50 protein-coding genes (2 of these 50 running past the window's edge) are annotated in these 57,671 nt (G+C 62.3%); 27 read left to right on the plus strand and 23 right to left on the minus strand.

The window, feature by feature from the left end:
• The 12 genes from PCJ49_RS01665 to PCJ49_RS01720 form a co-directional block, all read right to left on the minus strand.
• Window positions 1–24 carry the start of an ABC transporter ATP-binding protein gene (locus PCJ49_RS01665; protein ID WP_269909414.1) on the minus strand. Its footprint begins 1,767 nt before the window's first position, so the window shows 24 of its 1,791 coding nt (coding positions 1–24); its start codon is at window positions 22–24; its stop codon lies off the left edge, out of view.
• A gap of 5 nt (window positions 25–29) precedes the next feature.
• Window positions 30–893, minus strand: a complete 864-nt coding sequence (locus PCJ49_RS01670) for an ABC transporter permease (RefSeq protein WP_269909415.1) — start codon at window positions 891–893, stop codon at window positions 30–32.
• Window positions 890–1,876 (minus strand): ABC transporter permease, encoded by a 987-nt coding sequence (locus PCJ49_RS01675; protein WP_269909416.1) that lies wholly within the window; start codon window positions 1,874–1,876, stop codon window positions 890–892. Before PCJ49_RS01675 ends, PCJ49_RS01670 begins: the two co-directional genes overlap by 4 nt.
• A 4-nt stretch (window positions 1,877–1,880) precedes the next feature.
• The gene (locus tag PCJ49_RS01680) at window positions 1,881–3,410 is read right to left on the minus strand and encodes an ABC transporter substrate-binding protein (protein WP_269909417.1); all 1,530 of its coding nucleotides are present in this window, start codon (window positions 3,408–3,410) and stop codon (window positions 1,881–1,883) included.
• Window positions 3,411–3,418: 8 nt separating this feature from the next.
• On the minus strand, window positions 3,419–4,702 hold the full coding sequence (locus PCJ49_RS01685; RefSeq protein WP_269909418.1) for an FAD-binding oxidoreductase: 1,284 nt from the start codon (window positions 4,700–4,702) through the stop codon (window positions 3,419–3,421).
• A 6-nt stretch (window positions 4,703–4,708) separates the two neighbouring features.
• Window positions 4,709–5,377 (minus strand): haloacid dehalogenase type II, encoded by a 669-nt coding sequence (locus PCJ49_RS01690; protein ID WP_089287209.1) that lies wholly within the window; start codon window positions 5,375–5,377, stop codon window positions 4,709–4,711.
• Window positions 5,378–5,588: 211 nt separating this feature from the next.
• A complete protein-coding gene (locus PCJ49_RS01695) occupies window positions 5,589–6,515 on the minus strand; it encodes a glyoxylate/hydroxypyruvate reductase A (protein WP_269909419.1) in 927 nt (308 codons plus the stop codon).
• A 91-nt stretch (window positions 6,516–6,606) separates the two neighbouring features.
• Window positions 6,607–8,748, minus strand: a complete 2,142-nt coding sequence (locus tag PCJ49_RS01700; RefSeq protein ID WP_269909420.1) for a TonB-dependent receptor — start codon at window positions 8,746–8,748, stop codon at window positions 6,607–6,609.
• A 333-nt stretch (window positions 8,749–9,081) separates the two neighbouring features.
• On the minus strand, window positions 9,082–10,275 hold the full coding sequence (locus PCJ49_RS01705; RefSeq protein ID WP_269909421.1) for a heparan-alpha-glucosaminide N-acetyltransferase domain-containing protein: 1,194 nt from the start codon (window positions 10,273–10,275) through the stop codon (window positions 9,082–9,084).
• 203 nt (window positions 10,276–10,478) lie between these two features.
• Window positions 10,479–11,639, minus strand: coding sequence for an AGE family epimerase/isomerase (locus tag PCJ49_RS01710; protein ID WP_269909422.1), 1,161 nt, complete (start codon window positions 11,637–11,639; stop codon window positions 10,479–10,481).
• A 30-nt stretch (window positions 11,640–11,669) separates the two neighbouring features.
• The gene (locus PCJ49_RS01715; RefSeq protein ID WP_269909423.1) at window positions 11,670–12,566 is read right to left on the minus strand and encodes an ROK family protein; all 897 of its coding nucleotides are present in this window, start codon (window positions 12,564–12,566) and stop codon (window positions 11,670–11,672) included.
• A 272-nt stretch (window positions 12,567–12,838) separates the two neighbouring features.
• On the minus strand, window positions 12,839–14,059 hold the full coding sequence (locus PCJ49_RS01720; protein WP_269909424.1) for an ROK family transcriptional regulator: 1,221 nt from the start codon (window positions 14,057–14,059) through the stop codon (window positions 12,839–12,841).
• Between the two features lie 291 nt (window positions 14,060–14,350).
• Here PCJ49_RS01720 and PCJ49_RS01725 point away from each other — a divergent pair, with 291 nt between their 5' ends.
• From PCJ49_RS01725 to PCJ49_RS01750, 6 genes are all read left to right on the plus strand, one after another.
• A complete protein-coding gene (locus PCJ49_RS01725) occupies window positions 14,351–16,603 on the plus strand; it encodes a TonB-dependent receptor (protein WP_269909425.1) in 2,253 nt (750 codons plus the stop codon).
• Between the two features lie 165 nt (window positions 16,604–16,768).
• A complete protein-coding gene (locus PCJ49_RS01730; protein WP_269909426.1) occupies window positions 16,769–18,436 on the plus strand; it encodes a SulP family inorganic anion transporter in 1,668 nt (555 codons plus the stop codon).
• Between the two features lie 102 nt (window positions 18,437–18,538).
• Window positions 18,539–19,654 (plus strand): hypothetical protein, encoded by a 1,116-nt coding sequence (locus PCJ49_RS01735; protein ID WP_269909427.1) that lies wholly within the window; start codon window positions 18,539–18,541, stop codon window positions 19,652–19,654.
• 138 nt (window positions 19,655–19,792) lie between these two features.
• Complete coding sequence (gmd, locus tag PCJ49_RS01740) at window positions 19,793–20,833, plus strand: GDP-mannose 4,6-dehydratase (protein WP_269909428.1); 1,041 nt, start codon at window positions 19,793–19,795, stop codon at window positions 20,831–20,833.
• A gap of 13 nt (window positions 20,834–20,846) precedes the next feature.
• On the plus strand, window positions 20,847–21,827 hold the full coding sequence (locus PCJ49_RS01745) for a GDP-L-fucose synthase (RefSeq protein WP_269909429.1): 981 nt from the start codon (window positions 20,847–20,849) through the stop codon (window positions 21,825–21,827).
• 182 nt (window positions 21,828–22,009) lie between these two features.
• A complete protein-coding gene (locus PCJ49_RS01750; protein WP_269909430.1) occupies window positions 22,010–22,909 on the plus strand; it encodes a hydroxymethylglutaryl-CoA lyase in 900 nt (299 codons plus the stop codon).
• A gap of 191 nt (window positions 22,910–23,100) precedes the next feature.
• On the opposite strand, the gene prmB is transcribed toward PCJ49_RS01750, so the two are convergent.
• The 3 genes from prmB to PCJ49_RS01765 all read right to left on the minus strand — a co-directional run bounded on the left by prmB (window position 23,101) and on the right by PCJ49_RS01765 (window position 25,693).
• Entirely contained in the window at window positions 23,101–24,042 is a 942-nt protein-coding gene (gene prmB / locus PCJ49_RS01755) for a 50S ribosomal protein L3 N(5)-glutamine methyltransferase (protein WP_269909431.1), read from the minus strand.
• Window positions 24,043–24,098: 56 nt separating this feature from the next.
• Window positions 24,099–25,112 carry an agmatine deiminase family protein gene (locus tag PCJ49_RS01760; RefSeq protein WP_269909432.1) on the minus strand — a complete coding sequence of 338 codons (1,014 nt, stop codon included), beginning with the start codon at window positions 25,110–25,112 and terminating at the stop codon, window positions 24,099–24,101.
• 155 nt (window positions 25,113–25,267) lie between these two features.
• Window positions 25,268–25,693: a GNAT family N-acetyltransferase gene (locus PCJ49_RS01765; protein ID WP_269909433.1), complete on the minus strand. Its 426-nt coding sequence runs from the start codon at window positions 25,691–25,693 to the stop codon at window positions 25,268–25,270.
• Window positions 25,694–26,091: 398 nt separating this feature from the next.
• On the opposite strand from PCJ49_RS01765, the gene PCJ49_RS01770 reads away from it, so the two are divergent.
• Window positions 26,092–26,850, plus strand: a complete 759-nt coding sequence (locus tag PCJ49_RS01770; protein WP_269909434.1) for a capsular polysaccharide synthesis protein — start codon at window positions 26,092–26,094, stop codon at window positions 26,848–26,850.
• Window positions 26,851–27,230: 380 nt separating this feature from the next.
• Here the strand turns inward: PCJ49_RS01770 and PCJ49_RS01775 are convergent, their stop codons facing one another.
• The 3 genes from PCJ49_RS01775 to PCJ49_RS01785 all read right to left on the minus strand — a co-directional run bounded on the left by PCJ49_RS01775 (window position 27,231) and on the right by PCJ49_RS01785 (window position 29,833).
• Window positions 27,231–28,574: a glutamine synthetase family protein gene (locus PCJ49_RS01775; RefSeq protein WP_269909435.1), complete on the minus strand. Its 1,344-nt coding sequence runs from the start codon at window positions 28,572–28,574 to the stop codon at window positions 27,231–27,233.
• A gap of 153 nt (window positions 28,575–28,727) precedes the next feature.
• Entirely contained in the window at window positions 28,728–29,489 is a 762-nt protein-coding gene (locus tag PCJ49_RS01780; protein ID WP_269909436.1) for an SDR family oxidoreductase, read from the minus strand.
• Window positions 29,486–29,833, minus strand: coding sequence for a hypothetical protein (locus PCJ49_RS01785; protein ID WP_269909437.1), 348 nt, complete (start codon window positions 29,831–29,833; stop codon window positions 29,486–29,488). The genes PCJ49_RS01780 and PCJ49_RS01785 overlap by 4 nt, the downstream gene beginning before the upstream one ends.
• Window positions 29,834–29,917: 84 nt before the next feature.
• Here PCJ49_RS01785 and PCJ49_RS01790 point away from each other — a divergent pair, with 84 nt between their 5' ends.
• The 10 genes from PCJ49_RS01790 to PCJ49_RS01835 all read left to right on the plus strand — a co-directional run bounded on the left by PCJ49_RS01790 (window position 29,918) and on the right by PCJ49_RS01835 (window position 39,249).
• Window positions 29,918–30,925: an ABC transporter substrate-binding protein gene (locus PCJ49_RS01790; RefSeq protein WP_269909438.1), complete on the plus strand. Its 1,008-nt coding sequence runs from the start codon at window positions 29,918–29,920 to the stop codon at window positions 30,923–30,925.
• Window positions 30,926–30,933: 8 nt separating this feature from the next.
• The gene (locus tag PCJ49_RS01795; RefSeq protein WP_269909439.1) at window positions 30,934–31,689 is read left to right on the plus strand and encodes an ABC transporter ATP-binding protein; all 756 of its coding nucleotides are present in this window, start codon (window positions 30,934–30,936) and stop codon (window positions 31,687–31,689) included.
• Window positions 31,686–32,468: an ABC transporter permease gene (locus PCJ49_RS01800; RefSeq protein ID WP_269909440.1), complete on the plus strand. Its 783-nt coding sequence runs from the start codon at window positions 31,686–31,688 to the stop codon at window positions 32,466–32,468. Before PCJ49_RS01795 ends, PCJ49_RS01800 begins: the two co-directional genes overlap by 4 nt.
• Window positions 32,469–32,563: 95 nt before the next feature.
• The gene (locus tag PCJ49_RS01805) at window positions 32,564–33,736 is read left to right on the plus strand and encodes an MlaE family lipid ABC transporter permease subunit (protein WP_269909441.1); all 1,173 of its coding nucleotides are present in this window, start codon (window positions 32,564–32,566) and stop codon (window positions 33,734–33,736) included.
• A 1-nt stretch (window position 33,737) separates the two neighbouring features.
• The gene (locus tag PCJ49_RS01810) at window positions 33,738–34,517 is read left to right on the plus strand and encodes an ABC transporter ATP-binding protein (protein WP_269909442.1); all 780 of its coding nucleotides are present in this window, start codon (window positions 33,738–33,740) and stop codon (window positions 34,515–34,517) included.
• Between the two features lie 3 nt (window positions 34,518–34,520).
• Window positions 34,521–35,459, plus strand: a complete 939-nt coding sequence (locus PCJ49_RS01815; RefSeq protein WP_269909443.1) for an MlaD family protein — start codon at window positions 34,521–34,523, stop codon at window positions 35,457–35,459.
• Window positions 35,456–36,163, plus strand: coding sequence for an ABC-type transport auxiliary lipoprotein family protein (locus PCJ49_RS01820; protein ID WP_269909444.1), 708 nt, complete (start codon window positions 35,456–35,458; stop codon window positions 36,161–36,163). Before PCJ49_RS01815 ends, PCJ49_RS01820 begins: the two co-directional genes overlap by 4 nt.
• A 26-nt stretch (window positions 36,164–36,189) precedes the next feature.
• Window positions 36,190–37,188: a TAXI family TRAP transporter solute-binding subunit gene (locus tag PCJ49_RS01825; RefSeq protein WP_269909445.1), complete on the plus strand. Its 999-nt coding sequence runs from the start codon at window positions 36,190–36,192 to the stop codon at window positions 37,186–37,188.
• Between the two features lie 54 nt (window positions 37,189–37,242).
• Window positions 37,243–37,986 (plus strand): hypothetical protein, encoded by a 744-nt coding sequence (locus PCJ49_RS01830; protein ID WP_269909446.1) that lies wholly within the window; start codon window positions 37,243–37,245, stop codon window positions 37,984–37,986.
• A 159-nt stretch (window positions 37,987–38,145) separates the two neighbouring features.
• Entirely contained in the window at window positions 38,146–39,249 is a 1,104-nt protein-coding gene (locus PCJ49_RS01835; protein ID WP_089287185.1) for a DUF2336 domain-containing protein, read from the plus strand.
• A 71-nt stretch (window positions 39,250–39,320) separates the two neighbouring features.
• Here the strand turns inward: PCJ49_RS01835 and recQ are convergent, their stop codons facing one another.
• A complete protein-coding gene (recQ, locus tag PCJ49_RS01840; protein WP_269909447.1) occupies window positions 39,321–41,180 on the minus strand; it encodes a DNA helicase RecQ in 1,860 nt (619 codons plus the stop codon).
• A 186-nt stretch (window positions 41,181–41,366) separates the two neighbouring features.
• Here recQ and PCJ49_RS01845 point away from each other — a divergent pair, with 186 nt between their 5' ends.
• The 4 genes from PCJ49_RS01845 to PCJ49_RS01860 all read left to right on the plus strand — a co-directional run bounded on the left by PCJ49_RS01845 (window position 41,367) and on the right by PCJ49_RS01860 (window position 46,615).
• A complete protein-coding gene (locus tag PCJ49_RS01845) occupies window positions 41,367–42,008 on the plus strand; it encodes a hypothetical protein (protein ID WP_269909448.1) in 642 nt (213 codons plus the stop codon).
• Between the two features lie 286 nt (window positions 42,009–42,294).
• Entirely contained in the window at window positions 42,295–43,548 is a 1,254-nt protein-coding gene (gene phaZ / locus PCJ49_RS01850) for a polyhydroxyalkanoate depolymerase (protein ID WP_089287183.1), read from the plus strand.
• Window positions 43,549–44,144: 596 nt separating this feature from the next.
• On the plus strand, window positions 44,145–44,930 hold the full coding sequence (locus PCJ49_RS01855; RefSeq protein WP_269909449.1) for a SprT family zinc-dependent metalloprotease: 786 nt from the start codon (window positions 44,145–44,147) through the stop codon (window positions 44,928–44,930).
• A gap of 92 nt (window positions 44,931–45,022) precedes the next feature.
• Complete coding sequence (locus PCJ49_RS01860; RefSeq protein WP_269909450.1) at window positions 45,023–46,615, plus strand: sulfatase-like hydrolase/transferase; 1,593 nt, start codon at window positions 45,023–45,025, stop codon at window positions 46,613–46,615.
• 199 nt (window positions 46,616–46,814) lie between these two features.
• Here PCJ49_RS01860 and PCJ49_RS01865 read toward each other — a convergent pair whose 3' ends face one another.
• On the minus strand, window positions 46,815–48,011 hold the full coding sequence (locus tag PCJ49_RS01865) for a phosphoglycerate kinase (RefSeq protein ID WP_089287180.1): 1,197 nt from the start codon (window positions 48,009–48,011) through the stop codon (window positions 46,815–46,817).
• A 258-nt stretch (window positions 48,012–48,269) separates the two neighbouring features.
• On the opposite strand from PCJ49_RS01865, the gene PCJ49_RS01870 reads away from it, so the two are divergent.
• From PCJ49_RS01870 to PCJ49_RS01880, 3 genes are all read left to right on the plus strand, one after another.
• Complete coding sequence (locus PCJ49_RS01870; RefSeq protein ID WP_269909451.1) at window positions 48,270–49,856, plus strand: CYTH and CHAD domain-containing protein; 1,587 nt, start codon at window positions 48,270–48,272, stop codon at window positions 49,854–49,856.
• Window positions 49,857–49,881: 25 nt separating this feature from the next.
• Window positions 49,882–50,514 carry a ParA family protein gene (locus PCJ49_RS01875; RefSeq protein WP_089287178.1) on the plus strand — a complete coding sequence of 211 codons (633 nt, stop codon included), beginning with the start codon at window positions 49,882–49,884 and terminating at the stop codon, window positions 50,512–50,514.
• A 262-nt stretch (window positions 50,515–50,776) separates the two neighbouring features.
• Complete coding sequence (locus tag PCJ49_RS01880) at window positions 50,777–52,150, plus strand: globin-coupled sensor protein (protein ID WP_269909452.1); 1,374 nt, start codon at window positions 50,777–50,779, stop codon at window positions 52,148–52,150.
• 93 nt (window positions 52,151–52,243) lie between these two features.
• Here PCJ49_RS01880 and PCJ49_RS01885 read toward each other — a convergent pair whose 3' ends face one another.
• Entirely contained in the window at window positions 52,244–52,480 is a 237-nt protein-coding gene (locus PCJ49_RS01885) for a hypothetical protein (RefSeq protein ID WP_269909453.1), read from the minus strand.
• Window positions 52,481–52,765: 285 nt separating this feature from the next.
• On the opposite strand from PCJ49_RS01885, the gene PCJ49_RS01890 reads away from it, so the two are divergent.
• The gene (locus tag PCJ49_RS01890) at window positions 52,766–54,721 is read left to right on the plus strand and encodes an adenylate/guanylate cyclase domain-containing protein (protein WP_269909454.1); all 1,956 of its coding nucleotides are present in this window, start codon (window positions 52,766–52,768) and stop codon (window positions 54,719–54,721) included.
• A gap of 18 nt (window positions 54,722–54,739) precedes the next feature.
• On the opposite strand, the gene PCJ49_RS01895 is transcribed toward PCJ49_RS01890, so the two are convergent.
• Together PCJ49_RS01895 and PCJ49_RS01900 are read right to left on the minus strand one after the other, a co-directional pair.
• A complete protein-coding gene (locus PCJ49_RS01895; RefSeq protein ID WP_269909455.1) occupies window positions 54,740–55,510 on the minus strand; it encodes an inositol monophosphatase family protein in 771 nt (256 codons plus the stop codon).
• A 115-nt stretch (window positions 55,511–55,625) separates the two neighbouring features.
• Window positions 55,626–56,165 carry a cytochrome c family protein gene (locus tag PCJ49_RS01900; protein WP_269909456.1) on the minus strand — a complete coding sequence of 180 codons (540 nt, stop codon included), beginning with the start codon at window positions 56,163–56,165 and terminating at the stop codon, window positions 55,626–55,628.
• Window positions 56,166–56,336: 171 nt separating this feature from the next.
• Between PCJ49_RS01900 and PCJ49_RS01905 the strand changes: the two genes are divergently transcribed.
• On the plus strand, window positions 56,337–57,101 hold the full coding sequence (locus tag PCJ49_RS01905) for a 3-deoxy-manno-octulosonate cytidylyltransferase (protein WP_269909457.1): 765 nt from the start codon (window positions 56,337–56,339) through the stop codon (window positions 57,099–57,101).
• Between the two features lie 35 nt (window positions 57,102–57,136).
• Window positions 57,137–57,671, plus strand: partial view of a prephenate dehydratase gene (locus PCJ49_RS01910; RefSeq protein WP_269909458.1) — the 5' portion only. Its footprint extends 326 nt past the window's final position; only the first 535 of its 861 coding nucleotides appear in the window; its start codon is at window positions 57,137–57,139; the stop codon falls past the right edge of the window.

Below are 57,671 nucleotides of genomic sequence, written 5' to 3' on the forward strand. Positions count from 1 at the left end.
CTTGACCTCCACATGTGGTTTCATGGCGCTTATCCCTCCTTCGATCCGCGTCGCCGGGGCAGCGCATCGATCAGCAGATTGACACCGACGGTCAGGGTGGCGATGGCCAGCGCCGGCACCAGGATGGCAGGGGCCCCTTCGCCCAGGCCGGAGATATTCTCCCGTACCAGCGATCCCAGATCGGCATCCGGCGGCTGCACCCCCAGCCCCAGGAAGGACAGGCCGGACAGCAGCAGCACGATGAAGACAAAGCGCAGGCCGAAATCCGCCAGCATCGGGTGCAGCATGTTGGGCAATATTTCCCGGATGGCGATATAGGCGGCCTTTTCGCCCCGCGTGCGGGCCACCTGCACATAATCCATCTGCGCCAGATTGACGGCCTGCGACCGGGCGATGCGATAGGCACCGGGGATATAGATAAAGGCGGCGATCAGGAACAGCAGCAGCAGTGACGAACCGACCGCCGCCACCAGCACCAGGGCGAAAATCTTTGACGGGATGGAAATCAGCGTATCGATAAACCGGCTTAACAGCTCATCCAGCCAGCGCGGCGCCAAGGCCGCGATCAGGGCCAGCCCGGTGCCGGTGCAACTGGCGGCGATGGCCGCCGCTGCCGCCAGCCCGACGGAATAACGGGCACCGGAGAGCACCCGGCTCAACACATCGCGGCCCAGATAATCACTGCCCAGCCAATGCGCAGCGCCAAAGCCGGCGAACACATCCTGATGCGCGAAGGCACCGGGATCATAAGGCGCCAGCCAGGGCCCGGCGACGGCGGTGGCAATCCAGAAGATCACCAGCCCCAACCCCAGTTTGCCGGACAGTGGCAGCCGGGCGGCCCAGCCGGGGGAGGCGAGTCCTTCAGCCTGTTTCTTCTCCACGATGGCGCTCATCGGTTACGCAGCCTCGGGTTAGCCAGGATGGCGACGGTATCGGCAATCAGAACCAGCGACAGATAGGCCCCGCAGAAGATCATGGCGCAGGCCTGCAACAGCGGCATGTCGCGGCTGGTGACGGCATTGACCATCAGGCTGGCCAGGCCCGGATAATTGAAGATCGTCTCCACAATCACCGCCCCGCCCAGCAGGTAAGAGAGCGAAAGCGCCATGGCATTGACGATGGGGGCAATGGCATTGGGCAGCACATGCACCAGCACCAGCCGGGCCGGGGATACGCCCTTCAGCCGCGCCATCTCCACATAGGGCAGGCCCAGTTGGGCGATGATGGCGGCCCGCGTCATCCGCGCCATCTGTGCCACCACGATGATGGACAGCGACAGGATGGGCATGGCCAATGCCCGCAGCAGGTCCAGGAAACCGCCCTGGGCCGGCACCAGCGCGATGGAAGGCAGCCAGCGCAGTTGCACCGCGAAGATCAGTACGGCGATGGTGGCGATCAGAAATTCCGGCAGCGCCACCATCGCCAGTGTGGTGGTGTTCAGCGCCCGGTCCAGCCGCCCGCCCTGGCGCATGGCCGACGTAATGCCGATGGTCAGGGCCAGCGGCACGGCCACCAGGGTGGACAGGGCGGCCAGGATCAGGGAATTGGGCAGCCGGCTGGCAATGATGTCCGCCACCGGCATGTTGGCGACCAGGGAGAAGCCGGGGTCGCCCCCCAGCAGCCCGGCCAGCCAGCGCAGGAAGCGGACGGCGGCCGGCTGGTCCAGCCCCATCTGCTGGCGCAGCGCTGCCACCGCTTCGGGCGTCGCACTCTGCCCCAGCATTTCCTGCGCGGCATCACCGGGCAACAGCCCGCTGATGATGAACACCACCAGGGATACCAGAAACAGGGTCAACAGGCCGGACGCCACCCGCTTGGCCAGGAGGATCAACAGGAAGGCGTTACCGTTTTCGCGGGATGTCGGGGGTGCGGCCATCGGTTTAACCCTCCCACCAGACATGTTCGGCAAAGGCATAGCCCATGAAGCCGCCGACCGGCACGGGGTAGAGCCCCTTCAGCCGCTTGTCATAGCCATCCATCAGATTGATGAAGACGGGGATGGCGGTGCCACAGTGATTGCTGACAATCTCCTGCATCTCCCCGTAAATCTGGGCGCGCAGCGGTTCGTCCGCCGTGGCGCGGGCTTCCAGCAGCAGGCGGTCGAACCGCTCATTCTTCCAGCCGGTCTCGTTCCAGGCGGCGGTGGATTTGTAGAACTGGCTGAACACCAGATCGGCCGTGGCGCGCGGGTTGGTGTTGCCGAAGCTCAGCGGATGTTTCATCCAGTGGGTGGACCAGTAACCATCCGCCGGCATCCGGTTGATGGCCAGGTTCAGCCCGGCCCGGGCGCCATATTCCTGCAGAACCGAGCCCATATCGACTGAGCCTTCCGCCGCCGTGGAGGCATAGACGGGCAGGCGTGCCGGCCCCAGCCCCGCCTTGGCGAAATGATATTTCGCCCGGTCCAGGTCAAAGTTCCGCTGCGGCAGGTCGGCCCGGAAGAACGGGTGGAAGGGCGGGATCGGGTGGTCATTGGCGATGATGGCGGAGCCACGGAACAGGGCGCGCTTCACCAGTTCCCGGTCGAACAGATATTTCATGCCCAGCATGAAATCCGGATTGCCGGTAATACCGCCATCAACCCGCATGATCAGGTTGGTATAGAGCCCGCTGGGTGTCTCCAACATCTCATGCGTGCCGCTTTCCCGGATGCGGCGGATGGAGCGCGGATTGACCGCGATCACCATCTGTACATCGCCGGACAGCAGCGCGTTGACGCGCGATACCTCATCCGGGATGCCGATCAGCTCAATCTCGTCCAGATAGGGTTTGCCGGGCTTCCAGAAATCCTCATTGCGGGTGACGATGGTGCTGACGCCCGGCACGAAGCTTTTGATCCGATAAGGGCCGGTGCCGTTGGGGCGGCTGAAATCCTTTGCCCCGGCTGCGATGATCAGGAAATGCGACTGCGCCAGCATGGCGGGCAGGTCGACATTGGGGCCGGTCAGGGTGATGGTCAGGTCCAGCGGGCCGGTGGCCCTTATCTCGGCGAACTGGCTGGCGATGGGCCGGACCTTGGACCCGCCGGCCGGGTCCAGATGGCGGGTCAGGCTGAACACCACATCTTCAGCATTCAGCCGTTTGCCATCATGAAAGCGCACGCCGTCGCGCAGCTTTATCCGCCAGGTGATCTGATCGCTGCTTTCCATGGCCTCCGCCAGGGCCAGCCGGGGCCGCAGATCGGCGCCATATTCGGTAAGGCCCGAATAGAGCATGTGATGGCGGATATAATCGGTGGACAGGGCCCCCTTGGCCGGGTCCGTCGTATCGGCGGTGGAGCTGGACATGCCAGCCACCCGGATGCGGCCCCCGGTCCGGGGCTGTGGTGCAGCCTGTCCCCAGGCTGGCAGCAGGGGCAGGGCACTGGCGGCCATGCCGGCTGTCAACAGCGTTCGACGCGAAAGGCCCATGCCGCCCCTCAATGCAGGATATCCTGAATGCGGTAGTAAAGACCGACCAGCGGCAGGAACCAGGGTTTGCCCAGATGGCCCGGCACTGCCGGCCAATCCAGCCCGGCCCAAGGGTTGGCGGCACGCTCCCCCGCCATCACACGGGCCATGCGTTCGCCCATATGGACGGACATCTGCACGCCATGCCCGCTATAGCCCATGGCGTAGAACAGCCCGTCCTGCTCCCCGGCGCGCGGCAACCGGTCGGCCGTCAAATCCACCATGCCGCCCCAGCAATAATCCACGCGCGTATCGCGCAAATCGGGGAACAGGCTGCGCATGGTGGCTTCCAGGATGCGGCCGCTTTTCTGGTCCGACAAAGGATCAGAGATGGCGAAGCGCGCCCGCCCGCCAAAGATCAGCCGGTTATCCGGGGCAAGACGGAAGTAATTGCCGATATTCTTGCTGGTCACATAATTGCGTCGGCCGGGGAACAGCCGGACCACCAGTTCGGGCGACAGCGGTTCTGTGGCAATGACGAAGCTGCCGACCGAGATGATGCGGCGGCGGAACCAGCCGAACGGCCCCTGCGGACTGGCCCCGCCGGTGGCGACCAGCACCTGCCCGGCCGTCAGCGTGCCGCGCGGGGTGGTGACCAGCCAGCCACTGCCCTGGGGCGACAGGCCGGTGACAGCGGCCTGTTGGTAAATCATCGCCCCCCGGCGGCTGGCGGCCTCTGCCAGACCGACGCCGAATTTGCCGACATGCAGTTGCGCGCTGGTGCCTTGCAGCAGGCCGCCATGGAAGGCGTCGCCGGCGATTTCCGCCGATAGGGCCGCCCGCGGCACCAGCGTTACATGCGGGTCGATGGTGGCAAGGCTTTCATAGGCCTTTTCCAGCTTGGCATAATGTTCCGGTTTGGCCGCCAGCTTCAGCCGGCCGGCTCGGCGGAAGGCACAATCGATGCCTTCTTCCCTGGCCAGTTGCTCCACATCGCTGACGGCCTGCACATGGGCGTTATAGTAGAGCGCCGCCGTCTCCCGTCCGAAACGGGCGACCAGACCGGCGAAATCATGTGCTGTGCCGGCATTGCACTGGCCGCCATTGCGGCCGGAAGCCTCCCCCGCCACACGGCCGGCTTCCAGCACCGCCACGCTGGCCCCGCGTTTACGCAGGGCCAAGGCGGCGGACAGGCCGGTGAAGCCGCCGCCGATGATGGCGACATCCACCCGGCCTTCCACCGGACCGGTTGCCCCGCCGGTGAAGCCGGGTGCCGTATCCAGCCAATAGGAGAGGGTTTTCCGGTCCGCCATGATGGATCAGAGCCCCACCAGCGCCGGCAGAATGCCGATATGCGGGATTTCGAAATCCCGATAGTTCGGGTTGGTCGGCTCATGTCCGCGCGCCACGAAGACGCGTGCACCAAAGCCCAGATCGGTGGCGGAGTTCTGGTCATAGCGGAAGCTGGAAGAGACATGCATGATGTCCTTCGGGTCGGCCCCCAACTGATCCAGCATATATTCAAACGCCTGCAGGCGCGGCTTATAGGCCTGGGCCTGTTCGGCCGTATAGACGGCGTGGAACGGCGCGCCCAGCATCGCCACATTATGATGGATCTGTTCGTTGGCGGCATTGGACAGGATCACCAGCGGGATCTCCTTCGCCACCTTGGCCAGACCGGCCGGCACATCGGCGTGCGGCCCCCAGGTCGGCACCGCCTCATAAATGCGGGCGGCTTCTTCCGGGCGGAATTCGATCTTCCAGCGCTTGCAGGTGCGCTCCACGGAATTATGGATCACCTCGCGGTAGGGCTTCCAGGCGCCCAGCACCTCGTCCAGCCGGTAGGCTGCGAAATCCTTGCAGAACCGGTCCATATCCTCCGGCTTGATACGGTCGGGGAACATCTCCCGCGCCATGTCGGACATGCGAAAGCGGGTCAGCGTGCCGTAGCAGTCGAAGGTGATGAATTTGGGCCGGAAGGGGGCCATGGCGATCTGTCCTTCACATCGGGCGAATGGCCGGTTCTCGGGGCCGCTCGCGGTTTGGATCGGTCCGGCGGATCACCCGTTGAATGGCGTCCGCGACAAGGCAATTAGCGCATGGGAGGGGCGGAACTTCCCCCCGATTGGGGAGGGTGGATGGATATTTATCGGCCTTTTCGGCAGGGTCTGCGGCACAGTCTGCCGCATCACCTTTTCCTTAATATCCGCGTCCGCGCGCGACAGTTCCCAGCATCGCCAGACCCTGGCGATGCTGCCGGATATTGCCCATCAGCACGCGGGCGGCCGTTTCCGGCTGGGTCATGCTGGCGATATGCGGCGTCAACAAGATAGCGGGATGTTGCCAGAAGGGATGATCGGCCGGCAGTGGTTCCTGTTCCGTCACATCCAGCACCGCACCGGAGAGTTTTCCGGCATCCAAGGCCGCCAGCAGGTCGGATTCCACCAGATGACCGCCCCGGCCGACATTGACCAGTGCGGCACCATCGGGCAGCAGATCGAAGATTTTGCGGCACAAAATGCCGCGTGTCTCCACCGTCAGCGGCAGCAGACAGATCAGGATATCGCAGCCCGCCAGAAAGGCCGGCATCGCCTCCGCCCCGGCATGGCAGGTGACACCCTCCACCTGCTGGGGTGACCGCGACCAGCCCGACAGTGGGAAGCCATAGCTGCCCAGCCGGGCCAGCACGGCCCGGCCCAGATTGCCCAGCCCCATCACGCCGATGCGCCGATCCTGTGCCGGCACCAGTTTGATCGGCGCCCACCGCGCTTCCGCCTGGGCCTTGCGATAATGCAGCATGTGACGGTGCAAGGCCAGGGTGGCAAAGCTGGCATATTCCACCATGCCATCGGTGATGCCCGGTTCCACCATCCGTACCACCTGGATATGGTCGGGCACCTGGGTCAGGTCCAACTGGTCCACCCCGGCCCCGGTGGAGAACAGCACCTCCAGATTGGGCAGGCTGGCCAGCAGGTCCGGCGTCACCGTCCAGGCGGCCAGATAGCGGATATCGGCAGGATTGCCGGTATCGGGCCAGTGGCGAAAATCAATCTCCGGCGCCTCTGTGGCGAAGAGCCTTTGCCAGATGGCACCGCGCACCGGGTCTGCCTTGTAGAGAAGGGCCATGTCCGGTCTCCCAGAAAAAACACGCCGCTGACACCGGAGGGTATCAGCGGCGTGACAGTGAGGTTCATGCCGTATCGAGAAAATTGCCAGATCAGAACGTGTAGCTGACCCGGGCGGTGAAGGTGCGCGGCGTGCCGGGGGCGACCCAGAGCCGGGCGTAGGAGCTGGCGTAATAGCGCTTGTCGAACAGGTTGTTCACATCCACCGACAGTTTCAACTGGTCCGTCGGCTGCCAGGAGGCCAGCAGCTTCACCAGCGTGTAGCTGGGCAGATAGAATTCCGTTGCCGTTTCACCCAGGCGCTTGTCGACATAGTTCACACCACCACCGATGGTGACGACATCATCCGTGCCGACCGTGAATTCCTTGGTGACCAGCAGGTTGGCGCTGTTCTTCGGCACGTTCAGCAGGGCGGAGCCTTCGCGGATCGGCTGGGCGAAGTTGGGGTCCAGCATATCCTCCGCCACCTCGGCGTCGGTGTAGGAATAGGTCAGATAGACCTGGATGTCTTCTGGCAGCTTGGCATTCAGATCAAACTCGATCCCCTTGCTGCGCGCCTTGCCGATGGCCAGGGAGAAGCCGGAATTCACCGGATCGGCCGTCAGCACATTGTTCTTCTTCATGCTGAACAGGGCAACGGTGCTGGTGATCTTGCCATCCGGCGTGGTGTATTTGGCCCCCACCTCATAGCTTTTGGTTTCTTCTGGGCGGAACAGCTTGTTGCTGGCATCAGCACCGGAATTGGGGCGGAAGCCCTGACCATAGGAGCCGTAAACCGACACTTCCTCAGTGAATTCATAGGCGATGCCCGCCTGCGGGCTGAACTTCTTATAGGTCTTGGAGGCGTTTGTGCTGGTCCGGCGGAAATCGACGCTATGGTCGAAATTGTCGTAGCGGCCGCCGAAGCGGATTTTCAGCTTCTCGGTGACGTCGATCTGGTCTTGCAGATAGACACCCCAGGCTTCCTGGGTTTCCAGCTCGCTGCGGAAGGCGCCCGGCACCGGCATGTTGCCATAGACGGGGTTATAGACATTGATGGCATTGTTGGCGGCCGTGATCGGCCGACCCGCCGTATAGGTGCTGGGGCGGGAACGCATTTGCAGGTGATCAACCTCGAACTTGTCCCAGTCGGTGCCCATGATCACGTGATGGGTGAAATCCCCAGTGTTGAAGGTGCCGCTGGTTTCCGCCCGCAATACGGAATGTTCGGTCTGGAAATCACGATAACGGCGCTGACGTGACAGGAAGGTGCCGTTGGTCTTGTCCAGTGTCTGGCGGCCACCCGCCAGTTCCGCCTCGCTGGAGAAACCCTTGAAAGAGGTTTCACGATAGCCGGCACCGACCAGCAGGCTCCAGTTATCGCTGAAATTATGCTGCAACTGCGCCTGATGGCCCAGCACGCGCACCTTGGTGGGGCCGTCATCCGGCTCGCCCAGGAAGGTGGAATTGGCGACAGCACCCAGCACACCATTGATGGCGACGATGCCACGGTCGAACGGCACCTTCTGGTTCACATATTCCATTTCATAGGACAGCGAGGTGTCCTCGGTCAGTTCCACCAGGATGGAGGGGCTGAACGTGTATTTCTTGGTCTTGATGGTTTTGCGGAAGCTGCCGGCATCTTCTGCCGCGCCATTCAGGCGCACGGCCACCTTGTCGGCCACCGCCCCGGTGATATCGCCTTCGACCCGGTAATTATCATAGCTGCCGGCGGAGACGCTGAAGCTGCCCTCTGTGTCGAATTTCGGCTTCTTGGTGATGATATTCACCGTACCGCCCGGTTCGCCACGGCCGAACAGGGCGGAGTTGGGACCCTTCAGCACCTCAATCTTTTCAATGTTGGAGGCATCGCGCGGGCCGCCATAGCCACGGCCCCCATTGAAACCATTGACCAGATAGCCCGAGGGGAAATTCTCATCCCCGGAGAAGCCGCGCACGGCAAAGGCATCCCACAGGCCGCCGAAATTATTCTGCTTGGCGATGCCGCTGGCCATTTCCAGCGCATCTTCCAGGCCGGTGGCGCCAATGGTGTTCAACAACTCCCCATCCAGCACCTGGATCGATTGCGGCGTGTCCTTGATGGCGATGTCGCCCCGATAGGCCTGACGCTGGCCGACAACGATGATTTCTGCCAGTTCCTCACCCGCTGCCATCTCAGCGGTTGCGGTACCGGTCAGCGCGACACAGGCAGCCCCTGCCACCAAGGCAAGCCGGAATCCGGGATTAATTTTCATCTTTGTTCCCCTTTATGAAGCTCCGCCGTCCAACCTGGTACGGATTGTTACTATGTAACATCCGCTTTCTTATTCATCCCGTCATGCCAACACAATGGTCGGCATCTTTGCGAGGCGTTTTCGCTCTGCGTTTTGCTTTTTCCTGTTATCCAGATTTGCGCATTGACGACAAAATTGTTTCGTCAAACTGCCATGGGGCGACAGTGTGTTATATCGTTGACGGGTCAAAATACGTGGAAAATGCCGGGGGCTTCTGCCCCCTCCGCGACAAAAAGCCCCGTCATCACGGGGATGGCGGGGCTTTGGGCTGGGCAGATCAGCAGAAAATGCCGGTCAGAGATATTTCAGCCACCAGATATCTTTGCGGCGCTGCTTCAACTGGGCGAACCAACGGGTGGGGTAATAGAGCGGCAGCACCAGCCCCAGCGACCAGAGCCAGACGGTGGAGACATTATCCACCCCGAAGACGCTGCCCTTGTTCAGCCCATAAAGCGCCACGGCCCCCAGATAGAGCGCCTTCAGCACATAAAGATGCAGCAGATAGAAGAACATCGGCGCACCACCGAACAGGGCCAGCCAGGGCATCAGCCGGCTATCCTGACCTTTCTCAAACAGCACCAGCAGCAGCACGCCGGTGCCGACGGTGGGCAGCAGGAACAGCAGGGAGGGCGGATATTTGGTCAGTGACAGGAAACTCATGACTGTCTCCAGCCCGTCGGCGCCGGTGAACCAGGGCTTGTCACCATAGAAATTGGCGTAGCGCAGGGCCAAGAAGCCAACCAGCATGGCGATGCCCACCAGCAACAGGCGGCGCTGGCGCTGGCCCGCATCCGCATTCCTGGCAAACCAGGGGCCGGCGGCATAACCCAGCAGAATCACCCCGATCCAGGGCAGGATCGGGTATGTCGTCTTGGCAAACATGCCGCCACCCAGATCAATGACGCTGCGCTGGTGCAGAATGGCCCAAGGCACGTACCAGGCATCCCCCGGTGCCAGCCGGATCCCATCCAGCAGATTATGGCCGCAGACGATCAGCAGACCGAGCGCGAACTGCCAGGGGCGGGACAGATGCAGCAGACCGGCCAGCACCACCATGCTGATACCGATGGCCCAGATCACCTGCAGCCAGAACCCCTTTGGCGGGAACTGCGCCGACCAGGCAAAGCCGACAAAGGTCAGTTCCAGGAAAATCAGAAACAGGCCACGTTTCAGCAGAAACAGGGAGGTTTCCTGTTTGCTGTGCGACTGGCCGTAAAGCCAGGCCGACAGGCCGGTCAGCGCCACGAAGGTGGGGGCGCAGAAGGTGGAGAGCAGCCGGGTGAAAAACAGCGCCGGGCTCACCTGAGTGACATCCACCGGGTCGCTGACCTGCATATGCAGGAACCAGGTTTCCCGTACATGATCCACCAGCATGAACAGCATCACCAACCCGCGCAGCGCATCAATGGCCACCAGCCGCGTGCGTGCCATGGCGGCCGGTGCCGTCTGCACCGGCGCATAAACCCCGTTGCCTGTCAGGCTTGTCATGTCTGCCAATCCCCGTTCCGTTGCCGACCCTTCGGCCGGTCATTACCATTAGTGGGATAGCTTATGACAGTGCCGCAGGTTGGATATGCGGAATCGCGGGGGGCGGATCAGCGAAAGCTGCCGTGGGAAGGACTGGAAAGAGGATTTTACCGGCCGGCATGTCGGGTGATCACGGGTTGATCACCCGACATGCGCCCCGCTGATCAGGCCCCGGCCTTTGCCAAAGCCTGATCCAGTTCCACGATGGCGCAGATGATGTGATAGAAGCTGCTGGCCGGTGCCGCCTCGTCAATCAGGCTGCCATCGGCCTGCATCCGGTCATACCAGAGGCCGGGAACGGGCGTCTGCAGATAGGTCCACAGCCCCTCGGCCCCGTCGGCGGCGATCTGCCAGTAATCCGCGCGTCCGGTCAGCAGGCCGGCCAGACAGCCGGCCTTGATGCGTTCCGTCTGCGGCCACAGGCGGGCGGCGGCATCATGGGGGGAGAAATCATCCAGCAGGCTGTTGAAGGCAACATTGCGTGCCTTGTCAACGCCGTGGCCTTCTGCGATGGCGATCAGGCGCATGGCGGCTTCCACCGCATCCTCCCGGCTGCGCAGCGTGCCCCAGCGCAACAGCAGCCAGGCCCATTCGAACTGGTGGCCGGGCTCGACGATGCGCCCATCCACCCCCTCAGCCGGGGACCAGTCGGCGGCGAAAAATTCCCGCAGCCCCCCGGTCTTGGCATCAATGAAATAGGTCAGGGCCATATGGGCGATGCTGTCGGCCAGATCGGTCCAGACCGGATTGCCGGTCAGTTCCTCCCAGGCCAGACAGGCCTCAAACAGGTGCATATGCGGGTTGGATTGCTGGCGATGCTTGCCCGCCGGTTCCACGAATCCGGCCACCGGGTGGGGCAGCAGGTCGCGCATGGCGGCCAGCACGGCCAGGGCCTGCGCTTCATACACGGCCACATCATTCAACGCCTGCGCGGCCTGGGCCATGCTGAACAGGGCGAATGCCTGATCATAAAGCGCCACGCTGTCATCCACCGGCGCCCCTTCGGGGGAGACCACGCCGCGCACCAGCCCATCCGGCCGCTGGAACCGTTCCAGGAACAGCCGCAGCCCTTCCTGCACCGCCGTCTGCGCCGGGCCGTCCCAGCCCAGGCGGCCGGCCACGGCATAGGAATAGACTTGGCGGGCCTGCACACGCGCACGGCGGTTGGCCTCCACCGGCTGGCCCTGCTGGTCCAGCTTTTCATGGAAACCGCCGCGCGCATGGTCGTAGCCCTGCTCCCACCAGATGGGGAAGGCTTGGCCCAGCAACCAGCTTTTCAGGCGGTCGCGCTGCGTGGCGGCGGCGGTAAGGAAGGATTGAGTCATCGGCGTCAAGGCCCTGGCTGATTGAATGGATCAGGAATGCCACAGACGGGCGGCACCGCGCACGCCCGAACTGTCGCCCCAGCGGGCAGGCGCGATCTTTGCCTCCCAGCCGTCGGAGAAGACATGCGGGCGGATGGCGGCCGGCAGCCGTTCATAAAGTTCCGTGACATTGGACAGGCCACCGCCCAGCACGAACACATCGGGGTCCAGGATATTGACGATCAGCGCCATCGCCCGGCCCAACCTATCAATATAGCGGTCCATGGCGCCCACGGCATCGGCATCGCCCCGGCGGGCGGCCTGGATAATGCCTTCGCCATCCATGGACCGGCCGCTCACCCGCTCAAAATCACGGCGCAAGCCGGTACCGGAGACCCAGGTTTCCAGGCAGTTGCGCTGGCCGCACCAGCATTCGGTGCCCGGCAGCTCCGCCCCTTGCGGGGAGGGCAGGGGGATATGGCCCCATTCGCCGCCAATACCGTTGGCCCCCTCCACCAACTGGCCATCCACCACCAGCCCGCCACCGCAACCGGTGCCGATGATGATGGCAAAGGCCACTCGCGCCCCGGCCGCCGCGCCATCAACGGCTTCCGACAGGGCCAGGCAATTGGCGTCATTGGCCATATGCACATCCCGGCCCAGCGCGGTCGCCAGATCCTCCCGGAAGGTGCGGCCGTTCAGATAAACGGAATTGGCGTTGCGCATCAGCCCGGTACGCGGGGAGATGGAGCCGGGGACGCCAACGCCCACCGTGCCCTTGGCACCGGCTTCCTGCTCAGCGCGCTGGATCAGGTCGCAGACAACCCGGATGGCGGTGTCATAATCACCCGGATTGGGTTGACGCACGCGGGACAGGAAACGGCCATCCTGGTCCAGGGCGGCGGCTTCGATCTTGGTACCGCCGAAATCGACCCCAATTCTGATCATCTGGCAATGCTCCGGCCGACAGCGCAGGTCGCGGCGGCCCTTTGACGTAAGGAAATATCTGGTTCAGGTGCGGGTATGGCCCGCGATGCCGCCACGCCAGCGGCGGCCAGCCATAGGCATACTAAGGCAGGAGAATCTCGCTGGACATGGGCTTCCTCTGGCATCTTGCATTCGCCCCTGGTTTGGCCTTCCTGACGGGGCCGGGGCGTTCGCGGGGCAATTTATCTGCTCTTTTAAAATAAGCAAATTGAAATAATAAATCGGAGGCGACTTCACGCCGTTTTCATCAGCACGCTGCGCGACGGCAGCAGCCGGTCGTTGAAGGGCAGGATGGCCGCCCCCACCGCCGGTGCGTCGGCAGCCATGGCGGCACGGCGCAGGGGGGCGATGGCGGGGACGCGGTCCCCATAACCGGCGGTACGCCGGTTGACGGCCGCCACCAGCCCATCCACCAGATCGGCCGGCAGCCGGCCCCCAATGAACACCGCCTCCGGATTCATCAGGCAACTGATGGAAAGCAACGGTTCCACCAGCAATTCCGCCGCCATCTCCAGCCATTCCGCCACCGCTGCTTGGCCAGAGGCGGGCAGGGTGGCCAGTTGGTCCGGCCGTTTCAGCGGGTGGCCCCGCGCTTCCAAAAAGTCGAACAGGGCGGACAGCGAGACGGCATCCTGCAACGCGCGGGCGGCTGTGCGGGGGGAATGGATGGGCAGAAAGCCGATCTCTCCGCTGCGTCCATTGGCGCCGCGGTAATAGTTGCCATCGATCACCAACCCACCGCCCAGTCCCCGGCTGAACAGGATATAGACGAAGCTGGGGTGATGCAGCCCATGGCCAAAGGCCAATTCGCCGAGCGCAGCGGCGGCGGCGTCATTTTCGACAAAGGTGGGCAGGCGCAAGCGTTGCCCCAGCAGGGCGGGCAGGTCCACATCCTCCCACCCGGCATAGGCGGCCGGCTGGTGCGGCAGATGCACCCGGCCCAGATCGTCGGGCCGGGCGATGCCGAGGCCGATCAACCGGTCCGGATGAATGCCACCGGTTTCCAGCAGGCGCGGGATTTGCGCGTCAAAGAAGGCAATCACCGCATCGGGCAAGGCAAATTCCGCCTCCAGCGTTGCGCGCGCCCGCACCTGTCCCAGCAGGTCCAGCACCACCAGGGTGATATGGTCGCGATCGATATTCAGCCCGATGGAAAAACAGCCATCCGGATTGATGGTCAGCTTCATGGCCGGCTGGCCGCGCTGCCCCAGCAGGCGGCCAGCCTCCATGATCAACCCTTCATTCAACAGCCGCTTGGTGATGTTGGCAATGGCGGGCGCTGTCAGGCCGGTGATCTCCGCCAGATCGCTGCGGGTGATCGGCCCGCTGACCCGGATCGCCTGCAAGGTGACACGCTGATTATGATCGCCCGCCCGTTCCAGATTGGTGCCGGACAGGCTGGCCCCCAGCGACGGGTGCAGATCGGCCAGACGCGTGGGCGTGTGCGGTTGCATGGGAGGGTGAGACCTTCAGGGGCGGGCAGATACAGGAATAGCTTCTGGAATTACCGCGTGCTGGCCGGGCCACACAATGGGGATGTCGCGTCGCATGATCGGCACCGGGCCTGCAGTTGTCCCCTATTGACCTGATAGATGTGTCCCAAGAGACTGAATGGTAAAGAAAAACACGTTTCAAACAATAGTTTAATCCCCCCTTCATGAAGCTGTAACCGCCTTCCCTATTCTGCGCGTGATCGGCCGACCCCCGTCATCAACACCGGCCATGATCATCGGAAGGGAATAGAAATGTCGACTATCTGCTTGCGCCCGATCCTGCTGGGCGGCTGCGCCCTGGCGATTCTGAGCGCCATCCCGGCGCAGGCAGAGACCCTTGTTCTGGAAGAGATCATCGTGACGGCGCAGAAGCGCAGCCAGAGCGCCCAGGATGTGCCGATCTCCCTGACCGCCTTTAGCGGCAAGAAGCTGGAGGAGTTGGGCCTGACGGAACTGGACGACCTGTCCAACTTCGTGCCTGGCCTGCAGATCCAACTGCAAAGCCCCAATAATCCCGGCTATGTCATCCGTGGCATCACCTCCGACAATGGTTCTTCCCAGCAGGAGGCCCGCGTTTCCGTCTTTGTTGACGGCGTGCCGGCCAGCCGCGCCCGGGGGGCGGTGGTGGAACTGTTCGATATCGAACGGGTGGAAGTGCTGAAGGGGCCGCAGGGCACCTTGTTCGGCCGTGGCGCCCAGATCGGCGCCGTCCATGTCATTTCCAACAAGCCGCAGTTGGACAAGATGGAAGTGACCGGCCGCATCGCCATCGGCAATTACCGCCAGCAGACCTATGAGGCCACGGTCAATGCCCCGGTCTCGGACAAGGTGGCCGTCCGGCTGGCCGGTATCAGCCGCCAGCGCGACGGCTATATCGACAATCTGGTGCCGGGTGCCAAGGAAAAGCTGAACGGCGTTGGCGTGGAAGCGCTGCGCGGTTCGGTGCTGGTGGAGGCATCCGACGATTTCAAGATCACCGGCATCCTGAACTATCAGAAGGATGATTATACCGGCACCTCCTTCAAGAACCGCCGCTTTGCCCCGGCGGGTGGCGATACCAGCCCCTTCACCGCCGCCCAGCTTAATCGCGGTGACGAGCTGGGGGTGGATCGGGAGCTGTTCAACGCCAATGTCACGGCGGAATATCGCCTGTCCGACAGCGTGCACCTGACCTCCATCTCCGGCTTCCGCAAGTTCGATACGGATGAGGAGTTCGATGCCGACGGCACCCAGGCCTATATGCTGGAATTCGCCGAGATCGCCCATAGTGAGCAGTGGAGCCAGGAATTCCGCCTGAATTACGATGATGGCGACCGGTTCCAGGGTTTTGTCGGGGCCAATTACTTCCATGAAAAGGGCTATCAGCGCGTGCCGCTGCGCACCAATGAACGCTCGCTGGCCCTGCTGGCGGTGCCGGCGCTGAACCCCTTCTATGGTCAGGCGATCCTGCCCAACGGTACCGTCAATCCCGGCCCGACGGCGCTGCCCAATGGCCTGCCGCTGCGCACCTATGGCGAGGCGCTGTTCACCAATTATGGCACCAACAGCGCCTATGAGGCCTTTGCCGACGGCACTTATGCGCTGACCCCGGAATTCTCCCTGACGGCCGGCGTGCGCTTCACGCATGAGAAGCAGGAATCGGCTTTCGAGCAATGGGTGGATCGCCCGGTCAGCCTGATCGGCAGCCTGTTCCCCAATGTACCCCGCAAGGAACAGGAGAAGGATTTTGACAGTGTGGTTGGTCGCCTTGTCGCCAGCTACAAGCCGACGACCGACAGCCTGATCTATGCCAGCGTGTCGCGGGGCCGCCGTCCGGCGGTGGTGCAGGTGAACGCCACCCTGTCCAACACGCTGAAGAACGAAATCGTCTGGAGCTATGAGGCGGGGGCCAAGACCAGCCTGCTGGATAACCGGGTACAGTTGGAAGGGGCCGGTTATTACTATGATTACAGCAATTTCCAGACCTCCTCCCGGCCGGACAATTCCCCCATCGCGGTGACGGTGGATAGCGGCACGGCCACAGCCTACGGGTTTGAAGGCAGCATCACGGCCCAAGCCACAGAGGCGCTGTCGGTCTTCGCCAATTACGGCTATATCCATGCCGAGTTTGATGACACCGACTCCAGGGGCAACCGGCAGGTACTGGCCGGCAACACCTTCCGCCTGACCCCGGAACATAGCGTCTCTCTCGGTGCCCAATATGTCCGTCCGCTGGGTGACAGCGGGGTTGAGCTGTTCGTGACCCCGACCTTCTCCTGGAAGTCGCGGGTCTATTTTGAAGAAACCAATCTGCCGAATATCAGCCAGGGTGCCTATGGCACGGCCAATCTGCGGACCGGCTTCCGGTCCGATGATGGGCGCTGGACGGTGACTGCTTCGGTACAGAACCTGTTCAACCGGGAATATCTGATCGATGCCGGCAATACCGGCGGTGCCTTCGGTGTGCCCACCTTCATCGCCGGCACGCCGCGTTTCTATGGCGTTGAAGTCGCCGTCAAGTTCTGACGGTTGAGGGGCGGTGATGAATGAACCTGTGGGGGAAGGGGAAAAGCCATTCCCCCTGGTTCAGTCTGACCCGCACCCTTTGCGGTAACCCCGGCGCTTGACGCCGGGGTGGGTGGGCGGTGACGCTATAGGCGCGTTCCCGCCCGTCACATCAAGGCGCCAGCCATGGCCATTGCGCCCACCCCCGCCCGTCCCGCCACAGCCCTGTGGCGGGAACTGATGCCCAAGCTGATCACGTGTTTCCAAGAAGGATACAGTCTTGCCGCCCTGCGCAATGATGCGGTGGCGGGGCTGACAGTGGCCATTGTCGCCTTGCCGCTGGCCATGGCGCTGGCCATCGCATCCGGCACCACACCGGACAAGGGGCTGGTCACGGCGGTGGTGGCAGGCTTCCTGATCTCCGCCTTGGGGGGCAGCCGGGTGCAGATTGGCGGCCCGACCGGGGCTTTTGTGGTGGTGGTGTTCGATGTCATCGCCCGGCATGGCTATGACGGGCTGCTGCTGGCCACCCTGATGGCCGGCATCATCCTGGTGGCAGCCGCTGTCACCCGCATGGGCCAGTGGATCAAATATATCCCGGAACCGGTGGTGACGGGGTTCACGGCCGGCATTGCGGTGATCATTTTCACCAGCCAGATCAAGGACCTGCTGGGTCTTTCCATGGCCAGTGTACCGGCGGAGTTCCTGGAAAAATGGCCGGCCTTCTGGGAAGCGCGCGGCACGGTTGGCCCGGCGGCCATTCTGGGCTTGGGCTGCCTGGCCCTGATCCTGGTGATGCGCCGCTGGACACCCAAGGTACCGGCCTTTCTGGTGGCGGTTGTCGTAGCGGCCGTTGCGGCCCCCCTGGCGGGTTTACCGGTGGAAACCATCGGTTCGCGTTTCGGCGGTATTCCTGACCATCTGCCGATGCCGGCCGTGCCGGAGATCACGCTGGAGAAGCTGCGTATCCTGCTGCCCAGCGCCCTGACCATCGCCTTTTTGGCGGGGGTCGAGTCGCTGCTTTCCGCCGTGGTGGCTGATGGCATGACGGGGCGGCGGCATCGCCCCAATGCGGAATTGCTGGCCCAGGGTGTGGCCAATATCGCCTCGCCGCTGTTTGGCGGCCTGCCGGCAACGGGGGCGATTGCCCGCACCGTCACCAATATCCGCTCCGGCGCGCGCAGCCCGGTTTCCGGCATGTTGCACGCCGCCTTTTTGCTGCTGTTCATGCTGGCCTTCAGCGGGCTGGCGACCTATGTGCCTCTGGCGGTGCTGGCGTCCGTGCTGGTGGTGGTGGCCTGGAACATGAGCGATGCCGGGCGCTTTGTGCATCAGCTCCAGGTCGCCCCCATCGGCGACCGGTTGATCCTGCTGACCACCTTTGTGCTGACGGTTATGATCGACCTGACGGTGGCGATTGAGGTGGGGGTGCTGTTCGCCGCCGTGCTGTTCATGCACCGCATGTCAGAAGCCGTGAGCGTGCGGGAACATGAACAGCCGGAAGCCTCTGCCGGGCTGCCGCCGCACACCGTACTATATCACATTGACGGGCCGATGTTCTTTGGCGCTGCCCGCAAGCTGGCCGATGTGCTGGAGCGTACCGGCGGCGCGCCCAAGGTGCTGATCCTGGATATGGAGGCGGTTCCCCTGCTGGATGCCACGGGGGCCGATGCCATCCAGACCGCCATCCAACGGGCGGCGCGCCGGGGTGCCAGCATCATCCTGTCCGGGGTGCAGCGCCAGCCGATGGGGGTGCTGCATGGGTTGGGTATCCGCCACCGGCGCGGCGCGGTGGTGATGGCGGCCGATCTGGAGCGGGCGAAGCAGCTAGCACAGGATGTACTTGACCGATAGGGTGGATGGCTGCCTCGCCGCTTGCGACATTGACAGCCCCCTGTCGATCCCTGATCTATGGCCGCCCTTACACCTCCTTCCCTTCCCCCAAGCAGATCGACCATGACCCGTCTTGTTTACCTGTGCGACTGGCTGCCCCCCGATTTTGGCGCCGTCGGCCAATATGCCGTGATGCATTGCCGGGAGCGGGCTGCCCTGGGGTATGAGGTAACGCTGGTCGGTCTGACCTCTGGTGAGACGCGGTTGGAAGAGGACAGGGTGGGGCCGGGGCTGGTGCGCATTCTGCGCCTGTCTGCTCCCCCCATTGATCGGGCCAACTTGCCGCGCCGTCTGCTGTGGACGGCGCGCACCAATGCCGCCCTGCTTAAGGCCGCCTGGCACTGGATGCGGCAGGCGGATCAGATCCTGTTCACCGGCTCCCCGCCGTTCCTGCTGCATTATCTGGTGCCGCTGAACCTGATCCTGCGCAAACAGCTGATCTACCGGATCGCGGATTTTCATCCGGAATGCCTGATTGCGTCGCGGGATACGAAATCGGTGGCTCTGGATGCCTTTCTGAAACTGACGATCTGGCTGCGCCGCCGGGTGCAGCGATTCGAGGCCTCGGGCGAAGATCAGGTGCGGTTGCTGCAATCCTATGGGATTCCGGCGGCGAATATCTTGTTGAAGCGCGATCCGCCGCCGGTGGAACTGACCGGTGATGAACAGCCGCTGCCCGTGCCGCCGGAACTGGCCGGCAAGGTGGTTCTGCTCTATTCAGGCAATTGGGGGGTGGCGCATGATACTGACACTTTCCTGGAGGCCTATATCCGTCACCATCGCCAGGGCTCCGGCCGGGTTGGCCTCTGGCTGAACGCCATCGGCGTCGGTGCCACCCTGGTGGAAGAGCGGCTGCGGGCGGAGGGGCTGCCGGTGGCGCGGGGCAAGCCGGTGCCCTTCGGCGATCTCGGCCGGTTGCTGGTAACGCCGGATGCGCATCTGATCACGCTGCGTGATGGATTCGTGGCCTATGTCATTCCGTCCAAGACCTATGGCTGCATCGCGTCTGGCAAAGCAGTGCTTTACATCGGCTCTGACCAATCGGATGTGGACCTTATCTGCCGGGAAGGGCAGCAGCCAGGCCAGCCTTATATCCGCGTGCCGGTGGGGGATGTGGCGGGTACGGCAGCGGCGCTGGAAGCTTTGGCCGATAGTGTGACAGCGCCCATGCCCGCATAAATGGTTCACAACCTGCTGCCGACCATGTAAGAGCAGATTTTGCCATTCAGACCGTTGGGGCGACTGGTTGGGATGGGATAGAAAATTGCGGGCCGGTGCGTTTGACGCTCTGGCAGGCCCGCCAACTGGAGAGTGGATATGTCGCGTAAGGTTGCGTTGATCACCGGTGTGACGGGGCAGGATGGCGCCTACCTGTCCGAACTGCTGCTGTCCAAGGGCTATATTGTTCATGGGGTGAAGCGGCGATCTTCTTCGCTCAATACCGGCCGTATCGACCATCTCTACCAGGATATCCACGAGAAGGATCTGCGCTTCCAGCTGCACTACGGTGACCTGACGGACAGCACCAACCTGATCCGCATCGTGCAGGAAACCCAGCCGGACGAGATTTATAACCTGGCGGCACAGAGCCATGTGCAGGTCAGCTTCGAGACCCCGGAATATACGGCCAATGCCGACGCCATCGGCACGCTTCGTTTGCTGGAAGCCATCCGTATCCTGAAGCTGGAGCAGAAGACCCGCTTCTATCAGGCTTCCACCTCTGAACTGTACGGCAAGGTGCAGGAGACGCCGCAGAAGGAGACCACCCCCTTCTATCCGCGCAGCCCCTATGCCGCAGCCAAGCTCTATGCGTATTGGATCACGGTGAATTACCGTGAAGCCTATGGCATCCATGCCAGCAACGGCATCCTGTTCAACCATGAAAGCCCGATCCGCGGCGAAACCTTCGTTACCCGCAAGATCACCCGCGCCGTTGCTGCCATCCATTATGGCAAGCAGGATTGCCTCTATCTCGGCAATCTGGACAGCCTGCGCGACTGGGGCCATGCACGGGATTATGTGGAAGGCATGTGGCGCATGTTGCAGCAGGAAGTGGCCGATGATTACGTGCTGGCCACGGGTGAGATGCATACGGTGCGTGAGTTCGTTGAGAAATCCTTCGCCCATACCGGCGTGACCATCGCATGGTCCGGCACCGGTGTGGACGAGGTGGGCCGTTGCAGCGCCACTGGCCGCGAACTGGTGAAGGTCGATCCCCGCTACTTCCGCCCGACGGAAGTGGACTTGCTGCTGGGTGACCCGACCAAGGCGCGGGAAAAGCTGGGCTGGAAGCACACCACCCCGTTCGCCGAACTGGTGCGCGACATGATGGAATCCGACCTGAAGCTGATGGCCTGACGGAGCGCTGGCAATGTCTGACGAACTGCGTCCCTATGATCTGACCGGCAAAAAGGTTTGGGTTGCTGGACATCGCGGCATGGTGGGTGGCGCGCTGGTGCGCCGTCTGGCCAGCGAAGGCTGTGAGGTGCTGACCGTCGGGCGCGACGTGGTGGACCTCACCCGTCAGGCGGCGGTGGAGGAATGGGTGGCTGCCCAGAAGCCCGACGCGGTGGTGGTGGCCGCCGCTAAGGTGGGCGGTATTCTGGCCAACAATTCCTATCCGGCGGATTTCCTCTACGATAATCTGGTGATTGAAACCAATATCGTGCAGGCCAGTTTCCGCACCGGTGTGGAAAAGCTGCTATTCCTGGGCTCCTCCTGCATTTATCCCAAGCTGGCCCCCCAGCCGATGCGGGAAGACGCGCTGTTGACCGGCCCGCTGGAGCCGACCAACGAATGGTATGCCATTGCCAAGATCGCTGGAATCAAGCTGTGTCAGGCCTTCCGCAAGCAGCATGGTTGCGACTACATCTCCGCAATGCCAACCAACCTTTATGGTCCGGGCGATAATTTCCATCCATCCGGAAGCCATGTGCTGCCTGCCCTGATGGCCCGCCTGCATGATGCAGCACGCGAGGGCAAAGGTGAGGTGGTGTTGTGGGGCACTGGCAAGCCGCTGCGAGAACTTCTCTATGTGGAGGATTTGGCCGACGCCCTGGTCTTCCTGCTGAAGAACTACAGCGGCTATGATCATGTGAATGTTGGCAGCGGGCGGGAAGTCACCATCCGTACGCTGGCCGAGCAGATTGCCGCCACCGTGGGGTACCGCGGTCGCTTCACCTATGACACCAGCAAGCCCGACGGTACGCCGCGCAAGCTGATGGACAATTCCAAGCTGGCGGAAATGGGCTGGACAGCACAGACCAGCCTAGCCGACGGTTTGGCAATGACCTATCGCTGGTTCCTGGAAGAAGCGGAAAAGGGCGGGCTGCGCGGTCTCGGCGCCCACTGATCCCGGTTAGAGCCGGGTAGGTTTTACCGAAAACGCACCCGGCTCTAAGTCCTTGTTCAGCGAGCGGATTCACGCTCCAAAGCGATTGCGCTTTTACGCGATCCGCTTTCGCGGGCAGGTTTTTCTTGTGTGTGGCAGGGATACTTACCTATCTCTGTTTTTCATAAAAACAAGGAGGAACCATGCCCGCCATCCGCATTGTGGAGGTCGGCCCGCGCGACGGGCTGCAGAATGAACCCGATATCGTCCCGCTGGACGTGAAGATCGCTCTGGTGGATCGTCTGGCCCGCACCGGCCTGACCCATGTGGAGGCGGGGGCCTTCGTTTCCCCCAAATGGGTGCCGCAGATGGCCGACAGCGCGGCCGTACTGGCCGGTCTGTCAGCCGTTCCCGGCGTTGCCTATCCCGTCCTGGTGCCTAACCTGAAGGGGCTGGAAGCGGCAATGGCGGCCGGTGTGGCGGAAATCGCCGTATTCGGTGCCGCGTCGGAAGGTTTCAGTCAGCGCAATATCAATTGCAGCATGGCCGAAAGCCTGGATCGTTTCCGCCCCGTGGTGGCGCAGGCACTGGATGCGGGGCTACGGGTGCGGGGCTATGTGTCCTGCGTGCTCGGCTGTCCCTATGAGGGGGAAATCGATCCGGCGCGGGTGGCCTTCATGGCGGCGTCTTTGGCGGCGATGGGCTGTTACGAGATCAGCCTGGGGGACACGATTGGCGTTGGCACCCCAGCCAAGGCTGCCGCCATGTTGCGGCGGGTGGTACAAGATGTGCCGGTGGATCGGCTGGCCCTGCATTTCCACGATACCTATGGCCAGGCGGTGGCCAATATCCTGGCCTGTCTGGATCAGGGCGTGACGGTCATGGACAGCGCCGTAGCAGGCCTGGGCGGCTGCCCCTATGCCAAGGGTGCTTCCGGCAATGTGGCGACAGAGGAACTGTTGTACCTGTTTGAAGGGCTGGGCCTGTCCACCGGCGTTGATTTGGATGAGGTTGCACGGATCGGTGACTGGATCAGCCGGGAACTGGGCCGCCCCAATGGCAGCAAGGCCGGCCGGGCACGGCTGGCCAAACTGGCCGGGTAGAAGGGAAGGGGGCGGACTGACAGTCCGCCCCCAGATCTGATACCAACGGTCATCATTCATGACCGTTGGTAATGCTGCGACTGCCGCCGCGCCGCTCGGTAGCGGCGTAGCCAAGCCAGCGGAGGCTGGCGCCGGCGATTGAGGGGCATAAAAGCATGCCCATCGGTCATGATTTCATGCCGCTGGTATAATTACAAATCTTCCAACTGTTCCTTGGTGATCCAGAATACTTCGCCAAAAGACAGTTCGGTTTCAAGCCAGAGGAATTCGGCGTCCGGATAGGCCTCTTCCAGGGCCGCACGGCCAGTGCCAACTTCCACCAGCAGCCCGCCGCCTTCGTTCAGGTATTTCGGTGCTTCCTTCAGGATGCGGTGGACAATATCCATCCCGTCATCACCGCCACCCACCAGGGCCATGCGCGGTTCCGCCTGATATTCTTCGGGCAGGTTTGCCATGGCCTCTGCATCGACATAGGGCGGGTTGCTGATGATCAGGTCGTATTTCTTGCCCTTCAGCGGCTTGAACAGGTCACCCTGATACAGCTTCACCCGGTCTTCCAAAGCATGATCGGCGACATTGATCTTCGCCACCTCCAGCGCGTCGGGCGACAGATCGACCGCATCGACCTTGGCTTCCGGGAAAATCTTGGCGGCCAGAATGGCCAGACAGCCGGACCCGGTGCAGAGGTCCAACACCCGTTCCACATCCATCACATCATCGACCAGGGTGAAATCCTGCTCACCGCCAAACATCTCCCCGAACAGCAATTCGCCGATGAAGGAACGCGGCACGATCACCCGTTCATCGACATGGAACGGCACGCCCTGGATATAGGTGCGCTTGGTCAGATAGGCGGCGGGCTTCCGGCTGGTGACCCGTTCATGGATGATGCTGGCCAGGGCCTGGCGTTCCGACGGCAGCAGGCGGGCCTCCAGATAGGGCTCCAACTGGTCCACCGGTAGTTTCAGCGTCTCCAGCACCATGAAGACGGCTTCGTCATAGGCGGTGAAGGCACCATGGCCATGCACCAGCCCCGCCCGGTTGAACCGGCTGACGGCATAGCGGATGAAATCGCGCACGCTGATCAATTCCGCCGCCACGCTGTCAATGGCGGGCAGGTTCAGGTCGCTCATGAACAAGGCTCCAGGGCTGGTTTGGTAAAATGTGGTTGGAAGAAGGATATAGCCGATCAGCCGGCAGGCTGCTGCTGGGTGATGCAATGGATGCCACCGCCGCCGCGCACGATGTCCAGGGCCGGCACCGGCACGACCTTGCGGTCGGGGAACAGCTTGCGGAAGGTGCGCAACGCTTCCTCATCCATCGGGTCTTCGAAGAAGGGCATCACGATGCCGCCATTGGCCATGTAGAAATTGGTGTAGGAGAGGGTGAGGCGGACGCCATTCTGCTCCCGCCGGGCGGGGGTGCGCAAGGTGACGATTTCCAACGCCCGCCCCGCCGCATCGCGCGCGGCGGACAGGCGGGCCAGATTATCCTGGAAGACCGGATAATTGGGATCGGACGTATCATCCGTCACCATGGTCAGCACCACGCCCGGCTTCACAAAACAGGCGATCTCGTCAATATGGCCGTCGGTCTCATCCTGTTCGTACCCCCGGGCCAGCCAGATGAATTGCTTGACACCCAGATGGTCACGCAGATGCCCCTCAATCTCCTGGCGGGAGAGGTTTGGGTTGCGGTTGGGGTTCAGCAGGCATTCCTCCGTGGTCAGCAGCGTGCCCTCGCCGTCAACATGGAAGGAGCCGCCTTCCATCACCAGGGGCGCACCATAGCGCTTCAGCCCCTGCTGTTCCAGGATCATACGGCCGACCTCTGTGTCGGCCTGGAAATCATCATAGTTGCGGCCCCAGGCGTTGAAGCCCCAATGCACCCCGGCCACGTCGCCCTTGCCATTGATGACAAAGCTGGGGCCGTTATCGCGCACCCAGCTGTCGCTGGTCGGCATGGGCAGCACATTCACGCCCTTGCTGCAGGCCAGGCTCACCTCTGCCAGGGCGCCATCGGGGCAGAGCATGGTGACCGGTTCGAACTGGGCGATAGCCTGGGCCACGGCGGCATAGGCGGTGCGGGCAGCATCCAGCCCATTGGGGAAGGTCTCTGCCCGGACGGGCCAGGCCATCCAGCAGCGTACATGCGGGGCCCATTCGGCCGGCATGTGGAATCCATCTGCGACAGGGGTGGTCATGACCTGGGCATCCTCACGGCTGTTATCTCGGGCAAAAGAAAGCGCCCCGGCGAAGGTAATCGTCGGGGCGTGTTTCTGACAACCATGCCGACATGATGAAAATGGATTTCCGCATATCGGAATGGCGTCGGATCGGCAGAACCCAGTTGGTAACGTCACATTGGCATATGCAGGCGAGCCGATGAATGGGTGAAACCGAGGGACTTGTAAAAGGCTTGGGCATCGGCACGGCGCAGGGCTGTGGTGACCTCCAGCGTGTCGCAGCCCGCAGCGCGGGCCAATGCGGCCGCGGCATCCACCAGCTTGCGCCCGACACCAAGGCCGCGCGCCTGTTCATGCACCACCAGGGTCGTGATGCGGGCAATCAAGGTGGGTGCATGGAGCATCAGCACCCAGTTGAGTGCAATAACGCCAAGATACCGGCCCTCGCTCACCGCCACCAGGATGGGATCGGTGCCGGTGCTTTCCAGCTGTGTGATCCGCGACGCAACCTGCGTCTCATCCAGCCGGTAACCCAGTTGTTCCAGCAGGCAGACGATTCCATTGGCATCCTCGATAGTCGCTCTTCTAATCTCAACCATGCTCAGCTCAACATCCTCAGCAACATAAAAGCTCTTGTGAGGGTAGTAGCCTGGGTGTATTTCTGGCAACCATACCAAAATGGTGAAAACGAAATCCGGCGCATCGGAATAACAGCGTATGTTTTTTGTGTGTCGTATTCTGCTGCAATGATCAATTAAGTTGTGTAATTTATCATACTAAAAATTATTATGAAGATAAATTTATATTGATTTTCATTATAGGTTATATAATATCTTTTCATAAAGATATTGTCATATCCCAATGTAACGCATTGGCATTGATTGGATGCCGTATCATTGATAAGCAAATGATAAGGAAAATATGAGGTTAAATATCGAATTTAATTGACGAAATCAATTCTTTATGCATCAATCTACTGCTGACATAAGAGGAAAAAATGAAAAATTTACATGATGGCAAATTTCCTAAATTTATTTATATTTTGTGGCTTCAAGGTTGGGATGTCGCGCCAGAAATTGCTCAATCCTGCCGCGCAAGTTGGGTGATCAAGAATCCATGTTGGAAAGTACACAGTATTGATTTACAAAATTTGAATATTTTTCTGCCAACCGATGTGGTTGATCAAATCCTCTCTACACCGAAAGAAAGAGAAGCATTGAGCGATCAGATAAGGCTTGAGCTTTTACGCCATCATGGTGGCGTCTGGGTTGATGCTACTGCTATGTGTGCATTGCCTTTAGATGATTGGCTCGATGAAGCAGGCCCAGGCGGATTTTTCGCCTTTTCCAAACCGGCCCCCGATCGAATGCTGTCGACTTGGTTTCTTGCCGGGAAGAAAGAATCTTATATTATTAATAAATGGCGTGAATCTGCAATCTCATATTGGTCTAATCGACATTCGCGTGATCATTATTTTTGGGTCCATAATTTATTTGCTCAAAATTATCAAGAGGATAGAATTTTTAAAATACATTGGGACAATGTTCCAAAGATTTCAGCCGTTCATCCTTTTCATTTTGGCCCATATAGTGCGGATCTTATTTCTCCACCCCCGGCTGATATTGATCGTCTATTAATGAATCCACCGGCCCCTGTTTTTAAGTTGACGCATAAATTTGATATTGTACCAGAAGAAGGATCATTGTTTTCATATCTTTGTAAATTCGGACATGGAAAAATCGAGCACCTTAAATAAAAAACGGGCCAAAGTTTTGTGCTTTGGCCCGTTCGAACAAAGCAGTCATTCTTGGATCAATCGCTTCCAATGCTGACGGCTATGCAGACTGAAAAATGGGAACTGTTAAAAGAAGCAGGCCCTGTCGCCTCAATCGCGGCGATTGGCCGGGGTCTTCACAACGTGAGCGGCGAACGGTGAAAAAGCGCCGAGCCGCAGCATAGGAAGAAAGAAGAAGTACCGCATGATGGATCCCCATCGCTGTTGACGATGGCGGAAATATAATTGCTTTTTGTCGATTCTGCCAGCCGGGGGCACCGCCGGGGCAAGGCTGCGCGCCGCGCATGGCTTGCGTCATGAAATTGTAACGGGGGCGGCCGGCGCCGGCCGCCCCCACCAGATCAGACATTCAGCAACAGGTTTTCCCGTTCCCAGGAACTGATCACCCGCTGATAGGCATCATATTCCGCCTGCTTCACATAGCCGACGGCGGCCACAAACCGTTCACCCAGCACTTCTTTCAACGGCTTGCAGGCGTTGAACTTGGTCAGGGCATCGGCCTGATGACGGGGTAGGGAGAAGGCAAGCCGATGGGCCGATCCCTTGACCGGGTCACTCGGTTCCAGCCCCTGGCTGATGCCCAGATAGCCACAGGCCAGCGAGGCAGCAAGCGCGAGATAGGGGTTGGCATCGGCCCCGGCGACGCGGTTTTCCACCCGCCGTGCCTCCGGCGGGCTGACGGGCACGCGGAAGCCGGTGGTGCGGTTATCGCGGCCCCAATGCACATTGATGGGCGCGTCCGATCCCTGCACCAGCCGGCGATAGGAATTCACGTTCGGCGCCAGCAGCGGCATGGCATAAGGCAGATATTTCTGCAGCCCGGCGATGAAGCTCATGAACAGGGGGGTATCGTCCCCCTCGGGCGTGGAGAACAGGTTCTGCCCGGTGGCGATATCGACCAGCGACTGGTGAACATGCATGGCGCTGCCCGGCTCATTCTGCATCGGCTTGGCCATGAAGGTGGCATAGACCTGATGCCGGATCGCCGCTTCGCGTACGGTGCGCTTGAACAGGAAGACCTGATCGGCCAGTTCCAGCGCGTCGCCATGATTGAAATTGATCTCAATCTGGGCGGCACCGGCCTCGTGGCTCATCGTGTCCACGTCGATTTCCTGCTTGGCGCAGAAATCGTAGACATCCTCGAAGATCGGATCGAATTCATTGACGGCGTCGATGCCATAGGCCTGACGCCCGCTTTCCTGCCGGCCTGATCGGCCGACGGGCGGCACCAGCGGATAATCCGGATCTTTATTGACAGCGACCAGGAAGAACTCCAGTTCCGGCGCCACGATGGGCCGCCAGCCCCGATCCTCATACAGCTTCAGCACACGCTTCAGCACCGAGCGGGGGGAGATGTCGACGCTGGAACCGTCGGCATAAAAACAATCGCAGATCACCTGCGCGGTGGGTTCATTGTACCAGGGAACCATCCGCACCGTCTGGGGATCGGGCGTCATGTAGACGTCCCAGTTTTCCACTGACGTGACATCCTCGTCTTCCGGATATTCACCGGTGACGGTCTGGATGAAGATCGATTCCGGCAGCCGCAGGCCACGATCCCGCATGATGCGCAGGAACTTGTCAGCCGGCACGATCTTGCCACGGGCAATGCCGGCCAGATCGGGCACCAGGCATTCAACCTCGGTGATATGCCGCGAACGGATGAATTCTTCTAATGTGCTCATGCTTACGCCGCGGGTTGGCGGCCCAGCGAAGGCGGTCATGGGTGAAGATGACCGGATCCGGGGAATGGTACGACGCCCGCAGCCCTCCGCGTTGTTGCAACCATAGCAGTATAGGCAGATGAAGCGGGGGGCCGGCAAGCGGGGAAAAACGACTCAGTAAAAGCTGATATCCCGCGCTAGCGGGCTGAACCGCATCCCGGCATCGACATACAGCGTCTGGCCCGTCACGGCCGGGCTGTGCAACAGATAAAGGGCAGCGTCAGTGATATCACCCGCTTCCGGCCCGCGGCCCAGCGGGGTGCGATGATGCAGGCGCTGGAAATCCGCCACATCCTGGCCAGGCGCTGGCAATGTATAGCCGGGCGCGATGGCATTGACGCGCAGCCGGGGGGCGGCGGCGCGGGCCAGCATCTCCCCCAAACCCATCAACGCGTATTTGGCCATGCTGTAACTGAGATGGTCGCCATGGGGTGCTGCCAGCTTCTGGTCCAGAATATTGATCACCGTTCCTGTCACCCCCGCCGGCAGTTGGGCCAGCAGCTGGCGGCAGAGCAGGGCGGGGGCAACGGCGATGGGCAGATAATGCGCCAGCATCCGTTCCGCCGTGATCGTTTCGATATCGTCCCAATCAAAGGGGGCAGCGCTGTTTATGAGGCCGGTAATGGGTTGGCCGATGGCGGTGGCGGCACGGGCTACCATATCCTCTATCGCTGCCGGTTCGGTCAGGTCGGCGGTGATGGCGGCGGCCTTGGCCCCGGCCCCACGGATCTCTTCCAGGATGGCGGCGGCGGCATCGGCCCCGCCGGCATCGCGGTGGTGGATGATGATATTGTACCCGGCCCGGCCACAGGCCAGCGCCAGGGCAGCACCCAACCGGCGGGCGCCGCCAGTGATCAGCAGGGTCTGTTCCATCATGTGCCGCGTCGCCAATTCCGTTCCAGTTCCAAATGGCCGGCCTGCATCCGCAGATGCTGGCCGGTAATCCGGTCATCAAACGTCTCTACATAGGCCAGCACCGCCTCGGCGACAGTGGCCGCATCGGCAAAGGGCCCCTGGCCGGGCAACACCTGCAGGATATGACGCACGATCCGGCTGTAATCGATGGTGATATGCAGGTCATCCGTATCGCCCAGAAAAGGGCCGGCAATATCCGTTTCCAGCGTCAGGCTGAACAGGCAGGGTGTTGCCACAGGGGGCACCCCCAATGGCAGTTCCACCGCCACCTGCTTGATGAGAATACGAAGATTTTCGTTGTTCATGGAAACCGACAGGCGGCGGGGCCGCTCGACAATTGGCGCTACAGCGCTACTATCAGGCCGCGACCGCCAGAGGAACAAGAGAAGATGCGCCAGCCTGCCAAATCCATCGCCCGCCTGCTTTCGCTTTGCGCCCTGGCCGCGCTGACCAGCTTGCCGGCAGGGGCGGCGGAGAAGTTCGTTTTCATGACGGATTGGGTGGCCCAGGCCGAACAGGGCGGTTTCTATCAGGCGCTGGCGGAAGGGCTTTATGCCAAGCGCGGGTTGGAAGTAGAAATCCGCCCCGGTGGCACCGGCATGGACCCGCAGAAGCTTCTAGCAGCAGGTTCCATTGATGGGGCAATGGGTTCCAGTGGATTCTTCACCTTGAATCTGATTGATGTCGGTGCCCCGGTGGTCACGGTCGCCGCCTTGTTCCAGAAAGACCCGACGATCCTGATGTCGCATCCGCGCAGTGATGTGACCAGTCTGGTCGACATGAAGGGCAAGCCGATCCATATCGGCGATCCCTCCGTCAATACCATGTGGCGCTGGCTGGCTTCCCGCTATGGCTACAGCGACAGCCAAATTCGAAAGTACAGCTTTAATATTGCACCCTTTCTTGTTGATAAATCAGCCATTCAACAGGGCTATGTGACATCGGAACCCTTCACGGCAGAGAAGGCGGGGGTGAAGCCGCAGGTCTTCCTGCTGGCAGATAACGGCTTTGCCTCCTATTCCGCGATGATCATGGTGCGCAAGGATGTGCTGGCCAAGCGGGAGGCGGTGGTGAAGGCCTTTGTGGAGGCCAGCATTGAGGGCTGGTACCATTTTCTGACGCGTGATCCTGCGGCGGCCTATGCCCTGATCAAAAAGCAGAATCCCGATATTGACGATGCCACGCTGGCCAATGCGCGCCAGAAGATCATTGAGTACGGGCTGGTCACCGGCGGTGATGCCGCCACCCAGGGTGTCGGCTATATGAGTGCGGAGCGTTGGCAGGCATTTACAAAAGAAATGAAGGATTTGGGGATTTATCCTCAGAATCTGGATTGGCAGCAGGGGGTGGATTTGCGCTTTGTTGATAAGGGCCAGGGCTTGGCGTTGAAGCCGTGAGCGTGCCCATGTCTCCCCTGTTGACCGTCGCAGGGCTCAGCCTCGCTTATGGCAAGGGTACGCTGGCCCTGGACGGTGTTGATCTGACGCTGAACCGGGGGGAGTTTCTCTCCCTGCTGGGGCCCAGCGGCTGCGGAAAAAGCACCCTGTTGCGGCTGATCGCCGGCTTGCTGACGCCAAGCGGTGGCCAACTGCAATGGCAGAGCCCGATTGCCCGGGGCGATATCGGCTTTGTCTTTCAGGAACCGACCCTGATGCCCTGGGCCCGCGTTATCGATAATGTCCGCCTCCCGCTGGAGATTGCCGGCGTGCCCAGGGTGGCGGCGACGGATCGGGCGATGGCGGAACTTGAAAAAGTTGGATTGCGAGATTTTTCAAAATCTTATCCAAGAGAGCTGTCAGGAGGGATGAAGATGCGCGTCTCCCTGGCCCGCGCCTTGGTGACGCGCCCGGCCCTGCTGCTGCTGGATGAGCCATTCGCCGCCCTGGATGAAATCACCCGGCTGAAACTGAATGATGATTTGTTATCACTCTGGCGGCGTGATGGCTTCACTGCCATCTTCGTCACCCACAGCGTCTTTGAGAGCGTCTATCTCTCCACCCGCATCGCGGTGATGCGGCCCCGGCCGGGGCGGATTGTGGCGGAACTGCCGGTGGAACTCCCGTCGCAGCGCGATTATGCCACCCGCACCGGCACGGCATATAATGATCATTGCCGAACCGTATCGACCTTGCTGCATCAGGCGATGGGGGCGGCGCCATGAAGGGCATGGTACGCCTGCTGTTGCCGCCGCTGGTTGGGTTGCTGGTGCTGGCGGGGTGGGAATGGGCCGTGGGGGCCTTTGCCATTCCCGCCTTCGTGCTGCCGCCGCCCAGTGCCGTTCTGGCCGCGCTGTGGCGGGATGGGCCGCTGCTGCTCACCTCCTCCTGGCTGACGCTCAGCATCACCTTGCAGGCCTTTCTGCTGGCCCTGGTCACCGGGGTGGCGCTGGCCCTGCTGTTCAGCCAGTCGCGGCTGGCGGCGGCGGCGCTTTACCCCTATGTGGTGGCCTTGCAGGTCACCCCCATTGTGGCGATCGCCCCGCTGGTGGTGATCTGGGTGGGATATGAGCGGGTCAATCTGGCCCTGTTGATCCTGGCCTGGATCGTTGCCTTCTTCCCCATCCTGTCCAACACCACGCTCGGCCTGTCGGCGGTGGACCCGAACCTGCGGGATTTGTTCCGGCTCTACGGGGCCAGCCGCTGGCAGACATTATGGCGGCTGCAATTACCGTCGGCCTTGCCCTATCTGCTGGGGGGCATGAAAATCTCCGGCGGTCTGGCCCTGATCGGCGCGGTGGTGGCGGAATTCGTTGCCGGTTCCGGCACCGCGTCCGGGCTGGCCTGGCGGATCATCGAATCCGGCAACCGGCTGAACATGCCCCGCCTGTTCGCCGCCCTGCTCCTGCTCTCTGCCCTGGGCATTGCCATTTTCGCCGGTCTCTCCTTCATCCAGAACCGCTTGCTGCGCCGCTGGCATGAGAGTGAGTTGGGCCGGCAATAGTGCATTCTTGACATTTTCACCCTGCTGGGGCCGCTCGGGTGGGTGCTGGCTGTTGACCCTTGTGACCTTGTGATGTCAAGTGCGCGGAGGATCAGATGATGCCGCGTGGCAGCACGCGGCGACGGGAAGGGTACGTGCAAAGGGGAACCATCACATCGGCCTGGGCGGAGGGGCAATTCATCCTGACCGCCGCCGGGCGCTGGGATATTGCCTCCGCCCAGGTGCTGGAGACACAGCTGCGGGCCAAGGCGCCAGACCGGCAGGGGGCCTCCGTTTGCCTGGACCTGTCCGGCCTGACGGCACTGGATACGGCCGGTGCCCTGGTCATCGACCGGTTGCTGCGCCGGCTGCGCAACCAGGGCCATCAGGTCGTCGTGGTGGGTGCCCGCGCGGACCTGTGTGAATTGCTGCGGGAGGTGCAGCGCGCCAGCCAGGGTATAGCGACCCGGATGCCGACGCCAGCGGGGCCGCGCTTTCCCTTTGTGGATCGTATCGGCCGCGCAACGGTCGCCGTGGGGCAAGACGCCCTGGCCATGCTGAATTTTCTCGGGCTGGTGACGGTTACCTTCCTGCGGCTGCTGCGGGCGCCCGGCCGGTTCCGCTGGAAGCCGTTCGCTTTTCATCTGGAACAGGTGGGGCTGAATGCGTTGCCCATTGTCGGCCTGCTTTCCTTCCTGATCGGCGTTGTGCTGGCCTATCAGGGGGCGGATCAGCTCCGTCGTTTCGGGGCCGAAATATATGTGGTGAACCTGCTGGGCATTGGCGTGTTGCGGGAAATCGGCATTCTGATGACCTCCATCATCGTGGCCGGCCGCTCCGGCTCGGCCTTCACGGCGCAGATCGGCACCATGAAGGTGAACCAGGAGGTGGATGCCATGCGCACCCTTGGCCTGGACCCGATGGAACTGCTGGTTCTGCCGCGCATGTTGGCCCTGCTGGTGGCGCTGCCGCTGGTCGCCTTCTTCGCCAATGTGGTGGCGCTGGCGGGGGGTGCGGTGATGGCCTATGCCTATCTCGACATCAATTTCGTGCAGTTCACCCGGCAATTGCAGATCGCCGTCAGCGCCCAGACCCTGTTCGTGGGGCTGATCAAGGCACCGGTCTTTGCGGTGGTGATCGCCCTGGTCGGCTGTTACGAAGGGCTGCGGGTGACCGGCAGTGCCGAAAGTGTTGGTCTGCTGACCACCAGATCCGTTGTCGTCTCCATTTTCCTGGTGATCGTGCTGGATGCCATCTTCTCCATCCTCTTCTCCTATCTCGGGATTTGAGATGATTGCCGGCAGGGAAGATCATCCGGTGATCCGCGTCAGCGGCCTGCGCACCCGGTTCGGGCAGCAGCTGGTGCATGATGGCGTGGATTTCAGTGTCGCCAAGGGGGAGGTGATGGGGCTGGTCGGCGGCTCCGGCACCGGCAAATCCGTGCTGCTGCGGGAGATTGTCGGGTTGATGGAGCCGACGGAAGGCCGGATTGAGGTTCTGGGCCGGGATACACGCCAGCTTTCTGAGCGGGAGCGCATCGCCCTGCAGGCGCGCTGGGGCATGTTGTTCCAGGATGGGGCGCTGTTCAGCTCTTTGACGGTGCTGGAGAATATCCAGGTGCCGCTAAAGGAACATACCAGCCTTCCCCGTGACCTGATTGAGGAGATTGCCCGCGTCAAGGTCGCCATGGTCGGGCTGGGGCCGGAGGCGGGGAATAAATACCCCTCGCAACTATCCGGCGGGATGCGCAAGCGGGCCGGACTGGCCCGCGCCCTGGCCATGGACCCGGAAATCCTGTTCCTGGATGAACCGACCGCTGGGCTGGACCCGATTGGCGCCAACGCCTTTGATGAGTTGATCGGCAATCTGCAAAAGAGCCTGGGCCTGACCGTGGTGATGGTCACCCACGATCTGGACAGTCTTTATGCCATCTGTGACCGCATCGCCGTACTGGTGGACAAGAAGGTGGTGGTAGGCACGATTGATGACCTGTTGAAACAGGATCATCCCTGGATTCACGATTATTTTCATGGGCCGCGCGGGCGCGCGGCCGGTGCCGCAAGGGGATAGGGCATGGAAACACGCGCCAATTACACGGCCGTCGGCGCCTTTGTCCTGGCTTTGGCTGCCGCTGCGATGGTGTTTGTCATCTGGCTGGCCAAGGTGCAGTTCAGCAAGGACTACCAGCCCTATTACATCATGGTGTCCGGCACTGTGACGGGGCTGGTCCAGGGCGGGCCTGTGCGTTATCGCGGCGTCAATGTCGGCACCGTCACCGATATCCGCATCAATCCTGAGAATGTGGAGCAGGTGCGGGTGACGGTGGAGGTGCCATCCGATACGCCCATCAAGACCGATGCCATCGCCTCGCTGGAACCGGTGGGTGTCACTGGCGGTGTCTATGTGGAAATCGCCGGCGGCAGCCGGGAGGCGCCGCTGCTGAAGGAAAAGGTCTCTGGCATTCCCGTCATCCCCTCCCGCCCCAGCTCGATTGCCGCCGTGCTGTCGCGCGCGCCGGAGGTGCTGGAACATCTGATCACCATTTCCGCCCGCCTGTCGGCCCTGTTGAATGAGGATAATCAGAAGGCCATCGGCACGACGCTGGCCAATCTGGCCACCGCCTCCGGCCATGCCAATGAATCGATCCGCAATGCCAACCTGCTGATCGTCGATCTGCGCCGTCAGGCGGAGACCTTGAGCCGGCAGGCGGAAACCCTGCTGGTGACCGCCAATGACACGGTGGGCAAGGTGGGCAAGGATACCGGCGTCATCACCGCACAGCTTGCGCAGACGACCAAGGAAATCAATCGTTTATCGGCCTCTCTTGCCGGCATGATTGAGGAAAATCGGGAGCCGATCCGCGATTTCACCTCGACCGGCCTTTATGATCTCAGCCAGTTGCTGATCCATTTGCAGGACCTGACCGCCAATCTCAGCCGTGTTACCCGCCGGCTGGAACGCGACCCCGCCGATCTGCTGTTTGGCGGCAATTCGGGAGTGAAGACGGAATGACCCGCCAGAAAGCCGCCATGCAGCCTGTTTCCCGCCCGAACCGGCGTGCCCTGCTGGGGCTGGCGCTGCTGGCGCCGTTGGCCGGTTGCTCGCCCGTCCGCCTGCTAAATGGCGGGCGTCCGCCCCGGCTCTATCTGCTGACGCCGGCGCGCGATTTTGTCGCCGGCCTGCCGCGCGTGCCCTGGCAGTTGCTGGTGGAGACCCCGCTGGCCAACAGCGCCATCGATACCCCGCGTATTGCGCTGGGGGAGACGGCCAACCGCATCACCTATTTTGCCGAGGCCAATTGGGCGGATACCGGGCCTGACATGCTCCAGACCCTGCTGGTGGAGAGCTTTGAGAATAGCCGCCGCATCGTCGCGGTGGGGGTGGAGCGTTCGGGCCTGCGTGCCGATTTCGTGCTGAAGACCGATCTGCGCGACTTCCAGGCCGTCTATGCCGGTGCTGATCCGACCACGACGGCACCGGAGGCCCGTGTGCGCGTCAATGCCAAGCTGGTGCGGATGCCCCGGCGGAACATTGTCGCCGGGGAGACGTTCGAGGCCCAGGTCCGCGCCAGCAGCCCGGCGCTGAACCATGTGATCGCTGCCTTTGACGAGGCGACAGGGGCTGTCCTACGCCGTATTGTGGAGTGGACATTGCAGCAGGGAAATACCAATGTGGAGATAGACCCGCTGCCCGGCTCGGCCGACATGCGGAGGTGACCCGTTTTCGTCAGGGAAAAGAAAGAGTGGCGTCTTCCCACAGGTTATCATTCGCTAGCTTTGCTGTCCTCTCGTTTCTGCTGGCTGGTGTCTCAGGGGCTACCGCCCAGGATAAGCCGAACCTTTCACCCGCAAAACCTTTCATTGTGGCAACCGGTGCCGTCACCGGGCTTTATTATCCGGTGGCCGGCACACTCTGCCGGGTGATGAACCAGACCAAGGGGCAGCATGGGCGCCATTGTCTGGTCGAGGCGACGGACGGCCCGGTCTATAATCTGAATGCCCTGCGTTCCGGGGAGGCTGATGCGGCCCTGGTGCAATCGGACTGGCAGCGGATGGCGTTCAAGGGGGAGGGACGTTTTGCCCCCGCCGGCCCGTTCCAGGAATTGCGGGCCGTCGCCACGCTTTATCCGGAAACCCTGACCCTGGTGGCAAAGCCGGAAGCCCAGATCAAGGGTTTGGCCGATCTGAAGGGCAAGCGCGTCAATTACGGCCCGACCGGGTCGGCACTGCGTAATCTGGTGGCCCTGGTGATGGGGGCGGCAGGCGGCGGGCCGGCCAATGGGGAAGGCGACATGCCCCCCGATGACGCTGCGGCCGCCCTATGCGATGGCCAGCTGGATGCCGCCTTCTTCGCGGTGGGACACCCTAATGGCACCATCCGGCGCGCGGTGACGGAATGCGGTGCGGTTCTGCTGCCGGTATTCGCCCCAGGGCAGGAAAAGCTGTTGGCGGATCATCCGGAACTGGTGACCGCGACGATTCCCGCCTCGCTTTATCCTGAACAGGTTGAAGATGTGGCCACCATTGGCGTGGCGGCAACCCTGGTGGTGCGGGCGGATGCGGATGCAGCGGCGGTGACGGCCCTGGTTGATATTCTGAAAAAGGGCGATGGCGGGCTGGAAAGCCAGCACCCGGCCTTCGGCCTGCTGGATCGTGGCAATCTGGCCAATGCCGGTCGCACAGCTCCGCTGCATGGCGCAGCGGAGAAGGCCTATGCCACGACGCCAGAGCGCAAATCATGATCAAAGGGGCGGCACCCCGGTGCCGCCCTGTCCGCGATCCAGGAGGCGTCGCCCATGCCGTTCAGTGTCTATGATCAATTGGATGATGATGCCCTGGCGGAACGGCTGGAGGCGGCGCGAGAGGTCACGCTGTGCCAGCGCGTGATGGCCAAGACCGGGGATAATGTCCTGACCCTGCTGGTGGGGGCGCAATCGCCGGTGGGCGATCTGCGCCATTATCCGCCCACAGATGTCTATGACGCGGAATATCACGCCCAATATTATTTCCATGCCCATCCGGCCAACAGCCAGCCGATGGGGGAGGCGGGTCATTTTCACACCTTCATGCGCCCTTTCGGGATGCCCCCAGGGGTGACCCCGCTGGCGCCACCACCGAACCTGGATGATCCGGACGGCAATGGCGCGCTCTCACATCTGATCGGGATCGCCGTCAATGAGCTGGGCAGCCCCGTCCGTCTCTTCACCACGAATCGTTGGGTGACGGGGGAGTGCTGGTATGCCGCCGATGATGTCTCCCGTATGCTGGAAGGTTTTACCATTGATCATGCCCGGCCCAGCTGGCCGGTCAATCGCTGGCTGACCGCCCTGGTGCATTTGTATAGGGAAGAAATTATTGACTTGCTGGCCAAACGCGACGCCGCCATGACGTGTTTCCAAAATGAAAATGTTGGCGCGGATTGCTTTGAGGATCGCCGGCTGGAGGTTTTGTCGGAAAGGCCCATTAACCTTAATGCCAAGGTTTCCGAAACGGAGCAGGCGGCACTTGCCCGCCGCCGGGCCCGCCGGCGCGCCGGTTGAATTGCAGCGTCTGAACGGTTCATGCCCCGATTGCCCCATTTTTGACGGTCGCAATTGGCCGCAAGCTGCACTAAATATTATCTAAACATATCCGGGCTTTGCCCTCATGCCGCCCTGGCGGCAGGGGGTGGCCCTTGAGAGGGAGGGTGCGAACACCCCATGTCCGAGATGTTGACCCAACAGGATGTGCAGCGCCTGCTGACCGATCCCTCACCCAATACCCGTGCCGAGATGGCCGGCAAGGTTGCCGCCCAGTTCACCGCCCAGCTGTCGCAATCGGAGCGCACGCTGGCGGAAGATATCGTGCGGATGATGGCGCGCGACGTGGCCACCCGCGTGCGTGCCGCCCTGGCGGACAGCCTGAAGAGCAGTGCCGCCATTCCCCGTGATGTCGCCCTGTCGCTGGCGCGCGATGTGGAGGAAGTGGCGCTTCCCTTCATTGAGGTCTCGACCGTCCTCACCGATGCTGATCTGGTGGAGATCATCCGCAGCGGTTCCTCGGAAAAGCAGACGGCCGTGGCCAAACGGCCGGAGGTGAGCGGGCAGGTCGCTGATGTATTGGTGGAGCGTGGCAGCGAGAAGGCCGTCGCAGCACTGCTTTCAAACGAAGGGGCTGAGGTTGCTCCCCAGGCAATGAACCGTGCGCTGGACCGTTTCCCGGACAGTGAGGCTGTGGCCGAACCGCTGGTCAACCGCGCGCATCTGCCGGTGACGGTGGCGGAGCGGCTGGTGGCGCTGGTGTCGGAACAGCTGCGGGAACGGCTGGTCGCCAAGCATGAGCTGCCCAATGATATTGCCGCCGACATTGTGCTGCAATCACGGGAGCGGGCCACCTATGGGCTGGTGGGCGGTGCCGGCGATAAGGAGCTGGAACGGCTGGTGGTACAGCTGCGTCGCAACAACCGGCTGACGCCGTCCTTGTTGCTGCGGGCGCTGTGCATGGGGGATGTGCCCTTCTTCGAAGTGGCTGTGGCCCAACTGGGGCAGGTGCCGGTCAGCAATGCAAGGCTGCTGATCCATGATGCCGGGCGGTTGGGGCTGAAGTCCCTGTTTGATCGTACCGGCCTGCCGCCCAAACTTTACCCAGCCCTGCGCATCGCCCTGGATGTGGCCAATGAGACCGACTTTGACGGTCTGGACCATGATCTGGAGCGCCATCGCCGCCGGATGCTGGAACGTATCCTCACCCAGTTCGAGGAACTGGCCAGTGAGGATGTGGATTACCTGCTGACCAAGCTGACCGACCTGACTGCGGCTGCCTGAGGCGGGAACGCTTGGCCCCTGCCGCACCTTGGGTTCAGCGGCAGGAAGCCGGCGTTGCCGGTTCGACCCCGTCAGCTATAGGTCGTGATTACATCCAGGAAATATTCGCCATAGCGTTCCAGCTTGCGCGCACCCACGCCAGGCAGCTCCGCCAGCTCATCCAGGTCGGTCGGCCGCGCCTGCACCATTTCCATCAAGGTGGCGTCGTGGAAGATGACATAGGGCGGCACACCCTGTTCGCGCGCCAGTTCCAGACGCAGCGCCTTCAAGGCGTGCCACAGCGTATCGTCGGCCGGTGACAGATCGGTGGGGGCGGTGCGGGAACGCGGCGCAGTGCCGCTGGAACGGCCGCCGCCCCGCTTGGTTTCCGCCGCCGGGTCACGGCGCAGCCGCACTGTCTCCTGGCCCTTCAGCACAGCGGCGGCGGTATCCGTCAGGATCAGCCCGCCATGGCCTTCCGGGTCAGCGCACAGAAAGCCATGCGCCACCAGCTGGCGGAAAGCGCTCTGCCATTCATTCTTTGACATGTCGGCGCCACAGCCGAAGGTCTTCAGCTTGTCATGGCCGCGTTCCAGCACCTTGTCGGTGGCAGTTCCCCGCAGCACATCGACCAGATGACCAACCCCGAAGCGCTGCCCGGTGCGATAGACGGCCGACAGCGCCTTCTGCGCCACCACGGTGCCGTCATAGGTCTCCACCGGTTCGAAGCAAATATCGCATTTGCCGCAGGGCTTGGGATATTCCTCCCCGAAATAGGTCAGCAGCGTCTGGCGGCGGCAGCGCGCCGTCTCGCAGAAGCCCAGCAGCGCCTCCAGCTTCTGCCGTTCCGTGCGCTTATAGGCGGCGGGGCTGTCCGATGCCTCCACCATCTGGCGCAGTTGCACCACGTCGGCAAAGCCATAGAGCATCAAAGCTTCTGCCGGCAGCCCGTCACGGCCGGCGCGGCCGGTTTCCTGATAATAGGCTTCCAGGGAGCGCGGCAAATCCATATGCACGACAAACCGCACATTTGGCTTGTCGATCCCCATGCCAAAGGCCACGGTCGCCACCATGACCATGCCCTCGCTTTTGATGAAGCGGTCCTGATTATCCTGCCGGGTCTTGGGATCAAGCCCGGCATGATAGGCCAGGGCATCCACTCCCTGTTCGCGCAGATATTGGGCGATGGCATCCACCTTGCCGCGCGACAGGCAATAGACAATGCCGGCATCTTCCGGCCGGCGGCGCAGGAAATCCACCAATTGGCGGCGTTCCTGATCCTTGGCGATAATGCGATAGGTGATATTGGGCCGGTCGAAACTGGCCAGGAACAGCCGGGCTTCCGCCAAGCCCAGCCGGGCGGCGATATCGGTGCGGGTCTGCGCATCGGCCGTTGCCGTCAGCGCCACGCGTGGCACATCGGGAAAACGTTCATGCAGGATGGAAAGCTGGAGATATTCCGGACGGAAATCATGCCCCCACTGGCTGACGCAATGCGCCTCATCCAGGGCGAACAGGGCGATACGCGAGCGGTCCAGCAGTTCCAGGAAGCGCGGCGTCACCAGCCGTTCCGGCGCGACATAGAGCAGGTCCAGCTCGCCCCGCTCACAGGCCCGCTCCACCTCCATCGCCTCCCGCCATTCCAGGGTGGAGTTGAGATAGGCGGCCCGCACGCCGAGCTGACGCAAGGCATCCACCTGATCGCGCATCAGGGCGATCAGGGGCGAGACCACGATGCCCACACCGGGCCGCACCAGGGCCGGGATCTGATAACAAAGCGACTTTCCGCCACCCGTGGGCATCAGCACCAGCGCATCGCCGCCGGCCACCACATGTTCCACAATATCCGCCTGCATCCCGCGAAAGGCGGGATAGCCCCAGACATCACGCAGAACGGCCTGGGCGGCCTGCAGATGCGGGCTTTCGGCGGCAGGGGGAAGGGCGTCGGGCATTGCGGGGCTGAACCGCTATCTCTTGTGGCAAGGCAATTTCACGCCCCCATTAGCGGGGTCACCCCCTTCTCTACGACGCGGACGGCACCCGGTCCAGTGAAAAGCCTGTCCCGGCGGGCGGGCGCAACCTTTGTACCGGCCCGGACGTTGCCTTGACAGCGCCTGACCCGAATGGAGGAAGCGACCATGAGCGACAAGCCGTTCCGCGACATTACCCAGCCGCCCGGTCACGCGGCCGGGCATCATCCCACGCATCACATGGCGGATACCCCCGCCGCCGTGCCACAACAGGGATCCATGCGGGAAGCGGTGGGGCTGTTCAGCAGTGAAGACCGTTTGCAGAAAGCCATCGATGAATTGTCGATGGCCGGCTTCTTTCCCCACGAATTCAGCCTGATGGCCAATGACGAGTCGGTTCTGCGGCGGGTGACGCGACGGGGCGATCTGGGTGACATTGCCCATGATGCGCCAGACAATGCCCGCCGGGCGGTGGTGGCACCGGAGGAGATTGGCAATGCCCAGGGGGCGGCCATCGGCGTGCCCGCCTATATCGCCGCGGTGGCGGCAACCGGGGTGGTGGTGGCCACCGGTGGCACTGCCCTGGCTGCCGCTGCGGCCGCGATCGCGGCCGGCGGTGCCGGCGGCGGGCTGGGCGCCCTGTTGGCGCGCTGGATCGGGAATAAGCGCAATGCGGCGCTCACATCGCATTTGGAAGGCGGGGGAATGCTGCTCTGGGTCAATCTGCGGGATGAGGTACGCGAAAGGCAGGCATGTGAAATTATCGCACGTCACGCCGATTCCGGGGTGGAGGTGCATGACATCGCCTAAATCAAAGGCGAATGCTGGTTCACCAATCAGGACAAGTGTTTGAAACATCTTTATTGAACAAGGAAGAGGCAGGGGACACCGCCTGAACATCGCTCAAACCCTGGGCGATAGCGTTAACTCTTAAGTCATTAAACTGTTGCATCCTGATCTACAGCGAATACCTTTGTGTTAAGCTGTGACAGGGTGCCACATTGCGGGACGCCAAGGGTCTGGTGGCCGCGTGATTGCCCTGGAGAGGGTCGCGGCGGGTTGTTGATTGCGCCCAGTTCGAGAAAGGGGCTTTTAAGTGCTCTATCATCTGTACGACATGCATCATGCTGCCCTGACACCGCTGCGCCTGTTGGCGGAGGCCACACAGCAAACCTTGCAGAATCCTTTCGTTCCTGCCTCTTACACCAAGGTTGGCCGCGCTGTGGCGGCCGGGGCTGAACTGATTGAGCGGACCACCCGCCGTTGGGGCAAGCCGGAATTCGGCCTGCCCACCACCCGCGTCAATGGCCGCGATGTGGCGGTGACCGAAAAGGTAGTGCTGGAAAAGCCGTTCGGCAATCTGGTGAATTTCGCCCGCGCCGTCCCGCATGACGACCCAAAGCTGCTGCTGGTGGCACCGATGTCGGGCCATTATGCCACGTTGCTGCGTGGCACGGTGGCGGCCCTGTTGCCGCATCATGATGTCTATATCACCGACTGGCATGACGCCAAGCTGGTGCCGCTGGCGCGGGGCCGCTTTGATCTGGAAGACTATATCGATTATGTGATGGATTTCATCCGTCACCTGGGCCCCAACACGCATGTCATGGCCGTCTGTCAGCCGGCGGTGCCGACGCTGGCCGCCGTGGCGCTGATGGCCCAGCTGGATGATGCCTGCCAGCCGGCCAGCATGACCCTGATGGGGGGCCCGATCGATACGGCCGCCGCCCCGACCGTGGTGACCAAGCTGGCCGAAGATAAGGATATCAGCTGGTTCGAACGCAATGTCATCACCACGGTACCGCTCTATTATCCGGGTGCGCTGCGGCAGGTTTATCCGGGCTTTGTGCAGTTGACCGGTTTCATGTCCATGAATCTGGACCGGCATGTCGGTGAACATCTGAAGCTGTTCCGCCATCTGGTGCGCGGTGATGGTGAAAGTGCCGAAGCCCATCGCAAATTCTATGATGAATATCTGTCGGTGATGGATCTGACCTCGGAATTCTACCTGCAGACGGTCAATCAGGTGTTCCAGGAACGGGCCCTGCCGACCGGCCGGATGAAGTGGCGTGGCATGACGGTGGACCCGTCCGCCATTGAAAAGACGGCCCTGTTCACCGTGGAAGGGGAGTTGGACGATATCTCTGCCCCCGGCCAGACGATTGCGGCCCACCGGCTCTGCTCCGGCCTGCCGGAAAGCAAGAAGTTGAACCATATGCAGAAAAGCGTGGGCCATTACGGCATCTTCAACGGCCGTAAATGGCGGGAAGAGATCGAACCTCGTGTGCGTCAGTTCATCTTGCAAAACGATGCAGTGCGGTCCAGCCGGACCAAGACTGTGGCCGCCTGAGGTATCCTTATATCAGCCACCTGACGGGTGGCGGCGCGTGTCAGAAAAACACCGCGATAGCCCCGCTATCGCGGTGTTTTTTATGGCCTTTTTGTCCCTGAACCATCGTTTGTGAAAAACGCTTTCGAAGATTTTTACATCTTTCGGTCAGGTTTGCGCATTTTCCAATAAATGACCCTTGACGACCTTCCGGAACGGGGGCACCATAAAACCGTAACAAAGACATGGAGGGCAGTTTGATAAACGAAACGCCCATATCGCAGCGGGCGGCCTAAGGAAAAACAGGCAAACAACTGCGATCCGTAACCAGGGAGGGTGCTTTAACGCATGACTCCACCGCAGCAATATTACGCGATTACCTGATTATCGCAGCTTAAACCCTGATCATTCTTAGCGACATCGACGCGGAATGATCGTTTGATCGGAGAACCCCCGCAGGCGCATCCAGCTGCGGGGGTTTTTCTTTTATGCTGTCACGCTGGCCATGAATGATCCGGGCAGAGCCAGCAGCCTGTCATCAGGCTTCATCATCGTGACATTTGCGGTGACGGCCGGTTCAGGTAGGGTAGGCGGATGCTGCCCTGACCGGACCTGCAATGTTCTCCTTTCTCCGCCCCAACCGTTCCAAGACACCGGCAGCCGCCAAGCCGGCGCCACGACACCGGTCGCCTGTCGTCTCCACCCCGCGCCTGATGGCGCTGGCGGCGGTGCCGGTACCGGTGGAGGTACGGGTTTCGGCTCGTTCCCGCCGCCTGTCGATGCGGGTGGATTCGGTGCGCAATGTCGTGCGTGTCTCCACCCCGCCGCAAGTATCCGATGCCGATATTCAGCGTTTCATCGGGCGCCATCTGGAATGGCTGCAACAACGCCTGTCCGCCGTACCGCCCCGTTTCACCTTTCAGGATGGCGCGCTGGTGCCGATTCTGGGGGTGGAATATCGCATCCGCCACTTGGCCGGCCAGCGGCTGGCCCCCCGGCTGATGGTGGAGGCGGGGCAGCCTTTGCTGGTGGTGGGGGGCGAGCTTGCGTTTTTGAACCGGCGTGTGACCGATTTTCTGAAAGCGGAGGCGCGCCGGCAACTGGCGGCGCGGGCGCGGCTGAAGGCGGCTGCCCTGGGCGCCAAGGTCACGGGTGTGTCGGTACGGGATACAAGATCGCGCTGGGGCAGCTGTTCGGCCAGCGGCCGGCTTTCCTTCTGCTGGCGGCTGATCCTGGCACCCGATGCAGTGTTCGATTATGTGGTGGCGCATGAGGTGGCGCATCTGAAGGAAATGAACCACTCTGCCCGTTTCTGGGAACTCTGCGCCAGCCTGACACCGGCGGTGGAAGGGCCGCGGGAATGGCTGCGGGTCAATGGGGCGCGACTGCACGCTTATGGCTGATCACCGCCGGCGGACCTGTCCTCCTGCCGGGTGAAATCTCGCCGCTCCACCAGTCTGGCCGGCAGCGATGTTCCGCCCTATTTTTCAGCGGCATGATGATCCAACGCCTTTTCCGACCCTTTCTGTCCATCATGGTGCCGCTGCTGCTGCTCAGCCTGTTGCTGGGTCTGCCGGGCGATCCAGGTCGCCTGGGGACGCCTGCCCATCTGGCGTTGGCACCGGAATTGGGCCTGTTGCTGGGGTTGCTGGCGCTTTGGGCCCGGCGGACGGGGCCGTCGGGCTTTGGCGTTATTCTCTTCCTCTCATTGTTGACCTTGCCCTTTGTGCTGTTGCGGCTGGCCGATCTGGGGGCGCAACTGGCGGCGGGGCGGCCCCTGCAGCCGCTGTTCGATCCGGTCTTGCTGCCGGCCCTCTGGGGTGTGCTGGCGGGCAGTGTGGGGCCGATACCGCTGGCCCTCCTGCTCTGCCTCATCCTGCTTGGGTTGGTCGGGCTTATCTCCCTCGCCTATCGCCACATGGTGCGCCCGCTGGCGACGGTGGAGGGGCGATGGCTGGCTGGGGTGTTGGCGCTGGGGCTGCCCTTATTGTCCCTGTGTAGCCTGCCGGGTGCGCAGCCCTTCAGCCTGGGCAGTGTCGCCGCGATCATTGACCAGAGGGAGCGGGTGGCAGAGGGGCGGCGGATGCAACAGGCCCTGGCCGCTGCCCTGACGCATGATCCGGTGGCCGACATCCCGGCGACCCAGCGGTTCGCGTTGCTGAAGGGGCGGCCGCTGGTGCTGATCTGGGTGGAATCCTATGGCCAGTCAGCCTTGACCGATCCCCGCCACGGTCCCTTGGTCTCCACCCGGCTGGCCTTGCTGGAACAGGAGCTGACGGCCAAGGGCTTTCACATGCTGTCCGGGCTGGTGGACAGCCCGGTGCTGGGCGGGCGCAGCTGGCTGGCCCATGGCACCTTGCGTGCCGGCATCCGCCAGGAACAGCCGGCACAGCAGGGGCTGGTGCTGGCGGCGGGGCATGTCGGTCTGGTCGCGGCCCTGCAACAGGCCGGCTGGCATACCCAGGCCATCATGCCCGGCCTGTCCGGACCCTGGCCAGAGGGCAGGCTATGGGGTTTTGACCGGGTGTTGAATGCCGGGGCCCTGGGCTATCAGGGGCCGCGCTATGGCTGGTCGCCGATGCCGGATCAGGCGCTGTTCGCGGCACTGGATGCGACCCGGCCCTTTGCCGCCGGTCCCACCTATCTGGAACTGGTACTGACCAGCAGCCACGCCCCCTGGACGCCGCTGCCGCCCTGGCGGGACGGGGCGGAGGGGCTGGCGGATGGCAGTACCTATGGCCCGCCGGATCGCCCGGATTACAGCGGCATGGCGGGCGCCTATGCCCAGTCCATTGATTACAGCCTGCGGGCGGCCGGGGATTGGCTGGCGCGGTCGCTGCCGGATGATGCGCTGGTTTTGCTGCTGGGGGATCATCCGGCCCTGGGCTGGATCGCTGATCCGACGGCAGCCGGCCATCACGTGCCGCTGCATATCCTGTCTAAGGATGGTGCCCTGCTGCAGCCGGCGCGGTCCTGGGGGCTGGTGGACGGGATGCTGCCGGCCACCGACAGCCCCGCCATCCCGATGGAAAACCTGCTGGGCCTGATCGCTGGCAGCTATAGCGGCCCCAAACCCGGCGGGGTGTGAGGCCGCAGAGAAGAGGTTTGGCCGGCGTTTTGGAACCGCCGGCCAAATGTATCATATCAGTGGCTGTAAAGAGCGACCGATGGTCACTCTTTACAGCCCTTCAATCGCCAGCGCCCACCCTGTGGGCTCGGCTACGCCGCATGTGCGGCGCGGCGCCGGTCGGCGCCGTACCATCTGTCAAAATTTTTGACCGATGGTATCACGCGTGCTTTTCCAGGGCGGCGACGCCCGGCAGGGTCTTGCCTTCCAGCCATTCCAGGAAGGCGCCGCCGGCCGTGGAGACATAGGAGAACTGAGCCGCCACACCGGCATGTTCCAGGGCCGCCACCGTATCGCCACCCCCGGCGACGGAGAGCAGCCGGCCCTGCTGGGTCAGGCCGGCGACCAGACCGGCAACGGCGTTGGTGCCGCTGTCAAACGGCTGAATCTCGAACGCACCCATCGGCCCGTTCCAGACCAGGGTCTTGGCGCCCTGCAGCTTGACCGCCAGGAATTCCACCGTCTTCGGCCCGACATCCAGCATCATCTCATCCGCCGCAATGGCGGTGACATCGGCCAACCGGTGTTCGGCACCCGCCTTGAACTCCTTGGTCATCATGCCATCGACCGGCAACAGCAGCTCACAGCCCGAGGCTTCTGCCTTGGCCATGATGGCGCGGGCCTGCTCGGCCATATCGACCTCGCACAGGGACTTGCCAACGGAAACGCCCTTGGCGAACAGGAAGGTGTTGGCCATGCCGCCACCCAGCACCAGCATATCCACCTTGGACACCATGTTCAGCAGCAGTTCCAGCTTGCTGGAGATCTTGGCCCCGCCGACAACGGCGGCCACCGGGCGTTCCGGGGCGGCCAGCGCCTTGCCCAGGGCTTCCAGTTCGGCCTGCATCAGCCGGCCGGCGGCACTGGGCAGCAGATGGGCGATGCCTTCGGTGGAGGCATGGGCGCGGTGGGCGGAGGAGAAGGCATCATTCACATAAACATCGCCCAGGGCTGCCATGGCCTTGGCCAGATCGGCATCGTTCTTTTCCTCGCCCGCATGGAAGCGGGTATTCTCCAGAATCAGCACACCGCCGGCCGGCAGGGCGGCGATGGCGGCGGCGGCCTTCTCCCCGATGCAGTCCTCGGCAAAGGCGACCGGCGCACCCAGCGCGGCGGCCACCGACGATACCACCTGGCGCAGGCTGTTCTTGGTATCCGGCCCGTTCTTCGGGCGGCCGAAATGCGACATCACCACCACCTTGGCACCCTTGGCGGCGATTTCCTTCAAGGTGGGGATCAGGCGGTCGATGCGGGTGGTATCCGTCACCTGCCCGTCGGCCACGGGCACGTTCAGGTCCGCACGGACGAGGACGGTCTTGCCGGTGACATCAATGGTATCGAGGGTCTGGAAGCGCATGACGGATTTCCCCAATTCGGATGGTATGGCCTGCGCAAGGGATTGCGCGGGAGGCGGGCGGAGGGAAGCATAAAAGCGCCCCACCTTCAACGGGGGCGAATGGGGCCCCCTTCCACAGAGACTCATAAAAAATTCACGCTCTGCGATAGACAGCGTTTCACAGGCTTGTCATCGTTCTGTCGCAAAAGCCCGGCGCCGGTGGAAAATCTTCATGCTGGCGTTGGCTTTTCAGGATGGAATCAAAAGCCAAGAGCTGTCATGTCGCCGCGCGAAATCGAACTGAAACTCTCCGTCGCCGCAGAGGATATGGATCGGCTGCGCAAGCTGCCCGTCCTCTCCCCGGATGAGGGAAAGCCGACCGCCAAGCTGCTGGATAGTCTTTATTTCGACACGGCCGACCGCCGCCTGCAGGCGCATGGCCTTTCCCTGCGGGTGCGCCGCCAGGGTAAAAAGCTGGTGCAGACGCTGAAATCGGCCCCGCCGCCGGGCGTTGGCGCCCTGGTCCGCGGGGAATGGGAGGTGCCGGTGGCGGCCCCGCGTCCCGATCTGGCCGCCTTGCCCGATCCGGCGGTGCTGGCCCCCCTGGGTCCGCTGACCGCCGATGAGCTGGAGCCGGTGTTTGAAACCCGCATCCGCCGTCAGGTCCGCCTGTTGACCCCGGCGCCGGGCGTGCGGATTGAGGTGGCGATCGATCAGGGGGAAATTGTCACCCCGGCCGGTGCCAGCCTGCCCATCAATGAACTGGAGCTGGAACTGGTGGAGGGTGAGGATACGCTGTCCCTCTATCATCTGGCCCGCACCATCCATGCCGCCCTACCGGTGCGGCTGGAGATGGAAACCAAATCGGCACGCGGCTATGCCCTGGCAGACGGCGGCAGCCTGACCACCCGCAAGGCCGACAAGCTGACCCTGGAAAAAGACACGACGGTGGAGGAGGCGCTGGCCAGCGTTGTCCGCCATTGTCTGACCCATATGCTGGCCAATCAGGCCGCTGCCCTGGCAGGCGAAGACCCGGAGGGGGTGCATCAGATGCGCGTCGCCCTGCGGCGCCTGCGCTCCAGTTTTCAGATTTTCCGGCCGTTCATTCCGGCAGACCAGCAGGAAACCCTGGTGCCGGGGGTGAAATGGCTGGCGGGCAGCCTGGGGGCTGCGCGTGAATGGGATGTGTTCCTTGGCGAACTGCTGCCGCCGGTCACCGCGGCACTGCCCGGCCATCCCGGCCTGGTGGCACTGGAAAAGGCAGCACAGGATGCCCACGCCGCCGGCTATAAGGCCGTGCGGGAAGCCATCCTGTCACCCCGCTATACCGGCCTGCTGCTGGAACTGGCGGCCTGGGTGGATGGCAGGGGCTGGCGCAACCAGCCGGTCAGCGAACGCTCCGCCCTGCTGCTGCGGCCCGTATCGGAAATGGCGGGTGCCTTGCTGACCAAGCGGTACAAGCAGGCCCGCCGGCGCGGTCGTGGCTTCGCCCATGCGGAACCGGCGGAGCGGCATGAGCTGCGAATTGCCTTGAAGAAACTTCGCTATGCCGCTGATTTCTTTAGAAGCCTGTTTGATCAGCGCGCCGTTCGGCGTTTCCTGGAGGATCTTTCCGGTTTGCAGGACAAGCTGGGCCATCTGCAAGATGTTGCCACGGTGACCAAGCTGATGCGGGAATTGGAGGACACGGCGACTGGACCGGCCACCAAGGGTTGGCAGCACGGGGCCGGGCTGGTCACCGGCTGGCACGCAAGGGGGCTGCACGATATGGAATCCGGGGTGGTGGAGGATTGGCGACGGTTCGCCGACACCAAGCCCTTCTGGCGGGAGCCGGCGGAGAATACTGACGGTGCCACGCTTATTTAACGGAAAATCAAAGGGTTAATGAACGATGCTTACCGTTCTTGTCAGCAATATCAAGGGGGGCGTTGGCAAGACCACCATCTCCACCCATCTGGCGGCGGCCTTTGCCACGGGTGGCCATCACACCATCCTGGCGGAGATGGATAAGCAGAAATCGGCGCTGGGCTGGCTGAAACGGCGCCCGGACACGGCTGCCCCCATTGTGGGAGAGGATTGGACAAAGGAACTGGGTGAGGTGCCGGCCAAACCGGGGCGTCTGGTGATCGACGTGCCCGCGGCCATGCGGCCCAAGGAGGTGGAGGAACTGGTGCGTATCGCCGATCTGGTGGTGCTGCCCCTGCTGCCGGGTGCTTTTGATGAGGCGGCGACCGCCCGTTTCCTGAAGAAACTGGATGAGCTGAAATCCATCCGCAAGAACAAGGTGCCGGTCGCCGTGGTCGGCAACCGGCTCCGTCCCCGCACCAAGGCGGCCGACAGGCTGGACCTTTTCCTGTCCGATATCGGCCATCAGGTGGCCGCACGGCTGCGCGACAGCCAGCTTTACCCCGATCTGGCATCGGAGGGATTGAGCCTGTTCGACATCAAGACCAAGCGGGTTGCCGATGCCAAGGCGGATTGGGCACCGCTGCTCGCCTTTATCGAGAATGTTGGGCGCGGCTGAGTCGCGGCTTACAAACTCATACTATTGGAAACAGGCACGTGATTTCCCTTTCAAAGCGTGTCTTGGCCGCCGATCCGATAGCCCGCGCCAATTAATCCGCAAGCAGTTTTCCCCGCCTGCTGTTCATTGAATGGCTAAAGGCAGAGAAATCCATTGCCAGTCCCGATCCAGACGATAAGGTCTGCAAATCATTGCGCGTACACGCAGAATGAAGATCGGGTCCGGCTTCCATGCTGGATTTCTGGCAACAGGGGGCAGGGGGATGCAGGATCAGGGGCAGGAACGGGCAGAGAGATTACGCTTTCTGGGTATTGATGCCGCGACCTGCGCCATTTTGGGCGGGGTGAAGGCGGATATTGCCAAGGTGCTGCCCGGCATCATTGACGCCTTTTATGCCGATCTTCGCGCCTGGCCCACCATGTCCCGGATGTTCCGGGACGATAGCGCGATGAACCATGCCAAACAGAAGCAGCTGAAACATTGGCTGAACCTGTTTTCCGGCGATTTCGGTCCCAGCTATTTTGACAGCGTGCGCGCCATCGGGCGCGTTCACAGTACCCTGGGGCTGGAGCCGCGCTGGTACCTGGGCGGTTACGCCCTGACGCTCTCCCGCCTTTACGCGGCCTTGTTGAACAACCATTCGCCCCGCGGCTGGTTTCCGTTCGGCCGGCGCCAGAATGCGACAGCGGCGCATCTGGCAGAGGTGATGCGGGCGGTCAATTTGGCGGTGATGCTGGATATGGATCTGGTGATCAGCACCTATCTGGAAGAAAATGCTGAACGCCATAACCGCCGGCTGCAGGAAATCGCCGGGGAGTTGGACGCCCATGTCCGGTCCATGGTGGATGGTGTTGCTGCTGCCGCCGCGCGGCTGGACAGCAATGCCCGCGCCATGAAGCACACGGCGGATGAAACCAGCAATCGTGCCGCCCTGGCGGGGGATGCGGTCGGACAGGCCAGCGACAATGTCAATCATGTCGCCACCGCCTCTGAGCAGTTGAACGGCGCCATTCACGAGATTTCTGCCCAGGTCGTGCAGTCAACCCAGGTCGCCCGCGCCGCCGTGGATGAGGTGGGGACGGTGGACAGCAGTATGCAGGAACTGGCTGACGCCACCACCCGCATCAACCAGGTGGTTGACCTGATCAATGAGATTGCCAGCCAGACCAACCTGCTGGCCCTCAACGCAACCATTGAGGCAGCACGCGCCGGGGAAGCCGGCAAGGGCTTTGCCGTGGTGGCAGGCGAGGTCAAGCAACTGGCCCAGCAAACCGCCAGGGCCACCGAAGATATCGTGCGCCAGGTGGGGGAGATGCAGAACCGCATGGCCCGTGCCATGGATGCAATCAATGCCATTGAGCATACGATCCGCGACATGGACCATATTGCTGGCACTATTGCGGCGGCGGTGGAACAGCAGGGGGCTGCCACGCAGGAGATTACGCGTAACGTTCGGCACGCGGCTTCCGCGACCGCCACAGTGGCCAGCAATGTCACCGGGGTGACCACGGCCTCGCGCATCGTCGGGCAAACCGCAGACGAGTTGACATCATCATCGACCGAACTGAGCCGAGAGGCAGAAGCATTGCGATCCGGCGTGCAGCGGTTGATCCATCAGCTGACAAAGTCAGCCTGACATGACGTCACTGTGTGACGATTGAGCGCGATCTTCTCTGAAGCTGCGCAATTCAAATGACGGGGACGCCAAACTTGGCGTCCCCGCTTTTGTTCAGGCAGCAGAAACGTGGTTGAAGATCGCCATCGCCGGATACGCATATTCCAGGCTGGCGTTCAAATTCGGAATGCTGCCAGGGCCCTGGATATTGTACTTGCCCGGGGGATGAGGCAGGGGGGAACTGGTGGCAAAGGCCGTCAGCGTCGTTCCCGACAGGGTGGCGGATTCGGCAGTGCACTTGAAGTTGTTATCAATGCCAGTGATCGTCACAGGATAAAAATGCATCGTCATTCTCCGTTTTCAGATAGAGGCTGCTCCCTTGAGATTTTCTCAATTTAAGAGCGAATTCAGGGTAGTTCATATGAGTTAAATTGCAATTTTAAAGAGCAAAAACCATAATTGATAACAATCTACAGACTTTGTTGGCGATGGAGGCAGCCCGGGCCGCGGCCACCGCTCTGCCCGGCAGGCCACGCCGATCAGAGGATTTTTCAGCTTTTGCATTGAAGAGATGATTTGCAAATGACGGTAAGGTGCGTGTGATTTAACCAGTTCGCCCTTGCTGGAGATCCGGGAGTGACAGCAATATTGGTACGCCGTTGGATGGTGATCCTGGGCCTGACACTCGCCGCCACGCTGGTGCCGGTGGCCTTGGGGCGGTTCATGCCTTTTCTGGCATCGCTGGAAACCTGGCTGGCGGATTTCCGTGTCGCCACCCTGTTGCCAGCAGAACCGCAACAGCCGGATATCGTCTTCGTCGCCATCAATGAAGAGACGGTGACCCGTTTTCCCTATCGTTCCCCGATTGATCGGGATTTTCTGGCTGACCTGTTGCTGACCCTGGAACAGAAGGGCGCGCGGGCCATCTTTTTCGATATCCTGCTGGATACGCCCACGGAACCGGCCAAGGATGCGCGACTGAAACAGGTGATGGCGGGGTTGCGTGTTCCGCTGGTGGCCAGCTATGGCAGCCAGAGGGAAGGGTTGACGGCCGCCCAGGCCGCTTTTCTGGATGATTTCCTACCGCCGCCCCTGCGCGGGGCGGCCAATCTGGAAAAGGACCCCTATGATGGCATTGTCCGCACCATCTATGCCGGCAAGCCGAACCCGGCGGATGACAAGGCCCCGCCGGTTGCCCTGGCGCTGCTGGACAAGCTGGGGCTGAAACCGCCGTTGCAAGCGGGCACGCCCGTGGCGTGGCATGGCCGCCCGGACAGCGCCACCGCCCCTTTCAGGACCTTCGCATCCCAGACGGTGCCCGTGCTGCCGGCTGGCTGGTTCAAGAACAAGATCGTGGTGGTGGGCGCTGACCTTTCCGATATGGATCGGCACGCTACTCCCTTCCGCGCTGCGGCCGATCCAGGGCAGGCAACGATGCCGGGACCGCTGATCCATGCCCATATGATCGCGCAATTGCTGGAAGGACGGCAGCCGCCCGTTCAGGGGATGGGGATTGCCCTGCTGGCCACATTGGCTGCCGCCCTGGCCGGCACGCTGCTGGGCCGGCTGGATGTGGCACTGTGGATGCGGATGGGGCTGTCATTGCTGGTGCTGGCCGGCATCTGGCTGGCGGGGTTGCTGTTGTTCCGTCATGCCAACATGATGGTGCCGATCATCGCCCCGTCACTGGGCTTTGGTCTGGCGCTATGGCTGTCCGACCTTCATGCCGGCCGGCAGGAGCGGGAACAGAAGAAATTCATCCAGGCGGCCTTTTCCAAATATCTCTCACCGGCTTTGTTGGACGATATCCTGAAGGATCCCTCCAAGCTGCAACTGGACCCGAAGCGCCGCGACCTCTCCTATATTTTCACCGATGTTGCCGGTTTTACCACCATTTCGGAGAGCATGGACGCGGTGGCGCTGTCCGATGTGATGAACCGCTATCTGGATGGGATGGTGAATATCGTGTTCCGCCATGGCGGCACGGTGGATAAATTCATCGGTGATGCGGTGTTTGCCCTGTTCAATGCGCCGCGCGACCAACAGGATCACACCAGCCGCGCCGTGGCCTGTGCCCTGGAACTGGATGCCTTCGCGCAATCCTTCCTGGAGGCAGAAATCGCGGCTGGTCGGGCCTTTGGCATCACCCGCATCGGCGTCCATGCGGGTCCGGCCAGCGTGGGGAATTTCGGGGCAGAGGCGCGGTTTGAATATACCGCCCTGGGCGATGCGGTGAATACCGCCGCCCGGCTGGAGGGGCTGAACAAATATTTCGGCACCCGGGTGGCGATGAGCGGCGTGGCGGCGGAGCGCTGCCCCGATATTCCGCGTCGGCCCATCGGCCAGATTGTGCTGAAGGGCAAGACGGAACCAATTGCCGTGTTCCAGCCGCTCTCCCCGTCTCAGGCGCAGACAATCCTGATTCGGCGTTATCAGCAGGCCTATGCGCTGATGCAAGCCGGCGATCCGGCAGCCTTGGAGGCCTTTGCCGCGCTGGCGGCGGATGCGCCGGAGGATGGCCCCACCGCGCTGCATCTGGCCCGGCTGCAGCGCGGGGAGGTGGGGGATAAGGTGGTGATGGGCGATAAATGAGCGGCGGAAAGGGGATTCTCAGCCCCGCCGTCCGATCATTTCCAGCAATTTGGCGTGCAGGCTGGGATCGCCGGCGGCCACAACATTGCCGCTGGTGCCCAGGCGCAGCGGCTGGCCCTCCCAATCGGTGATGACGCCGCCGGCCCCTTCGATGACGGCCACCAGGGCTGCCCAATCATAGGGTTGCAGGCCGGCTTCCACCATCAGGTCGATGAAACCGGCAGCCAGCAGGCCGAAGGCATAGGCATCGCCGCCCCAGACCATGTAACGGCTGGCCGCTTCGGTCAGGCGGAACTCCGCATGGGCAAAGGGCATGGTCGCCGCCTGGGTGGCCAGCGCGATATCGGGGCAGTGGCGGGTGCGAATCGGCTGTCCATTCAGTGTCGTGGGCTGCCCCTTCACGCCCAGCCAGCGGTCCCCGATCACCGGCTGGTCGATAATCCCTAAAACCGGCACGCCCCGGTGCAGCAGGGCGATCAGGGTCGTGAATAGCGGCCGGCCGGTGATAAAGGATTTGGTGCCATCGATCGGGTCGATCACCCAAACATATTCGGCATTGAGTTGGCTGCTGCCATGCTCTTCCCCCAGGATGCCATCCTGGGGCCGTTCCTGCGTGAGGATGGCGCGGATGGCCGTTTCGACCTCCCGGTCGGCGATGGTCACGGGCGAGGCATCGGCCTTTACATCCACCGCAACCGGCGTGCGGTAATGCCGGCGGGCGACGGCCCCGGCGGCATCGGCACAACGGATCGCCAGTTCGACATAGGGGGCAAGATCGATGGCAGACATGGGGGTAACTCCAGACCGAAGATCACAGGCGTGCGCGCCGGTGGCGATATCCAAATAAAAAAGGGGGTGGCTGATCAGCCACCCCCTCCCTAGCATATTCCGAACGCTTTGCCGATTACGGCAGCGGTACCGGGCTGTCAGCCAGCGTGCGCAGATAGGCGATCACGGCCGCGCGATCTTCCACCTTTTTCAGGCCGGCGAAGTTCATCTTCGTACCCGGAACGCCGACCTTCGGGTTGGCGATGAACTTGTTCAGATGCTCATAATCCCAGGTGCCTTCCTGCGCCTTCATGGCGTCGGAATAGGCGAAGCCTTCGGCATGGGCATGTTTGTTGCCGACAATGCCCCACAGATTCGGGCCGACCTTGTTGGCGCCGCCCTTTTCGAAGCTATGGCAGGCCGCGCAAGCCTTGGTGAGCTTCTGACCCGCAGCCGGATCGGCAGCCGCCAGCAGCGGCGTCACCGGATCAGGCTCCGCCGGGGCGGCGGGCGCATCCGTCGGCGCGGCAGAACCACCCTGCACTTCCACCTTATAGGCGCGCTCGGTCGGATAAGTCGGGTGCATCAGCTTCCTGGAAAAGAAGCCGGCGAACAGGGCAACGAGCGTTGCCGTCAGGATCGCCATGAAAATCTTATTGAAGGTGCTGCCAGCCATCAGTCCTAATCCCTTGGGTACCCTGGGCGCGGGCACAATAACGCCAATAGACAGGCACGTCCATGCCCGCCTGTCAGGCAAACCATGCGCGTTGTTTAACGCAGGACAGGCGGTCGCACATGGAGTTTCCGCCTTGACCCAGGGGACCAAATGTCGCACGGACAGATCATCATGACGCATGCACAGAAAAATGCCCTGCCGGGCAATCCTCTGGTGGTGGTCCCGGCCCGCCTCGCTTCCACGCGGCTGCCCAACAAGCCGTTGGCCGATATTCATGGCCTGCCGATGATCGTGCATGTCTGGCGCCGCGCGGCAGAGGCCGGTATCGGCCCCGTGGTGGTGGCGGCTGCCGAACAGGCGATCGTCGATGCGGTGGAATCGGCCGGTGGCCGTGCCGTACTGACCGACCCGGACCATCCGTCCGGGTCTGATCGTATCTGGGAAGCGGTGTGCAAGGTCGATCCTGACGGCCAGCATGATGCCATCGTCAATGTGCAGGGTGACCTGCCCACCATTGAACCGGCGGCGGTGCGGGCGGTGTTCGGCCCCCTGGCCGATGCGCAGACGGATATTGCCACACTGGGCGTTGTCATCCGCGATCCGGCGGAGCGGACCAATCCCAATGTGGTGAAGGCGGTTGTGGAACTGCCCCCCGGCGGGCTGTCCGGTCGCGCGCTTTATTTCACCCGCGCCACCGCCCCCTGGGGGGACGGGCCGCTGTTCCACCATATCGGCCTTTACGCCTATCGCCGCCCCGCTCTGCAACGATTCGTCAGCCTGCCGCCGGCAGAGCTGGAGAAGCGGGAAAAGCTGGAGCAATTGCGGGCACTAGCCAATGGCATGACCATCCGTCTGGCCGTGGTGGATACCGTGCCGCTGGGGGTGGATACGGCCGAGGATCTGGAAAAGGCCCGCCGGATGCTGGCCCCCGTTTAAGAGAATCAACCGCAGCAAAGAAGATTTTAATCGCCATGCCCGCCACGACCATCGCCTATCAGGGCGCCCCCGGCGCCAATTCCGACCTTGCCTGCCGCAGTGTCTTTCCGGAGATGACCTCGCTGCCCTGCGCATCCTTTGAGGACGCGTTCGCGGCAGTGCATGAGGGGCGCGCAAGGCTGGCGATGATCCCGGTGGAAAATTCCGTAGCCGGACGGGTGGCGGATATCCACCACCTGCTGCCGCGCGGTGGTCTGCACATTATCGGCGAACATTACCAGCGCGTGGTGCATTGCCTGGTGGCCCCCAAGGGGGCGACGATGGAGGGGCTGCGGGAGGTGCACTCCCATATCCAGGCCCTGTCGCAATGCCGCACCTATCTGCGTGAACGCGGCCTAGCCCCCGTCAGCCATGCCGATACGGCCGGGGCGGCGGCTGACGTGGCCAAGTGGAACGATCCCGGTATCGCCGCCATCGCATCCGATCTGGCGGCGGAAATCTATGGGCTGACGATTCTGGCCAAGGGCATCGAGGATGCCGCCCATAATACCACCCGCTTCCTGGTGCTGG

Origin of the sequence: Niveispirillum sp. BGYR6, from assembly GCF_027568365.1 — a bacterium.
Taxonomy (GTDB): domain Bacteria; phylum Pseudomonadota; class Alphaproteobacteria; order Azospirillales; family Azospirillaceae; genus Niveispirillum.

Coding starts and splice junctions, on each gene's coding strand:
- PCJ49_RS01670 (WP_269909415.1), bottom strand. CDS start 893: ATGAGCGCCATCGTGGAGAAGAAACAGGCTGAAGGACTCGCCTCCCCC.
- PCJ49_RS01675 (WP_269909416.1), bottom strand. CDS start 1,876: ATGGCCGCACCCCCGACATCCCGCGAAAACGGTAACGCCTTCCTGTTG.
- PCJ49_RS01680 (WP_269909417.1), bottom strand. CDS start 3,410: ATGGGCCTTTCGCGTCGAACGCTGTTGACAGCCGGCATGGCCGCCAGT.
- PCJ49_RS01685 (WP_269909418.1), bottom strand. CDS start 4,702: ATGGCGGACCGGAAAACCCTCTCCTATTGGCTGGATACGGCACCCGGC.
- PCJ49_RS01690 (WP_089287209.1), bottom strand. CDS start 5,377: ATGGCCCCCTTCCGGCCCAAATTCATCACCTTCGACTGCTACGGCACG.
- PCJ49_RS01695 (WP_269909419.1), bottom strand. CDS start 6,515: ATGGCCCTTCTCTACAAGGCAGACCCGGTGCGCGGTGCCATCTGGCAA.
- PCJ49_RS01700 (WP_269909420.1), bottom strand. CDS start 8,748: ATGAAAATTAATCCCGGATTCCGGCTTGCCTTGGTGGCAGGGGCTGCC.
- PCJ49_RS01705 (WP_269909421.1), bottom strand. CDS start 10,275: ATGACAAGCCTGACAGGCAACGGGGTTTATGCGCCGGTGCAGACGGCA.
- PCJ49_RS01710 (WP_269909422.1), bottom strand. CDS start 11,639: ATGACTCAATCCTTCCTTACCGCCGCCGCCACGCAGCGCGACCGCCTG.
- PCJ49_RS01715 (WP_269909423.1), bottom strand. CDS start 12,566: ATGATCAGAATTGGGGTCGATTTCGGCGGTACCAAGATCGAAGCCGCC.
- PCJ49_RS01720 (WP_269909424.1), bottom strand. CDS start 14,059: ATGCAACCGCACACGCCCACGCGTCTGGCCGATCTGCACCCGTCGCTG.
- PCJ49_RS01725 (WP_269909425.1), top strand. CDS start 14,351: ATGTCGACTATCTGCTTGCGCCCGATCCTGCTGGGCGGCTGCGCCCTG.
- PCJ49_RS01730 (WP_269909426.1), top strand. CDS start 16,769: ATGGCCATTGCGCCCACCCCCGCCCGTCCCGCCACAGCCCTGTGGCGG.
- PCJ49_RS01735 (WP_269909427.1), top strand. CDS start 18,539: ATGACCCGTCTTGTTTACCTGTGCGACTGGCTGCCCCCCGATTTTGGC.
- gmd (WP_269909428.1), top strand. CDS start 19,793: ATGTCGCGTAAGGTTGCGTTGATCACCGGTGTGACGGGGCAGGATGGC.
- PCJ49_RS01745 (WP_269909429.1), top strand. CDS start 20,847: ATGTCTGACGAACTGCGTCCCTATGATCTGACCGGCAAAAAGGTTTGG.
- PCJ49_RS01750 (WP_269909430.1), top strand. CDS start 22,010: ATGCCCGCCATCCGCATTGTGGAGGTCGGCCCGCGCGACGGGCTGCAG.
- prmB (WP_269909431.1), bottom strand. CDS start 24,042: ATGAGCGACCTGAACCTGCCCGCCATTGACAGCGTGGCGGCGGAATTG.
- PCJ49_RS01760 (WP_269909432.1), bottom strand. CDS start 25,112: ATGACCACCCCTGTCGCAGATGGATTCCACATGCCGGCCGAATGGGCC.
- PCJ49_RS01765 (WP_269909433.1), bottom strand. CDS start 25,693: ATGGTTGAGATTAGAAGAGCGACTATCGAGGATGCCAATGGAATCGTC.
- PCJ49_RS01770 (WP_269909434.1), top strand. CDS start 26,092: ATGAAAAATTTACATGATGGCAAATTTCCTAAATTTATTTATATTTTG.
- PCJ49_RS01775 (WP_269909435.1), bottom strand. CDS start 28,574: ATGAGCACATTAGAAGAATTCATCCGTTCGCGGCATATCACCGAGGTT.
- PCJ49_RS01780 (WP_269909436.1), bottom strand. CDS start 29,489: ATGATGGAACAGACCCTGCTGATCACTGGCGGCGCCCGCCGGTTGGGT.
- PCJ49_RS01785 (WP_269909437.1), bottom strand. CDS start 29,833: ATGAACAACGAAAATCTTCGTATTCTCATCAAGCAGGTGGCGGTGGAA.
- PCJ49_RS01790 (WP_269909438.1), top strand. CDS start 29,918: ATGCGCCAGCCTGCCAAATCCATCGCCCGCCTGCTTTCGCTTTGCGCC.
- PCJ49_RS01795 (WP_269909439.1), top strand. CDS start 30,934: ATGTCTCCCCTGTTGACCGTCGCAGGGCTCAGCCTCGCTTATGGCAAG.
- PCJ49_RS01800 (WP_269909440.1), top strand. CDS start 31,686: ATGAAGGGCATGGTACGCCTGCTGTTGCCGCCGCTGGTTGGGTTGCTG.
- PCJ49_RS01805 (WP_269909441.1), top strand. CDS start 32,564: ATGATGCCGCGTGGCAGCACGCGGCGACGGGAAGGGTACGTGCAAAGG.
- PCJ49_RS01810 (WP_269909442.1), top strand. CDS start 33,738: ATGATTGCCGGCAGGGAAGATCATCCGGTGATCCGCGTCAGCGGCCTG.
- PCJ49_RS01815 (WP_269909443.1), top strand. CDS start 34,521: ATGGAAACACGCGCCAATTACACGGCCGTCGGCGCCTTTGTCCTGGCT.
- PCJ49_RS01820 (WP_269909444.1), top strand. CDS start 35,456: ATGACCCGCCAGAAAGCCGCCATGCAGCCTGTTTCCCGCCCGAACCGG.
- PCJ49_RS01830 (WP_269909446.1), top strand. CDS start 37,243: ATGCCGTTCAGTGTCTATGATCAATTGGATGATGATGCCCTGGCGGAA.
- PCJ49_RS01835 (WP_089287185.1), top strand. CDS start 38,146: ATGTCCGAGATGTTGACCCAACAGGATGTGCAGCGCCTGCTGACCGAT.
- recQ (WP_269909447.1), bottom strand. CDS start 41,180: ATGCCCGACGCCCTTCCCCCTGCCGCCGAAAGCCCGCATCTGCAGGCC.
- PCJ49_RS01845 (WP_269909448.1), top strand. CDS start 41,367: ATGAGCGACAAGCCGTTCCGCGACATTACCCAGCCGCCCGGTCACGCG.
- PCJ49_RS01855 (WP_269909449.1), top strand. CDS start 44,145: ATGTTCTCCTTTCTCCGCCCCAACCGTTCCAAGACACCGGCAGCCGCC.
- PCJ49_RS01860 (WP_269909450.1), top strand. CDS start 45,023: ATGATGATCCAACGCCTTTTCCGACCCTTTCTGTCCATCATGGTGCCG.
- PCJ49_RS01865 (WP_089287180.1), bottom strand. CDS start 48,011: ATGCGCTTCCAGACCCTCGATACCATTGATGTCACCGGCAAGACCGTC.
- PCJ49_RS01870 (WP_269909451.1), top strand. CDS start 48,270: ATGTCGCCGCGCGAAATCGAACTGAAACTCTCCGTCGCCGCAGAGGAT.
- PCJ49_RS01875 (WP_089287178.1), top strand. CDS start 49,882: ATGCTTACCGTTCTTGTCAGCAATATCAAGGGGGGCGTTGGCAAGACC.
- PCJ49_RS01880 (WP_269909452.1), top strand. CDS start 50,777: ATGCAGGATCAGGGGCAGGAACGGGCAGAGAGATTACGCTTTCTGGGT.
- PCJ49_RS01885 (WP_269909453.1), bottom strand. CDS start 52,480: ATGACGATGCATTTTTATCCTGTGACGATCACTGGCATTGATAACAAC.
- PCJ49_RS01895 (WP_269909455.1), bottom strand. CDS start 55,510: ATGTCTGCCATCGATCTTGCCCCCTATGTCGAACTGGCGATCCGTTGT.
- PCJ49_RS01900 (WP_269909456.1), bottom strand. CDS start 56,165: ATGGCTGGCAGCACCTTCAATAAGATTTTCATGGCGATCCTGACGGCA.
- PCJ49_RS01905 (WP_269909457.1), top strand. CDS start 56,337: ATGACGCATGCACAGAAAAATGCCCTGCCGGGCAATCCTCTGGTGGTG.